Annotated in this window: 67 protein-coding genes and 2 riboswitches (1 of these 69 running past the window's edge); of the genes, 47 read left to right on the top strand and 20 right to left on the bottom strand. The window is 35.4% G+C overall.

The window, feature by feature from the left end; genetic code table 11:
* From xerD to corA, 6 genes are all read left to right on the top strand, one after another.
* On the top strand, positions 1 to 433 hold the 3' portion of the coding sequence (gene xerD / locus AC1Q51_RS07715; protein WP_000390088.1) for a site-specific tyrosine recombinase XerD. It extends 458 nt beyond the left edge of the window; only the last 433 of its 891 coding nucleotides appear in the window; its start codon lies off the left edge, out of view; the stop codon is at positions 431 to 433.
* A 144-nt stretch (positions 434 to 577) separates the two neighbouring features.
* Positions 578 to 1,321 carry a FixH family protein gene (locus AC1Q51_RS07710; RefSeq protein ID WP_142317853.1) on the top strand — a complete coding sequence of 248 codons (744 nt, stop codon included), beginning with the start codon at positions 578 to 580 and terminating at the stop codon, positions 1,319 to 1,321.
* A gap of 354 nt (positions 1,322 to 1,675) precedes the next feature.
* Positions 1,676 to 2,860 carry a phosphopentomutase gene (gene deoB, locus AC1Q51_RS07705; protein ID WP_001046079.1) on the top strand — a complete coding sequence of 395 codons (1,185 nt, stop codon included), beginning with the start codon at positions 1,676 to 1,678 and terminating at the stop codon, positions 2,858 to 2,860.
* Between the two features lie 12 nt (positions 2,861 to 2,872).
* The gene (locus AC1Q51_RS07700) at positions 2,873 to 3,694 is read left to right on the top strand and encodes a purine-nucleoside phosphorylase (RefSeq protein WP_001078446.1); all 822 of its coding nucleotides are present in this window, start codon (positions 2,873 to 2,875) and stop codon (positions 3,692 to 3,694) included.
* A gap of 7 nt (positions 3,695 to 3,701) precedes the next feature.
* Positions 3,702 to 5,006, top strand: coding sequence for a pyrimidine-nucleoside phosphorylase (locus AC1Q51_RS07695; protein WP_069356161.1), 1,305 nt, complete (start codon positions 3,702 to 3,704; stop codon positions 5,004 to 5,006).
* 61 nt (positions 5,007 to 5,067) lie between these two features.
* Complete coding sequence (corA, locus tag AC1Q51_RS07690) at positions 5,068 to 6,030, top strand: magnesium/cobalt transporter CorA (protein WP_002026281.1); 963 nt, start codon at positions 5,068 to 5,070, stop codon at positions 6,028 to 6,030.
* Positions 6,031 to 6,061: 31 nt separating this feature from the next.
* On the opposite strand, the gene AC1Q51_RS07685 is transcribed toward corA, so the two are convergent.
* Entirely contained in the window at positions 6,062 to 7,351 is a 1,290-nt protein-coding gene (locus tag AC1Q51_RS07685; protein ID WP_000676248.1) for an NCS2 family permease, read from the bottom strand.
* A 134-nt stretch (positions 7,352 to 7,485) separates the two neighbouring features.
* Positions 7,486 to 8,157, bottom strand: a complete 672-nt coding sequence (locus AC1Q51_RS07680; protein ID WP_098284571.1) for an SIMPL domain-containing protein — start codon at positions 8,155 to 8,157, stop codon at positions 7,486 to 7,488.
* A gap of 159 nt (positions 8,158 to 8,316) precedes the next feature.
* Between AC1Q51_RS07680 and AC1Q51_RS07675 the strand changes: the two genes are divergently transcribed.
* Positions 8,317 to 8,736 (top strand): MarR family winged helix-turn-helix transcriptional regulator, encoded by a 420-nt coding sequence (locus AC1Q51_RS07675; RefSeq protein ID WP_001003307.1) that lies wholly within the window; start codon positions 8,317 to 8,319, stop codon positions 8,734 to 8,736.
* Positions 8,737 to 8,835: 99 nt separating this feature from the next.
* A complete protein-coding gene (locus AC1Q51_RS07670) occupies positions 8,836 to 9,381 on the top strand; it encodes a hypothetical protein (protein ID WP_097924721.1) in 546 nt (181 codons plus the stop codon).
* A gap of 215 nt (positions 9,382 to 9,596) precedes the next feature.
* Here AC1Q51_RS07670 and AC1Q51_RS07665 read toward each other — a convergent pair whose 3' ends face one another.
* From AC1Q51_RS07665 to AC1Q51_RS07655, 3 genes are read right to left on the bottom strand one after another with little or no spacing between them, the layout of a single operon-like run.
* Complete coding sequence (locus AC1Q51_RS07665; protein WP_000468508.1) at positions 9,597 to 10,685, bottom strand: ABC-2 transporter permease; 1,089 nt, start codon at positions 10,683 to 10,685, stop codon at positions 9,597 to 9,599.
* Positions 10,675 to 11,556: an ABC transporter ATP-binding protein gene (locus tag AC1Q51_RS07660; protein ID WP_242806049.1), complete on the bottom strand. Its 882-nt coding sequence runs from the start codon at positions 11,554 to 11,556 to the stop codon at positions 10,675 to 10,677. Before AC1Q51_RS07660 ends, AC1Q51_RS07665 begins: the two co-directional genes overlap by 11 nt.
* On the bottom strand, positions 11,522 to 11,941 hold the full coding sequence (locus AC1Q51_RS07655) for a GntR family transcriptional regulator (protein WP_000548027.1): 420 nt from the start codon (positions 11,939 to 11,941) through the stop codon (positions 11,522 to 11,524). Before AC1Q51_RS07655 ends, AC1Q51_RS07660 begins: the two co-directional genes overlap by 35 nt.
* A gap of 166 nt (positions 11,942 to 12,107) precedes the next feature.
* Between AC1Q51_RS07655 and dacF the strand changes: the two genes are divergently transcribed.
* The 14 genes from dacF to AC1Q51_RS07585 all read left to right on the top strand — a co-directional run bounded on the left by dacF (position 12,108) and on the right by AC1Q51_RS07585 (position 22,727).
* Positions 12,108 to 13,298, top strand: a complete 1,191-nt coding sequence (gene dacF / locus AC1Q51_RS07650) for a serine-type D-Ala-D-Ala carboxypeptidase DacF (RefSeq protein ID WP_000831997.1) — start codon at positions 12,108 to 12,110, stop codon at positions 13,296 to 13,298.
* Positions 13,299 to 13,467: 169 nt separating this feature from the next.
* Positions 13,468 to 13,818, top strand: coding sequence for an anti-sigma F factor antagonist (gene spoIIAA / locus AC1Q51_RS07645; RefSeq protein WP_000059135.1), 351 nt, complete (start codon positions 13,468 to 13,470; stop codon positions 13,816 to 13,818).
* The gene (gene spoIIAB / locus AC1Q51_RS07640) at positions 13,819 to 14,259 is read left to right on the top strand and encodes an anti-sigma F factor (protein ID WP_001243398.1); all 441 of its coding nucleotides are present in this window, start codon (positions 13,819 to 13,821) and stop codon (positions 14,257 to 14,259) included.
* 12 nt (positions 14,260 to 14,271) lie between these two features.
* Entirely contained in the window at positions 14,272 to 15,030 is a 759-nt protein-coding gene (gene sigF / locus AC1Q51_RS07635) for an RNA polymerase sporulation sigma factor SigF (protein ID WP_000350729.1), read from the top strand.
* A 135-nt stretch (positions 15,031 to 15,165) separates the two neighbouring features.
* Positions 15,166 to 16,692, top strand: a complete 1,527-nt coding sequence (locus tag AC1Q51_RS07630) for a sodium-dependent transporter (protein WP_000450088.1) — start codon at positions 15,166 to 15,168, stop codon at positions 16,690 to 16,692.
* The gene (locus AC1Q51_RS07625) at positions 16,692 to 16,790 is read left to right on the top strand and encodes a methionine/alanine import family NSS transporter small subunit (protein WP_000016826.1); all 99 of its coding nucleotides are present in this window, start codon (positions 16,692 to 16,694) and stop codon (positions 16,788 to 16,790) included. Before AC1Q51_RS07630 ends, AC1Q51_RS07625 begins: the two co-directional genes overlap by 1 nt.
* A gap of 115 nt (positions 16,791 to 16,905) precedes the next feature.
* On the top strand, positions 16,906 to 17,526 hold the full coding sequence (locus AC1Q51_RS07620; RefSeq protein WP_000438367.1) for a stage V sporulation protein AA: 621 nt from the start codon (positions 16,906 to 16,908) through the stop codon (positions 17,524 to 17,526).
* Positions 17,519 to 17,935 carry a stage V sporulation protein SpoVAB gene (spoVAB, locus tag AC1Q51_RS07615; RefSeq protein WP_000572941.1) on the top strand — a complete coding sequence of 139 codons (417 nt, stop codon included), beginning with the start codon at positions 17,519 to 17,521 and terminating at the stop codon, positions 17,933 to 17,935. Before AC1Q51_RS07620 ends, spoVAB begins: the two co-directional genes overlap by 8 nt.
* A gap of 14 nt (positions 17,936 to 17,949) precedes the next feature.
* Positions 17,950 to 18,408, top strand: coding sequence for a stage V sporulation protein AC (gene spoVAC / locus AC1Q51_RS07610; protein WP_000203808.1), 459 nt, complete (start codon positions 17,950 to 17,952; stop codon positions 18,406 to 18,408).
* A gap of 13 nt (positions 18,409 to 18,421) precedes the next feature.
* Positions 18,422 to 19,438, top strand: a complete 1,017-nt coding sequence (gene spoVAD, locus AC1Q51_RS07605) for a stage V sporulation protein AD (RefSeq protein ID WP_001241140.1) — start codon at positions 18,422 to 18,424, stop codon at positions 19,436 to 19,438.
* A 3-nt stretch (positions 19,439 to 19,441) separates the two neighbouring features.
* Positions 19,442 to 19,792, top strand: coding sequence for a stage V sporulation protein AE (gene spoVAE, locus AC1Q51_RS07600; protein WP_000345907.1), 351 nt, complete (start codon positions 19,442 to 19,444; stop codon positions 19,790 to 19,792).
* A 5-nt stretch (positions 19,793 to 19,797) separates the two neighbouring features.
* Positions 19,798 to 20,367 (top strand): stage V sporulation protein SpoVABEA, encoded by a 570-nt coding sequence (gene spoVAEA / locus AC1Q51_RS07595; protein WP_001254416.1) that lies wholly within the window; start codon positions 19,798 to 19,800, stop codon positions 20,365 to 20,367.
* Positions 20,354 to 21,826 carry a spore germination protein SpoVAF gene (spoVAF, locus tag AC1Q51_RS07590; protein WP_000165595.1) on the top strand — a complete coding sequence of 491 codons (1,473 nt, stop codon included), beginning with the start codon at positions 20,354 to 20,356 and terminating at the stop codon, positions 21,824 to 21,826. Before spoVAEA ends, spoVAF begins: the two co-directional genes overlap by 14 nt.
* Positions 21,827 to 21,923: 97 nt before the next feature.
* Positions 21,924 to 22,727: a Cof-type HAD-IIB family hydrolase gene (locus AC1Q51_RS07585; RefSeq protein ID WP_003271593.1), complete on the top strand. Its 804-nt coding sequence runs from the start codon at positions 21,924 to 21,926 to the stop codon at positions 22,725 to 22,727.
* A 31-nt stretch (positions 22,728 to 22,758) separates the two neighbouring features.
* Here the strand turns inward: AC1Q51_RS07585 and AC1Q51_RS07580 are convergent, their stop codons facing one another.
* Positions 22,759 to 23,625, bottom strand: a complete 867-nt coding sequence (locus tag AC1Q51_RS07580) for a DUF1002 domain-containing protein (protein WP_000850513.1) — start codon at positions 23,623 to 23,625, stop codon at positions 22,759 to 22,761.
* A 187-nt stretch (positions 23,626 to 23,812) separates the two neighbouring features.
* On the opposite strand from AC1Q51_RS07580, the gene AC1Q51_RS07575 reads away from it, so the two are divergent.
* Positions 23,813 to 24,250: a peptidylprolyl isomerase gene (locus AC1Q51_RS07575; RefSeq protein ID WP_000853788.1), complete on the top strand. Its 438-nt coding sequence runs from the start codon at positions 23,813 to 23,815 to the stop codon at positions 24,248 to 24,250.
* 458 nt (positions 24,251 to 24,708) lie between these two features.
* On the top strand, positions 24,709 to 25,077 hold the full coding sequence (gene ribT / locus AC1Q51_RS07570; RefSeq protein ID WP_090977129.1) for a GNAT family N-acetyltransferase RibT: 369 nt from the start codon (positions 24,709 to 24,711) through the stop codon (positions 25,075 to 25,077).
* A gap of 20 nt (positions 25,078 to 25,097) precedes the next feature.
* Here ribT and AC1Q51_RS07565 read toward each other — a convergent pair whose 3' ends face one another.
* Positions 25,098 to 25,616, bottom strand: a complete 519-nt coding sequence (locus AC1Q51_RS07565; RefSeq protein ID WP_000283610.1) for a DUF309 domain-containing protein — start codon at positions 25,614 to 25,616, stop codon at positions 25,098 to 25,100.
* Between the two features lie 99 nt (positions 25,617 to 25,715).
* Positions 25,716 to 25,811 (bottom strand): YjcZ family sporulation protein, encoded by a 96-nt coding sequence (locus tag AC1Q51_RS07560; protein WP_000510194.1) that lies wholly within the window; start codon positions 25,809 to 25,811, stop codon positions 25,716 to 25,718.
* 169 nt (positions 25,812 to 25,980) lie between these two features.
* On the opposite strand from AC1Q51_RS07560, the gene AC1Q51_RS07555 reads away from it, so the two are divergent.
* From AC1Q51_RS07555 to AC1Q51_RS07530, 6 genes are all read left to right on the top strand, one after another.
* Entirely contained in the window at positions 25,981 to 26,724 is a 744-nt protein-coding gene (locus AC1Q51_RS07555; RefSeq protein WP_001199751.1) for a segregation/condensation protein A, read from the top strand.
* Between the two features lie 158 nt (positions 26,725 to 26,882).
* Complete coding sequence (gene scpB / locus AC1Q51_RS07550; RefSeq protein ID WP_000375171.1) at positions 26,883 to 27,455, top strand: segregation/condensation protein ScpB; 573 nt, start codon at positions 26,883 to 26,885, stop codon at positions 27,453 to 27,455.
* A gap of 79 nt (positions 27,456 to 27,534) precedes the next feature.
* On the top strand, positions 27,535 to 28,437 hold the full coding sequence (locus AC1Q51_RS07545) for a ComEC/Rec2 family competence protein (protein WP_001214828.1): 903 nt from the start codon (positions 27,535 to 27,537) through the stop codon (positions 28,435 to 28,437).
* A gap of 211 nt (positions 28,438 to 28,648) precedes the next feature.
* Positions 28,649 to 29,791, top strand: coding sequence for an N-acetylglucosamine-6-phosphate deacetylase (nagA, locus tag AC1Q51_RS07540; protein ID WP_001987227.1), 1,143 nt, complete (start codon positions 28,649 to 28,651; stop codon positions 29,789 to 29,791).
* 4 nt (positions 29,792 to 29,795) lie between these two features.
* Complete coding sequence (gene nagB, locus AC1Q51_RS07535; protein ID WP_001024208.1) at positions 29,796 to 30,584, top strand: glucosamine-6-phosphate deaminase; 789 nt, start codon at positions 29,796 to 29,798, stop codon at positions 30,582 to 30,584.
* Positions 30,514 to 31,245, top strand: a complete 732-nt coding sequence (locus AC1Q51_RS07530; protein WP_014894892.1) for a GntR family transcriptional regulator — start codon at positions 30,514 to 30,516, stop codon at positions 31,243 to 31,245. The genes nagB and AC1Q51_RS07530 overlap by 71 nt, the downstream gene beginning before the upstream one ends.
* Positions 31,246 to 31,318: 73 nt before the next feature.
* On the opposite strand, the gene AC1Q51_RS07525 is transcribed toward AC1Q51_RS07530, so the two are convergent.
* Entirely contained in the window at positions 31,319 to 32,125 is an 807-nt protein-coding gene (locus AC1Q51_RS07525; protein ID WP_000594250.1) for a Cof-type HAD-IIB family hydrolase, read from the bottom strand.
* Positions 32,126 to 32,290: 165 nt separating this feature from the next.
* Here AC1Q51_RS07525 and glcT point away from each other — a divergent pair, with 165 nt between their 5' ends.
* The 4 genes from glcT to ptsP all read left to right on the top strand — a co-directional run bounded on the left by glcT (position 32,291) and on the right by ptsP (position 37,653).
* Positions 32,291 to 33,139 carry a glucose PTS transporter transcription antiterminator GlcT gene (gene glcT, locus AC1Q51_RS07520; protein ID WP_001067322.1) on the top strand — a complete coding sequence of 283 codons (849 nt, stop codon included), beginning with the start codon at positions 32,291 to 32,293 and terminating at the stop codon, positions 33,137 to 33,139.
* Positions 33,140 to 33,478: 339 nt separating this feature from the next.
* Positions 33,479 to 35,542, top strand: coding sequence for a PTS glucose transporter subunit IIABC (gene ptsG, locus AC1Q51_RS07515; RefSeq protein WP_061659903.1), 2,064 nt, complete (start codon positions 33,479 to 33,481; stop codon positions 35,540 to 35,542).
* 135 nt (positions 35,543 to 35,677) lie between these two features.
* Entirely contained in the window at positions 35,678 to 35,941 is a 264-nt protein-coding gene (ptsH, locus tag AC1Q51_RS07510) for a phosphocarrier protein HPr (RefSeq protein WP_000411080.1), read from the top strand.
* Positions 35,941 to 37,653 carry a phosphoenolpyruvate--protein phosphotransferase gene (gene ptsP / locus AC1Q51_RS07505; RefSeq protein ID WP_000174216.1) on the top strand — a complete coding sequence of 571 codons (1,713 nt, stop codon included), beginning with the start codon at positions 35,941 to 35,943 and terminating at the stop codon, positions 37,651 to 37,653. Before ptsH ends, ptsP begins: the two co-directional genes overlap by 1 nt.
* A 97-nt stretch (positions 37,654 to 37,750) precedes the next feature.
* Here ptsP and AC1Q51_RS07500 read toward each other — a convergent pair whose 3' ends face one another.
* From AC1Q51_RS07500 to AC1Q51_RS07490, 3 genes are all read right to left on the bottom strand, one after another.
* The gene (locus tag AC1Q51_RS07500) at positions 37,751 to 38,116 is read right to left on the bottom strand and encodes a DUF3915 domain-containing protein (protein ID WP_000468017.1); all 366 of its coding nucleotides are present in this window, start codon (positions 38,114 to 38,116) and stop codon (positions 37,751 to 37,753) included.
* A 196-nt stretch (positions 38,117 to 38,312) separates the two neighbouring features.
* The gene (locus tag AC1Q51_RS07495; RefSeq protein ID WP_000100485.1) at positions 38,313 to 38,531 is read right to left on the bottom strand and encodes a hypothetical protein; all 219 of its coding nucleotides are present in this window, start codon (positions 38,529 to 38,531) and stop codon (positions 38,313 to 38,315) included.
* A gap of 234 nt (positions 38,532 to 38,765) precedes the next feature.
* Positions 38,766 to 39,383, bottom strand: coding sequence for a nitroreductase family protein (locus AC1Q51_RS07490; protein ID WP_000180387.1), 618 nt, complete (start codon positions 39,381 to 39,383; stop codon positions 38,766 to 38,768).
* 327 nt (positions 39,384 to 39,710) lie between these two features.
* On the opposite strand from AC1Q51_RS07490, the gene AC1Q51_RS07485 reads away from it, so the two are divergent.
* The 4 genes from AC1Q51_RS07485 (at position 39,711) to AC1Q51_RS07470 (ending at position 43,451) form a co-directional block, all read left to right on the top strand.
* Entirely contained in the window at positions 39,711 to 41,003 is a 1,293-nt protein-coding gene (locus AC1Q51_RS07485; RefSeq protein WP_001023187.1) for a GGDEF domain-containing protein, read from the top strand.
* Positions 41,004 to 41,093: 90 nt separating this feature from the next.
* Positions 41,094 to 42,230, top strand: coding sequence for a serine hydrolase (locus tag AC1Q51_RS07480; RefSeq protein ID WP_000592904.1), 1,137 nt, complete (start codon positions 41,094 to 41,096; stop codon positions 42,228 to 42,230).
* A gap of 4 nt (positions 42,231 to 42,234) precedes the next feature.
* Positions 42,235 to 43,113, top strand: a complete 879-nt coding sequence (locus AC1Q51_RS07475) for an NAD(P)-dependent oxidoreductase (RefSeq protein ID WP_000400437.1) — start codon at positions 42,235 to 42,237, stop codon at positions 43,111 to 43,113.
* 5 nt (positions 43,114 to 43,118) lie between these two features.
* Positions 43,119 to 43,451 carry a DUF3909 family protein gene (locus AC1Q51_RS07470; RefSeq protein ID WP_000365617.1) on the top strand — a complete coding sequence of 111 codons (333 nt, stop codon included), beginning with the start codon at positions 43,119 to 43,121 and terminating at the stop codon, positions 43,449 to 43,451.
* A 35-nt stretch (positions 43,452 to 43,486) separates the two neighbouring features.
* Here the strand turns inward: AC1Q51_RS07470 and AC1Q51_RS07465 are convergent, their stop codons facing one another.
* The 6 genes from AC1Q51_RS07465 to AC1Q51_RS07440 form a co-directional block, all read right to left on the bottom strand.
* The gene (locus tag AC1Q51_RS07465; RefSeq protein WP_000054659.1) at positions 43,487 to 43,762 is read right to left on the bottom strand and encodes a hypothetical protein; all 276 of its coding nucleotides are present in this window, start codon (positions 43,760 to 43,762) and stop codon (positions 43,487 to 43,489) included.
* 299 nt (positions 43,763 to 44,061) lie between these two features.
* Positions 44,062 to 44,574 carry a 1,2-dihydroxy-3-keto-5-methylthiopentene dioxygenase gene (locus AC1Q51_RS07460; RefSeq protein WP_090977139.1) on the bottom strand — a complete coding sequence of 171 codons (513 nt, stop codon included), beginning with the start codon at positions 44,572 to 44,574 and terminating at the stop codon, positions 44,062 to 44,064.
* Complete coding sequence (locus AC1Q51_RS07455; protein ID WP_000811341.1) at positions 44,552 to 45,190, bottom strand: methylthioribulose 1-phosphate dehydratase; 639 nt, start codon at positions 45,188 to 45,190, stop codon at positions 44,552 to 44,554. Before AC1Q51_RS07455 ends, AC1Q51_RS07460 begins: the two co-directional genes overlap by 23 nt.
* Positions 45,187 to 45,846 carry a 2-hydroxy-3-keto-5-methylthiopentenyl-1-phosphate phosphatase gene (gene mtnX, locus AC1Q51_RS07450; protein ID WP_000027487.1) on the bottom strand — a complete coding sequence of 220 codons (660 nt, stop codon included), beginning with the start codon at positions 45,844 to 45,846 and terminating at the stop codon, positions 45,187 to 45,189. The genes AC1Q51_RS07455 and mtnX overlap by 4 nt, the downstream gene beginning before the upstream one ends.
* Positions 45,843 to 47,087 carry a 2,3-diketo-5-methylthiopentyl-1-phosphate enolase gene (gene mtnW, locus AC1Q51_RS07445; RefSeq protein WP_000014203.1) on the bottom strand — a complete coding sequence of 415 codons (1,245 nt, stop codon included), beginning with the start codon at positions 47,085 to 47,087 and terminating at the stop codon, positions 45,843 to 45,845. Before mtnW ends, mtnX begins: the two co-directional genes overlap by 4 nt.
* Before the next feature lie 64 nt (positions 47,088 to 47,151).
* Positions 47,152 to 47,257: riboswitch (SAM riboswitch) on the bottom strand.
* A 64-nt stretch (positions 47,258 to 47,321) separates the two neighbouring features.
* Positions 47,322 to 48,500, bottom strand: coding sequence for a pyridoxal phosphate-dependent aminotransferase (locus AC1Q51_RS07440; protein WP_000765536.1), 1,179 nt, complete (start codon positions 48,498 to 48,500; stop codon positions 47,322 to 47,324).
* A 14-nt stretch (positions 48,501 to 48,514) separates the two neighbouring features.
* Here AC1Q51_RS07440 and AC1Q51_RS07435 point away from each other — a divergent pair, with 14 nt between their 5' ends.
* The 4 genes from AC1Q51_RS07435 to AC1Q51_RS07420 all read left to right on the top strand — a co-directional run bounded on the left by AC1Q51_RS07435 (position 48,515) and on the right by AC1Q51_RS07420 (position 52,150).
* A complete protein-coding gene (locus tag AC1Q51_RS07435; protein ID WP_016512349.1) occupies positions 48,515 to 49,378 on the top strand; it encodes a carbon-nitrogen family hydrolase in 864 nt (287 codons plus the stop codon).
* Between the two features lie 71 nt (positions 49,379 to 49,449).
* Positions 49,450 to 49,591: riboswitch (SAM riboswitch) on the top strand.
* 90 nt (positions 49,592 to 49,681) lie between these two features.
* Complete coding sequence (gene mtnK / locus AC1Q51_RS07430) at positions 49,682 to 50,863, top strand: S-methyl-5-thioribose kinase (protein ID WP_000542674.1); 1,182 nt, start codon at positions 49,682 to 49,684, stop codon at positions 50,861 to 50,863.
* Positions 50,860 to 51,921, top strand: a complete 1,062-nt coding sequence (gene mtnA, locus AC1Q51_RS07425; RefSeq protein WP_071713530.1) for an S-methyl-5-thioribose-1-phosphate isomerase — start codon at positions 50,860 to 50,862, stop codon at positions 51,919 to 51,921. Before mtnK ends, mtnA begins: the two co-directional genes overlap by 4 nt.
* Positions 51,922 to 51,988: 67 nt before the next feature.
* The gene (locus AC1Q51_RS07420) at positions 51,989 to 52,150 is read left to right on the top strand and encodes a YvrJ family protein (RefSeq protein WP_000393338.1); all 162 of its coding nucleotides are present in this window, start codon (positions 51,989 to 51,991) and stop codon (positions 52,148 to 52,150) included.
* Between the two features lie 30 nt (positions 52,151 to 52,180).
* Here AC1Q51_RS07420 and AC1Q51_RS07415 read toward each other — a convergent pair whose 3' ends face one another.
* The gene (locus tag AC1Q51_RS07415; RefSeq protein ID WP_000258450.1) at positions 52,181 to 52,957 is read right to left on the bottom strand and encodes a 3-hydroxybutyrate dehydrogenase; all 777 of its coding nucleotides are present in this window, start codon (positions 52,955 to 52,957) and stop codon (positions 52,181 to 52,183) included.
* Positions 52,958 to 53,153: 196 nt separating this feature from the next.
* On the opposite strand from AC1Q51_RS07415, the gene AC1Q51_RS07410 reads away from it, so the two are divergent.
* From AC1Q51_RS07410 to AC1Q51_RS07395, 4 genes are read left to right on the top strand one after another with little or no spacing between them, the layout of a single operon-like run.
* Entirely contained in the window at positions 53,154 to 53,486 is a 333-nt protein-coding gene (locus tag AC1Q51_RS07410; RefSeq protein ID WP_000107977.1) for a PadR family transcriptional regulator, read from the top strand.
* Positions 53,486 to 54,253, top strand: coding sequence for a DUF1129 domain-containing protein (locus AC1Q51_RS07405; protein WP_071713529.1), 768 nt, complete (start codon positions 53,486 to 53,488; stop codon positions 54,251 to 54,253). Before AC1Q51_RS07410 ends, AC1Q51_RS07405 begins: the two co-directional genes overlap by 1 nt.
* A 13-nt stretch (positions 54,254 to 54,266) precedes the next feature.
* Entirely contained in the window at positions 54,267 to 55,052 is a 786-nt protein-coding gene (locus AC1Q51_RS07400) for a DUF1129 domain-containing protein (protein WP_090977141.1), read from the top strand.
* Between the two features lie 44 nt (positions 55,053 to 55,096).
* Positions 55,097 to 55,321, top strand: a complete 225-nt coding sequence (locus AC1Q51_RS07395; protein WP_369812837.1) for a DNA-binding protein — start codon at positions 55,097 to 55,099, stop codon at positions 55,319 to 55,321.
* A gap of 15 nt (positions 55,322 to 55,336) precedes the next feature.
* Here AC1Q51_RS07395 and AC1Q51_RS07390 read toward each other — a convergent pair whose 3' ends face one another.
* Positions 55,337 to 55,954, bottom strand: a complete 618-nt coding sequence (locus tag AC1Q51_RS07390) for an ImmA/IrrE family metallo-endopeptidase (protein ID WP_000371605.1) — start codon at positions 55,952 to 55,954, stop codon at positions 55,337 to 55,339.
* 174 nt (positions 55,955 to 56,128) lie between these two features.
* Between AC1Q51_RS07390 and AC1Q51_RS07385 the strand changes: the two genes are divergently transcribed.
* Complete coding sequence (locus tag AC1Q51_RS07385; protein ID WP_000288330.1) at positions 56,129 to 56,422, top strand: DUF3928 family protein; 294 nt, start codon at positions 56,129 to 56,131, stop codon at positions 56,420 to 56,422.
* The last annotated feature ends 72 nt before the right edge of the window (positions 56,423 to 56,494 follow it).

The raw sequence follows: 56,494 nt of genomic DNA, 5'->3' as shown, positions 1-56,494 counted from the left end.
ACTCAATTTAGAAGATGTACATTTAACGATGGGATTTGTTCGTTGCATAGGGAAAGGGAATAAAGAAAGAATTATTCCACTAGGAAGTTTAGCAACGGAAGCGATTCAAAAGTATATTGAAAAAGGAAGAAGAGAATTAATGGGGAAAAAAGTAGTAGATGCACTCTTTTTAAACCATCATGGTAATCGATTATCAAGACAAGGATTTTGGAAAATATTAAAACGATTAGCGAAAGAAGCAAATATTGAAAAAGAGCTTACACCTCATACGTTGCGTCACTCGTTTGCTACGCACTTATTAGAAAATGGAGCAGATTTACGTGCTGTACAAGAAATGCTTGGACATGCAGATATTTCAACGACGCAAATCTATACGCACGTTTCAAAAACTAGATTAAAAGATGTATATAAACAGTTTCATCCGAGAGCATAGTTACTATGCTCTTTTTTTCATAGATTAAGAGGGGAAGAGCGTTTCACAGAAACTTCACAAACATTTCGTATATTGTTTTCAGCAGAAGACTGGAATATTACAATGTATTTCCTCTATACTAAATAGAGTATAAAGGAGGAAATGATGATGAAAAAACTGATTATAACTTTATTTATCGCGATGCTAGCGTTGGCTGGCTGTAATACAAACAAAGAAGAACCGAAAAAAGAACAGAAACTTGAAGCTATAAAAGTAGCAGTCCAAACAAATCCGAAAGAAATTAAACCAGGTGAAAAAACAGAAGTACAAGCACTTGTTACACAAGGAAAAGAAAGAGTAACGGATGCTGATGACGTAAAGTTTGAAATTTGGAAAGATGGCGACGAGAAACACGAGATGTTAGATGGTAAGCATAAAGGAAAAGGTGTTTATGCAGTCGAGAAAACATTTGAAACTGATGGAGTATATCATATTATTCCTCATACAAATGCACGTGAAATGCACGTTATGCCAGAAGTGAAAGTTGCTGTAGGAAATGCGAAAGTAGAAGATGCGAAAAAAGAAAATAGTGATCACAGTGCAGGACATGGAGATCATAAAAGTGACACAATGATCCATCTTATGGCTGGAGACATAAAGGCAAATGCTGAATCTACAATGAAAGTTCATTTAAAGCAAAAAGAAGAAGCATTAACTGGTGCTGAAGTACAACTAGAGATTTGGAAAGATGGTGTTGAAAAACACGAATTTATTCCAGCGAAAGAAGGGAATAAAGGAGAGTATGAAACGAAACATACTTTCAAAGAGAACGGTGCTTACAAAGTGAAAGTACATGTAAGAAAAGGCGAATTGCATGAACATGAAGAAGAAACAATAGAAGTAAAATAAAAAGTAGCTCTTTAGAGCTACTTTTTATTTTTAATATGAAGAAATAAATCATAAAAAAATTAGCACTTCGTTGCAGAATGGATTACAATAGAAGTGTGAAGAAAATGAGAAATTCTACGAAAATGTATTAAAAAGAAAGCGTAAACATGTTATGATATCAGTATCAGATGTCTGACATCTGACTTAGAAAAAACTAGAAATGTTTTTGAATCGTTTCAAGTAAACGAAATAGGTTAGAAAATGATTTAAAGAAGTACTGTTTGACAATGAGAATTCTTTTGGATAACAGTTTCACTTTATAGCGTTTTGAACATACTACAAGAAGTAGAACTGAACTTATAGGAGGTCGCAGTTATGAATAAATATAAACGTATATTCCTAGTCGTAATGGACTCTGTGGGAATCGGTGAAGCACCAGATGCTGAGCAATTTGGTGATTTAGGATCTGACACAATTGGTCACATTGCTGAACATATGAATGGGTTACAAATGCCTAACATGGTGAAATTAGGTCTTGGTAACATTCGAGAAATGAAAGGTATCTCTAAAGTAGAGAAACCACTTGGATATTACACAAAAATGCAAGAGAAATCTACTGGTAAAGATACAATGACAGGTCACTGGGAAATCATGGGCCTTTACATTGATACACCATTCCAAGTGTTCCCAGAAGGATTCCCGAAAGAATTACTTGATGAATTAGAAGAAAAAACAGGCCGTAAAATTATCGGTAATAAGCCAGCTTCTGGAACTGAGATTCTTGATGAACTTGGTCAAGAGCAAATGGAAACAGGCTCTTTAATCGTTTATACTTCTGCTGATAGCGTATTGCAAATTGCAGCACACGAAGAAGTAGTGCCACTTGATGAATTATATAAAATTTGTAAAATTGCACGTGAATTAACATTAGATGAGAAATACATGGTAGGTCGTGTTATTGCTCGTCCATTCGTTGGTGAACCTGGAAACTTTACACGTACACCAAACCGTCATGACTATGCATTAAAACCATTCGGTCGTACAGTAATGAATGAATTAAAAGATAGTGACTACGATGTAATTGCTATCGGTAAAATCTCTGATATTTATGATGGCGAAGGGGTAACTGAATCACTTCGTACGAAGTCTAACATGGATGGAATGGATAAGCTTGTAGATACATTAAATATGGACTTTACAGGTCTTAGCTTCTTAAACTTAGTTGACTTTGATGCATTATTCGGCCACCGCCGTGATCCACAAGGATACGGAGAAGCTCTGCAAGAATATGATGCACGTCTTCCAGAAGTATTCGCAAAACTAAAAGAAGATGATCTATTATTAATTACAGCAGACCACGGTAATGATCCAATTCACCCTGGTACTGACCATACACGTGAATATGTACCATTATTAGCATATAGCCCAAGCATGAAAGAAGGCGGACAAGAGTTACCACTTCGTCAAACATTTGCTGATATTGGTGCAACAGTAGCAGAAAACTTCGGTGTGAAAATGCCAGAATACGGAACAAGCTTCTTAAACGAGCTAAAGAAATAGGGGGATAAACAAATGAATCGTGAACTTATTACAAAATCAGCTTCATACTTAAAAGAGAAATTTCAAGAGACACCACAAGTAGGACTAATCCTTGGATCAGGACTAGGTGTATTAGCAGACGAAATTGAGAACGCAGTAACAGTACCTTACAGTGAAATCCCTGAATTCCCAGTATCAACTGTAGAAGGCCATGCAGGTCAACTAGTATTTGGTACACTTCAAGGTGTAACAGTAGTAGCAATGCAAGGACGTTTCCACTTCTATGAAGGATACGACATGCAAAAAGTAACATTCCCAGTTCGTGTTATGAAAGAACTAGGTGTAGAAACAGTAGTTGTAACAAACGCAGCTGGTGGTGTAAATACATCATTTGAGCCAGGCGATCTTATGTTAATTTCAGACCACATTAACTTCATGGGTACGAATCCATTAATCGGACCGAATGATTCTGAAATGGGCGTACGTTTCCCTGATATGTCTACATCATATACAGTAGAACTTCGCGAAATGGCGAAACAAGTTGCAGCAGACTTAAATATTAAAGTACAAGAAGGTGTATACGTAGGAATGACAGGTCCTGTATATGAAACACCTGCTGAAATTCGTATGCTTCGTACACTTGGCGGAGATGCAGTTGGTATGTCAACAGTACCTGAAGTAATTGTAGCGCGTCATGCTGGTATGAAAGTATTAGGTATTTCTTGTATTTCAAATATGGCAGCTGGTATTTTAGATCAGCCACTTCACCACGATGAAGTAATTGAAACGACAGAACGTGTTAAAGCTAACTTCTTAGCATTAGTAAAAGCAATCGTAAAACAAATGAAGGGGTGACTTCACAATGAGAATGGTGGACCTAATTGCAAAAAAACGTGACGGACATGCATTAACGACAGAAGAAATTAACTTTATTGTTGAAGGATATACAAATGGTGATATTCCTGATTATCAAGTAAGTTCACTTGCAATGGCAATTTTCTTCCAAGATATGAACGATCAAGAGCGTGCTGATTTAACGATGGCAATGGTAAATAGCGGTGATACAATCGACTTATCAGCTATTGAAGGTGTAAAAGTAGATAAGCATTCGACAGGTGGTGTTGGTGATACAACGACACTTGTATTAGGTCCATTAGTAGCTGCTTTAGGTGTACCAGTAGCGAAAATGTCTGGACGCGGTTTAGGACATACTGGTGGTACAATTGATAAATTAGAAGCAGTTCCAGGATTCCATGTGGAAATTGAAAACGATGAATTCATGCGTCTTGTAAATGAAAACAAAATCGCTGTTATCGGCCAAAGTGGTAACTTAACACCTGCTGATAAAAAGTTATATGCACTTCGTGATGTAACAGCAACAGTAAACTCAATTCCGCTTATTGCAAGTTCGATTATGAGTAAAAAAATTGCTGCTGGTGCAGATGCAATTGTTCTTGATGTAAAAACTGGAGCAGGTGCATTTATGAAAACGGATGAAGATGCAAAACGTTTAGCAGAAGCAATGGTACGCATCGGTAATAACGTTGGTCGTAATACGATGGCAGTTATTTCTGATATGAGTCAACCACTCGGTGAAGCTATCGGTAACGCATTAGAAGTACAAGAAGCAATTGATACATTACAAGGTAAAGGGCCGAAAGATTTAGAAGAGCTATGTTTAACACTTGGAAGTCAAATGGTGTACCTTGCTGGACAAGCTTCATCTTTAGAAGATGCACGTGAAAAGCTAATTGAAGTAATGAACAACGGAAAAGCGCTAGAATCATTTAAAACGTTCTTATCAGCGCAAGGCGGCGACGCATCTGTTGTTGATGACCCTTCTAAATTGCCACAAGCACAATTTAAAATTGAAGTGGAAGCGAAAGAAGACGGATATGTATCAGAAATCGTTGCAGACGAAATCGGAACAGCAGCAATGCTTTTAGGAGCAGGACGTGCAACGAAAGAGTCTGAAATTGATTTAGCAGTTGGTCTAATGCTGCGCAAAAAAGTAGGCGATGGCGTGAAGCAAGGTGAATCCCTTGTTACAATTTACGCAAACCGCGAAAATGTTGAAGATGTAAAAGCGAAAATTTATGAGAACATGAAGATCTCTAAAGAACACGTAGATGCACCAACTTTAGTACACGGTATCGTAACGAAGTAATAAAAAAAAGCTGAGGAGATTTCTCCTTGGCTTTTTTTACTATTTTTTGTTTATAATAATAATGGGTGAAATTATGATTAGAATTTGTGCAGTAACAAAAACAGATGAAGTATTATATGATGTTTCTCTAGAAGAAACAAAGAAAGACCATATTGTATGGTATTGGCTAGATTTATATAAGCCAACGAAAGAAGAGTATACATATATTTTGCAAGACCATTTTAAGTTCCATCCCCTTGCAATTGAAGACTGTCTAGAATATGTACAGAGGCCAAAAGTTGATTTTTATGATGGATATAACTTTTTAGTTCTTCACGCGTTTGGAGAAGATGGGCTAGAACCACATGAAATTGATTTGTTTGTTAGTGATCGCTATATTGTTTCTTTCCATTTTTCTCATAATAATGCAATTGAAAGAGTATGGAAAACACTTGGTGAGAAGAGGCGGATTAAGAAAGGGCCTTTACATGTAGCACATACGATCACTGATCAAATTGTAGATGATTATTTCGCACCTGTATATTACATTGAAGACCATTTAAATGCGATTGATGATAATTTAACAGGTGAGACAGCAGGAGCCGTGCTAGAAGAAGTATTTGATATTAGGGCAGATTTATCTAAGTTAAGACGTACAATTATTCCAATGCGTGATTTATTGTATCGTATTTTGAATTCCACTCGTTTTTACGGTATAAGTGATCATGAGATTTATTTTAAAGATATACATGATCATTTACTTAAACTTACGGAAATGATTGAGGCAAGTCGAGAGTTAACGGCGGATATTCGGGATAGTTATTTTTCATTAAACTCACATCATATGAATAACATTATGAAAACATTAACTGTATTCTCGACTATTTTCATGCCATTAACATTTATTGCGGGAGTATATGGAATGAACTTTACGCATATGCCAGAGCTTGGTGGACAATATAGTTATTTTATTTGTCTTCTTCTAATGGCATTAATTGGCGGCGGAATGATGGCCTGGTTTTATAAAAAAGGATGGTTTAAGTAAAAAACACCGAGGATTTCCCCGGTGTTTTTTCTTAACCAATAGCATGTAATACAAACATAGCTAAGAATAAGCATGTAATGATATACATAGATGGTGCGACTTCTTTACGCTTTCCAAGAGCAACTTTTAAGATAGGGTAAGCAATAAATCCGAACGCAATGCCATCAGCGATACTATATGTGAGCGGGATCATGACGATAATTAAGAACGCTGGAAATCCTTCTGAAAAATCGTTCAGAGGAATTTGCTGAATGCTTGTAATCATCAGGCCGCCAATAATAATTAAGATTGGTGCAATGGCACTATCAGGAATTAGTTTGACAAACGGAAGTGCAAACAATGATGCAAAGAATAACAACCCCGTAACGATAGACGTCAGACCTGTCTTTCCGCCTGCAGTAATACCTGCGGCACTCTCTACTGTTGATACGGTAGGGCTTGTGCCAAATAGACCACATGTCATTGCTGAAATTGCATTGGCTTGGTAAGCACGTGGGAATTTACGGTCATCTTCTAATAAACCGTGCAGAAGTCCCATGTTCTCAAAAATAAGCACCATGCTTAAGGAGAATGTTGCAATCCAAAACGGTAAGGAAGAAAGTTTGCCAAATGACATAGCTCCAAAGACATCGCCGTAATTAGCGAATGAGAATGAACTATTTCCGATTTGACTTGTATCAACAAGGCCAAATAGCCATGCAATACCAGTTCCTATTGCAATCGTCCATAAAAAGTTTCCACGTACGTTACGAATAAATAGTACAAGTGCAACGATAAGAGTAAGCACGGTCGCAAGAACGACAGGGTTACTTAATTTACCCATTGCAACAGCAGTATTTGGGTTCGAAACGACTAAACCACCTTTTTGCAATCCGATAAACGCTAAAAATAATCCGATGCCGACAGTAATCGCTTCCTTTAATGACTTTGGAATTGATACTGATAGCACGCGAGCGATTGGTGTAAAAGCGGCAATTGCAAAAATAATACCAGAGATAAAGACAGCAGCCAATGCTTCTTGCCAAGTTAGTCCAAGCGTATGCACAGCTGTGTACGTGAAGAATGCATTTACACCCATACCAGGGACAAGAATAGCAGGTGCATTTGCCCAAAATGCCATGAGTAGACATCCGACAAATGAACTGAAAACAGTTGCTAAAATTCCAGCTTCAAGAGGAATGCCAGCATCGGATAAAATTGACGCATTTACAATCATAATATATACGATCGTGAAAAATGACGTAACTCCAGCTAAAACTTCTTGTTTTGGTGATGTTTCGTGTAAACCTAATTTAAATGTTCTTTCAAGTATTCCTTTCATGTTAAACCTTCTTTTTCATATCCCTCTCCCACCCGTGATATCTCTTTCGTAAGAGCTCACCGTCCTTTATTATATCAGAACATCATGTTTTTACAACAAGGAAAATGATAACGTTTACTTATAAATGAAATTATTTATAAATACGTAAAAATTGCCCGTATTGTTGAAATAATTTCTAATTCTCCCGATTGAATAGGTGGAGCTGCTTGCACATGTAAAGTAGCATAAGACGTAACCTCCCTTGGTAATTGGGCAGATTCTTCAACGAATGAGAGGGGAACAGGATTAATATTTAAATTATATGTACTCGCAATAGCACGAGCTTTTTCTACTGCCTGGTGCAGAGCTTGAATGAGAGCTTGCTCATAATATTTATTTGGATGAGATACTCGGAAACGTAACCCTTTTGCTACATTTGCGCCATTTGAAACGGCTATATCATATACTTCCCCAGCTTTTTGTACATTTAAAACGGTAATTTCATACAAATGCTCTACACGGTATCCTTGTAGCAATGCTTTATCATTTACATATTCGTATTGAGGAGTAATTGTATAAGAAATCGTCTCTATATCTTTATCGGCAATACCAAGCTGTTTAAGTGCATCCAGCAATTGTTTGGATTGCACTGCATTTTCTTCTTGAGCCTGTTTTACATTTTTATCATCTGTTCGAATGCCGAGTGTTAATATAACAACATTCGGTTTTGCTTTTACAACACCTTCTCCTTGTACAGTAATAGTAGCTTCTTTACCAGTATTAGCAGTGCGTACGTTGTGTAAATAAGGATTCATTCCACCCTGCATTTTCCATCACCATCCTTTTTATATGTATATGTGTGAACAAAAAAGAAATTTATATGAAAAAAGTTACATAAATGAGAATGTTGAGGAAAGAAAGCATATACAACATAGGTATTTATAGATTATAATATGTGTAAATATGATAAAAAAGGGACGAGGCTATTGAACGAAAAAAGAGAAACGCTGATTTTAGATTTATCTGCATCATTTCGAAAAATGATACGTTTATTACAAAATGATATTAATACACGTTTTGCAGAACATATGCCATATAATGAATTTTCTGTATTACGTGCGTTATTTTTAAACAGTCCACAGATGGCTTCGCAAATTGCGAGTGAAGTAAACGTAACCTCCAGTCATATTACAGCTGTTACAGATCGTCTCGTACGAAAAGGATTAGTAGAAAGAAAACGTTCTAATTCAGATCGTCGAATCGTGTACTTAGAAATTACAGAGCACGGAAGAGAAGTAACTGAAAAACTTGAAGCTGTGCGTAAAGAATATTATAAAGAGAGATTTAAAGGTTGGAGCGACCAAGAAATAGAAATGGTCTTAGAACTATTTGGCCGCGTATTATAATAAATGAGGATAGGAAGCGAAAGCACTCCTATCCTTTTTCTTTTGAATAAAAATATTTTGAAACTCCGATACTTTAATTAAAAGATCGGAGGAAAGATTATGAAATATATTGCTGCACTTACCATTTTATTTGGTAGTTTTTTCTGTTTTCAAACATTCACGTACGCAGATACGCCTATCCAAGTGGTGCGAAAAGAAGTGAAGTACATCGAAAACGATAATACAGTCTTATATTCGAAATTATGGGTTCGTTCTATGCAAAACGCAGTATTATTCCACCATAGCGATAATATTCGTAATCGGGACACATTACGTAATGTAACAAGTTCATCGCTTGTTAAAGCGAAGCAACTATCTTTTCAGAAAGCAGCACTTTATATACCGAGACTATCGCAATACGTATCAAAAATAGGGAAAGAAAACATTCAAGTGTACTACATTGCGATTCACTATAATGTGAAAAAAGAAAATGCATATCAATTAGATGGCATGAACTATTTTCTACAAGTATTCGTAAAAGAGCGTGGGGAATGGAAAATTGCTGAAAGTATAGTTGCACCGACAGAGCAAATTGTGCAAAATGGTGATGGATTTGGGATGAAAGAAGAGATGGTGTATGGGGATAGGAGAGAGAATGTGAAATAACCTCTTTATTTAGATCGGGATATATAATAAAAAAGCATTGCTCTTGTGCAATGCCTTTTTTATTTAGTTCATATAAGAGTTAAATAATTCATAACATATTTCTTTTGTCATTATATACCTTTTTCGTCAGCTTCTATTTAATGTCATTGTTCCGTGTTTATAGTTTCACATCTAAGATGCTTTTGGAAACATGTATCCACCACCTTAATGCATATTTATTTCCCTACAAAAGCAAACTTCAATTTTAATAGACGTGTAAAAATGAAGTAACTTATGGTAGCGAATAGGAAAAATCCAACATAATAAGACAGAAGTGCATCTCGTCCGCCTAATATTCTACCACCAAGTAGTCCGAAGCATAGAACAGTGCAAATTATGAACCATTTTTGCAAGTTAGGAAACAATAGTATTTTTCCACTTTGTTCGTTCGGTGTACGTGTATATAGAAAGGTTGCTATTGATAAAAAGGTAATGATGTAAGAAAATGGTGTTAATAGTGTCCAAGGAGAAGGTACAGAAATACGCTCCGTAGGATTGTCCTGTGATACACTGGGAAGTTTATTGCCATAGTCATCAAATGTTTCTATCGGGTGGTAATCATAAGTAATAGAAAAATATTCTAATGGTGAAATGATACCTATATGTTGTAAGTACTCATGAGTATGGAGCTCTATTTCTCCGATTGCATCTACAGACCATTGTGCGTGTGAATAAATGAATCCGGAAATTAACCATCCAAAACCGTATGGTAAAAATAATAGAATGATAGTTAAAATACTTTGAGAAAATATATGTCCAGTAAAAGTCCCGATAAATAAGGTGAATGTATAAATAGCGATAAGTACAACGGTAGCATATAGAAAGTAACTATAGAACGGAGCAAAGGTTTGATACTCATTGTGAAACGACATGTTCTTTATTCCGTACATGCTAATCCAGCAAACAATTTGTACTATAATAATATTCAAAACACCAAGCCACCATTTTGTTAAAAAAATATCCTTTCGTTTAAAAGGCATCGAGAATAGAAAATCAGTTGATTGATTATTACGTTCCCATCCAATTAAAAGACAAGCGAGTGCAATTAGAGTAGCTCCTTGAAAGAAGACGGCACCATCAGATGTCTGAAAATAGTAGGAGTAGTAATATGCATAGTCACCAAACTTCATTTTTGATAGTTTTAGTTGCATTTGCGCTTCTTGATAATATTTATAAGGTAGTTGATATAAACTAGTTAACCAGAATAATAGAATTATATATTTTCCTTGCTTCCATTGCCTCATCCATAAAGCTTTATGAAACATGTGAATCCTCCTCAAATGTAGTGATAAAAATATCTTCAAGTGACATTGTTAATTCTTCAATGAGTATAGGTTGCTCTTTATAAAACTTCTCAAGCGTTACAGCTACATTTCCTTCAATTAAAATCGTATATACTTTTCCCGTTTGATTTAATATTTTAATATTGCTTAAGTTTTCTAGTTTTTGAGGTAATGATCGTTCATAAGCAACTTGAATTTTAGCAAATTGTGATTTTGCATCGTCTAGTGATGTAATAGAAGATACGGTATGTCCTTTTAATATGATGATTGTATCTGCAATTTGTTCAACTTCATCTAAATGATGGGTAGATATGAAAATGGTAATCTCTTTTTCTGCAACTTCTCCAACGAGAAACTGTAAAATCTGTCTTTTAACGATAGGATCAAGTCCGTTTGTTGGTTCATCTAAAATAATATATTCTGCCTGTGCAGCAACAGCTAAAATGATGGCAAGCAGTGCCTTCATTCCTTTTGAATAACTACGAATTCGTTTGTTTGGTAAGTTGAAACGTTCTAGTAGTTCGTAGAAATATGGTTCATCAAATGCGGTATAAACTGCTTTATAAAACTTCACGATTTCTTTTACTGTATAACCGTTCAGTATGTTAGTAGAATCCGGGACATATACGATTTTTTGTTTCGTTTCAGGATTCTTATGAATGTCGATATCCTCATATGTAACAGTTCCCTCATCTGGGTCTAAAATGCCGACCATCGTTCGTAATAAAGTTGTTTTCCCCGCACCATTTCTTCCAAGTAATCCGACGATACTACCTTTTTGTAATGTGAAAGAAACATCGTCTAAAATTGTTTGATTATCAATTGTTTTCTTCAAGCTTGTCACTTTCAACATCCGTATTCCCTCCAATCTCTTTATAGTATGAATCTATCCAATCATGAATTTTATCTTTCGTAATACCAAGATAAGAGGCTTCTAATAGTAATTGATGAAATTGCTTTTCAACCATAGCGATTTTCCTTTCGTCTAATGTTGGGGTAATCGATTGGGATACAAATGTTCCTTTTCCTCGTAACGTTTCAATAATTCCTTGTCGCTCTAACTCTTGATACGCTTTACTCACTGTATTTGGATTTATAACGAGTAAAGAAGCGAGTTCGCGTACAGAAGGAAGTTTATCACTTGGAGCCAACATGTTTTTCAATACGAGTTCTTTTATATTTTGAACAATTTGTTCCCATATCGGAGTGTTGCTTCTTGGGTCAAGTTGAATATGCAAGAGCAATGTCTCCTTCCTCATATGTATTAAGTGTACTACTATGCGTAATACACTTAATACAATATAAGGGGCGAATGTATTTGTCAACTGAAAATAATAGAAAAAATTGGTATTAAAAAAAGGAGAATTGGAAAAAATAGGTCTGATATAGAATGGAGGGTTAGTCATGAAGCGAGTTTTTGGAATACTTGTTTGTTTCATGTTATTGCTTTCTGGAACTTCAGTGAGTTTTGCGCAATCTGAAAAAACGAAGCAGGAGAAAACAGAAGAAACAACGCCGAAGTTAGCGGAACAAGCGTCGTCAGCAATCGTAATTGAGCAAGATACAGGTAAAGTTTTATTTGATAAAAACCCAAATGAAAAATTACCACCTGCTAGTATGACAAAGATTATGACAATGCTTTTAATTATGGAACAAGTTGAAAAAGGAAAACTAAAACTGACCGATAAAGTTAGAGCAAGCGAACATGCAGCTTCAATGGGTGGATCGCAAATCTTTTTAGAACCTGGGGAAGAGATGACTGTAAATGAGATGTTAAAGGGTATTGCAATTGCATCTGGAAATGACGCATCTGTTGCAGTAGCCGAGCACATCGCAGGTTCAGAAGAAGGATTTGTAAATATGATGAACAAAAAGGCGAAAGATTTAGGGCTGAAAAATACACATTTTCAAAACCCAACAGGTCTTCCGGCCAAAGACCATTATTCGACAGCAAATGATATGGCTATAATGGCGAGAGAATTGATGAAGTATCCACTTATTCGTAAATACACAGGTAAGTACGAAGATTATTTACGTGAAGATACGGATAAAAAGTTTTGGCTCGTTAATACGAATAAACTAGTACGTTTTTATCCTGGCGTAGATGGAGTAAAAACAGGTTTTACGACAGAAGCGAAATATTGTTTAACAGCATCGGCTGAAAAAAATGGTATGCGTGTCATTTCAGTTGTCATGGGAGCACCAACATCAAAAGAACGGAACAACCAAGTGACAAAGCTTCTTGACTATGCATTTGGACAATATATGACAAAGAAATTGTATACGCGCGGCGAAAAAATTAAGACAGTTCAAGTAGGAAAAGGGAAAAAAGAAAAAGTAGATTTAGTTGCGTCAGATAATGTTTCTCTTCTTATGAAGAAGGGCGAGAATATGGACAAGGTAAAACAAGAAGTAATTGCTGAAAAGAAAGTAAAAGCACCGATTAAAAAAGGTGACGCGCTTGGCACCCTTGTTATAAAAAAAGATAAAGATGTTTTATTAAAACAAACAATTATAGCAAAAGAAGATGTTGCTGCAGCGAGCTGGTGGGAGTTATTTAAAAGAAGTTTTGGGATGTTTTCAACATCAAAATAGCGGCAAATATTTTGCCGCTTTTCTATTCGTATGTAAGTGAATAATGCTGAAAGGTTTCACTTTATGACGAAATAGTTCTTCTTTTGTCAGCAGGAAGGATTCTTATTTTATATCACGAAAATCTTTATGTATGTGAATAAGTAAAGTTTGAGCATAAGGAGGAAATCGTGTGAGTCTTTCCATGCAATTAGAAGTAAAACGTGACGTCCTATGTGTGAGACTAGAGGGTGAATTAGATCATCATACGGCTGAAGAGTTGCGAACGAAAGTAACAGATATGATTGAGACACATGGTGTTCATCATATTGTTTTGAGCCTAGAGAACTTATCGTTTATGGATAGTTCTGGTCTAGGTGTTATATTAGGCCGATATAAACACGTAAAGGGATTAGGTGGAGAAATGGTTGTTTGTGCAATTTCACCGCCTGTTAAGCGTTTATTTGAAATGTCGGGCTTATTCAAAATCGTTCGCTTAGAAGAAAGTGAAGCGCACGCGCTCGCGACGTTGGGGGTGGCATAGATGAGAAATGAAATGAACCTTCAATTTTCAGCATTAAGTCAAAATGAATCATTCGCTCGCGTTACAGTGGCGGCTTTCATTGCACAACTAGATCCAACGATGGAAGAATTAACGGAGATTAAAACAGTTGTGTCAGAAGCGGTTACAAATGCAATTATTCATGGATACGAAGGAAATGCAGAAGGTATTGTTTATATTTCTGTAATTTTGGAAGAAGCAATGGTGAAACTCACGATTCGAGATGAAGGGATTGGAATCTTTAACTTAGATGAAGCGAGACAACCCCTTTTTACAACTAAACCTGAATTAGAGCGTTCCGGAATGGGATTTACTATCATGGAAAATTTTATGGATGAAGTAGAAGTTATTTCAAACGAATCTTTCGGGACAACAATCCATTTGACAAAATACTTATCAAATAGTAACGCTCTATGCAATTAAGGAGAATAGCCTATGGACATAGAGGTCAAAAATGAGAAGAAGAAACCTCAGTTAAAGGACCACGAGCTAAAAGCGTTAATTCAAAAAAGTCAAGATGGAGATCAACAAGCGAGAGATACAATCGTTCAAAGTAATATGCGCCTCGTTTGGTCGGTTGTACAGCGGTTTCTTAATCGAGGATACGAACCAGACGACCTATTTCAAATTGGATGTATTGGGCTCTTGAAATCGGTAGATAAATTTGATTTATCTTTCGACGTGAAATTTTCAACATATGCAGTTCCAATGATTATTGGTGAAATACAACGTTTCTTACGCGATGATGGATCAGTGAAAGTTAGTAGGTCTTTAAAAGAAACAGGAAACAAAATTCGAAAGATGAGAGATGAGCTTTCCAAAGAATTCGGAAGGGCTCCAACGATTAATGAAGTGGCAGAGGCACTAGAACTAACGCCAGAGGAAGTTGTTCTAGCACAAGAAGCGAGCCGGGCCCCTTCATCTATACATGAAACTGTATATGAAAACGATGGAGATCCAATCACTATTTTAGATCAAATTGCAGATCAATCTGAAACGAAATGGTTCGATAAAATTGCTTTAAAAGAAGCGATTAGAGAACTAGATGAACGAGAGCGCTTAATTGTATACTTGCGTTACTATAAAGATCAAACACAGTCAGAAGTAGCCGAGCGCATAGGCATTTCGCAAGTACAAGTTTCAAGACTTGAAAAGAAAATATTAAAACAGATGAAAGATCGAATAGACGAATAATTGTCTATTCGATCTTTTTATGCCGTTAATAGGAGAGAGATGTTAATTTTCGCAAAAATTAACAGAATTTATTTATAATTTAGTCAATTTAAAATATAATCCAAGTATGAACTTGTCATAAAGGGGGAAGGAAACATGGAAACGAGGCAACAATGGGGAACGAGGGCTGGCTTTATTTTCGCAGCGGTCGGATCTGCCGTTGGATTAGGAAACATATGGCGTTTTCCTTATACAGCGTATGAAAATGGAGGAGGAGCATTCTTTTTACCGTATTTATTTGCATTATTAACGACTGGTATTTCATTGTTAGCGTTTGAGTTTGCCCTTGGTCATCGTCATCGTGGCTCAGCACCACTTACATTTTTCCGTATTAGCCCGCGTGCAGAATTTATTGGATGGTGGCAAATGTGCGTAACATTTATCGTTTCAACATATTATGCAGTGATTATTGCTTGGTCTATATCGTATACATACTTTGCAATTACTGGAGCATGGGGAAAAGACACGCAATCATTTTTATTTAAAGAGTACTTACATGTTGCAGATAAGCCAGGACAATTTGGAGGACTTGTACCAGAAGTATTAATTCCGTTAGCTCTCGTTTGGATTATTGTGCTTGGCGTTGCATTTAAAGGAGTTAAAAAAGGAATCGAAGTTGTTAACCGTATATTTATTCCTTTATTAGTTGTTATGTTCCTTATTATCGTTGTTCGTGCAGTGACGATGGAAGGTGCTATGCAAGGACTAGATGCATTCTTTAAACCAGATTGGAGTCGTATTTTTGATGGGAAAGTATGGCTTGCTGCTTACGGTCAAATATTCTTTAGTTTATCTTTAGCATTTGGAATTATGATTACGTATTCTAGTTATTTACCGAAAAACTCGGATACAACAAATAATGCCTTTATTACTGGATTTGCAAACTCAGGATTTGAATTATTAGCAGGTATTGGGGTCTTTGCAGCTCTTGGATTTATGGCAAATAATATGGGAGTACCGGTTGATAAAGTAGCAAGTGCTGGCGTTGGGCTTGCGTTCGTAGTATTTCCCCAAATTATTAATGAATTGCCGATGTCACCGTTGTTTGGTGTTTTATTTTTCTTATCGTTAACGGTTGCTGGAATTACATCACTTATTTCACTCGCGGAAGTATGCTTTGCCGCTGTATCTGAAAAATTCAGTTTAAGTCGGGAAAAAACTATTGGAATTATGGGAACCCTTCTCGTGTTAGTTTCTCTTGTTTTTGCAACACGTGGTGGACTTATGTTCTTAGATGTTGTCGACTATTTCGCTAATAATTTCGGATTAATTACAATTGCACTTGCGGAAGTAGTTACGATAGGGCTCATTTTACGCCGTTTACCAGTTTATCAAAATCATGCAAACTTTGTATCTGATATTAAATTAGGAACGTTTTGGAGAGTGAGTTTACTCGTTATTACTCCGCTTATGTTAGGCTATATGCTAATTGATGGTACAATCCAAAATATTAAAAAGAACTACGGAGATTATCCGACTGAGTTTGTTGTAACGTATGGTTGGTCGATAGCAGCAGCATTCCTCATAGTTGCAATAATCATTGGCCTGAAGAAATGGGATGCACAAATTCATTCGGATTCTGCCAAGCTTGAAAAAGAATGGAAAGATCGAGGTGTTTCATAATGAGTGGATCAGCGATTATGATGATGGTTATTGGAATAGTAGTCATTTGGGGAGGGCTTGCATTAAGTATTGCAAACTTATTTAAGAAAAAGGCATAAGTAAAAAACATCTGTACCAAAATGGTGCAGATGTTTTTTTATGAAAAAATTGTATTAGAAAAAAATTCAATAACCATACTACAACTACGAGGAAGAGTGAAGGGGTGAATGAAAGTTGGAACAAACGATTTATATTAAAATGCGCAATCGTTTAAAAGTTTCTCCTACTTATGAAGTAAAGCTGGGCGATGTTGCTCAACTTGCCGGAGATTCTTCCGTAGTTGAGTTGTTACAAAATGAGATAGTTTACAAAATAACAGCGCATGATAAGACGCATGTTGTAATTGATGTTATGAAAGTAATTGAGATTATTCAACAGAAAGCATCTCACGTACAAATTAATTTACTCGGTTCCGGACAAACTCTTGTTGAAATTATATATGAAAAAAAGAAGGCACACCCAATTTTTTTCGGGCTTGTATGGCTGTTACTGTTCATTGGAGCGGCCCTTGCAATCATTTATTTCCATGAAGATGTAAGTATGCAACAAGTACATCAACGGTTATATTACATGATTACTGGAGAATTCAATGCACAACCACTTTTATTTCAAATTCCTTATTCTTTAGGTCTTGGTTTAGGGATGGTTCTATTCTTTAATCATGTATTTCAAAAACGAATTAATGAAGAGCCGAGTCCGTTAGAAGTTGAGATGTTTCAATACCAACAGTCACTTGATCAGTATGTAATCGTTAATGAAAACAAGGATAATATGAAACAACTTGCCGATGATTGAGTCTGGGTTTGTTATTTTAATTGGTTTAGCTGGAGGGATAGCGGTAGGTAGTGGATATGTCGCATTTTTAGCTGTACTTGGTATAATCCCCCGTTTAGCCCAATTAACGAGAAGTGGAAAGCATATTCAATATTTTGAGTGGGCAGTCATTGCAGGTACTTTAACAGGGGCTTGGTGCAGTTTGAAAAACATTACACTTCAAACGTCGCAATATTGGCTCGTTATATTAGGGCTATTTTGTGGTACGTTCATTGGAATGCTCGCTGCGGCATTAACAGAGGTGTTAAATGTTCTACCTATTTTAGCTAAACGAGTAGGGGTAGAGGGGAAGATTATTGTTTTACTCGTTGCTCTTGTACTTGGGAAAGTAATAGGGTCGTTGTTTCACTGGATTTATTTCGTAAAGTAGGAGGCAATATATAAATGACAAGTCAGAAGTTGAAGGATGATTACATAAATAAAGTGAAGGAGTATCATCCAAAGCCAAACTATTTACTAAATTGTATCAAAGCATTTCTTGTAGGTGGACTCATTTGTACAGTTGGAGAAGTATTGATGAAATTTTATATACATTATTTTCACTTCAGTGAACAAGAGGCAGGAAACCCAACTGTTGCAACGCTTGTTTTATTATCCGCGATTTTAACGGGGTGTGGTGTATATGATAAAATCGGTCAATTTGCTGGAGCAGGATCAGCGGTACCGGTAACAGGATTTGCAAATTCTATGGCAAGCGCTGCTTTAGAACATAAGAGTGAAGGGATTGTTCTAGGGATTGCGACAAATATGTTTAAACTGGCAGGAAGTGTGATTGTATTTGGGGTTGTTGGTGCATATATCATTGGGTTAATAAGGTATACCTTTAAAATTTTTATGTCTTAAAGGAGGGGCTAGTATGAGGTTGACCGGAAAACAAACGTGGGTATTTCAAAACGATATATATGTGAATGCAACGGGTACTGCTGTCGGTCCGAAAGAAGCTGAGGGCCCTCTTGGAAAAGATTTTGATATTTCATATGATGACTTGCATTGTGGAGAGGAAAATTGGGAGCTCGCCGAACGAAGATTAATGTCAGACTCAATTCAACAAGCAGTGCAAAAAGGGAATATAAAAACATCGCAAATTGATTTCTTTTTAGCGGGAGATTTATTAAATCAAACAGTGACAGCAAATTATGTTGCGCGTCAGTGGGGCATTCCTTTTTTAGGAATGTTTAGCGCCTGTGCGACGTCTATGGAGACTTTAGCAGTTGGCTCAGCTTTTATAGACGGTGGATTTGCAAATCGTGTCTTAGCTACAGTAAGTAGTCATAATGCAACGGCTGAAAGACAATTTCGCTATCCAACAGAGTACGGTGGGCAAAAACCAGGGACAGCAAATTCAACTGTGACTGGTGCAGGATCTATATTAATTAGCAATGAAAAAAGTGCAATTAAAATTACGGCGGCTACAATCGGAAAAGTGCAAGATTTAGGAATCACAAATCCTTTGGATATGGGGGCAGCGATGGCTCCAGCAGCAGCTCATACAATTCAACAGCATTTTGAAGATTTAAGAAGAAGTGCCGATGACTATGATTTGATTGTTACGGGTGATTTATCAGCTGTTGGGACACCGATTGCAAAACAACTTTTACTTGAGGAAGGTTACGATCTTGGACATATATACAATGATTGCGGATTAATGATTTATGAATCAAGTCAAGAAGAAGTATTTGCAGGTGGTAGTGGTTGCGCTTGTTCAGCAGTTGTCACATATGGCCATTTATTACACGAGATGCAAAAAGGGAATTTACAACGAATTTTTGTCGTTGCCACTGGCGCATTATTAAGCCCGATAATGATGCAACAGAAAGAAACGATTCCAACAATTGCACATGGTGTCGTATTTGAGAGAGTTAAAGGAGAGTGAATTGTGGATTTTATATATGCATTTCTTGTAGGTGGAGCTATTTGTGTAATTGGGCAACTATTGTTAGATTTCGCAAAGTTAACACCAGCTCATTTAATGGCAACTTTTGTAGTCATCGGAGCAATTTTAGATGGATTTGGATTGTACGATAAACTAATAAAGTTTGCAGGTGCTGGAGCAACAGTCCCTATTACAAGTTTTGGACATTCACTATTGCACGGAGCAATGCATGCAGCAGAAAAACATGGATATTTAGGAATTGGTATTGGCATGTTTAGTTTAACGTCTGCGGGCATTTCCGCAGCGATATTGTTTTCGTTTTTTATAGCACTTATATGTAAACCGAAAGGATAAATCAAATGAGACGAAGGGTTGTTTTGGTCACAGATGGAGATGAATATGCAAAGCGGACAATTGAGCTTTTAACAAAGGAATTTGGGGGAAGGTGTATTTCAGCATCACAAAGTAATCCAACCAAATTGACAGGGAAAAAAGTTGTTGAGCTTATTATGCAAACGCCATATGACCCTGTATTTGTCATGTTTGATGACAGTGGATTTATTGGAGAAGGATCTGGTGAAAAGGCTTTAAAATATGTAGCTACCCATAAACAAATTGATGTGCTCGGTATTTTAGCGGTAGCGTCTAATACGCATCATTGGGAATGGGCACGTGTAGATGTAAGTGTAGATCGGAACGGAAATTTAACCGAATACGGTGTTGATAAATTTGGACTTCCAGATGGTGAAATTGGCAGAATTAGCGGAGATACAATTTATTGTTTAGATGACTTGAATGTTCCTGTCATCGTTGGAGTCGGTGACATTGGTAAGATGTGCGGGAATGATGAATGGGAGAGGGGATCACCTATTACTAGAAAAGCGATTCAATTAATTTTGGAAAGGAGTGGTTTTTATGACGAAGCCTAAAAAAGTGGATATCCCTATATCAACTTTCATAAGTGATAATGAAAATTATTTAAAGCAGACAGTTGGACTAGGCGTTACATACGATGTTGGCATTCGTAAATTTCAAATTTTGAATAAAGAAATCGGTGTGTTATTTGTAAACGGACTTTGTGATACAAATTATATTATCCCTATTTTAGAAGAAGCGGTGGATACAAATGAGATAAGGGATGTAGAAGAAGATACAGTGAAGCTTTTAGAGAATCGCTTAATCCATCAACAAGTAAGCAAAGTGAAAACGATGGATGAGGTAATGCTCCAAGTATTATCAGGGCTCATTGTGATATTTGTGGAAGGTGAAACGGAAGCGTTCGCGATTGATGTTCGTAGTTATCCAGGGCGAACACCGACAGAACCAGATACCGAAAAGGTAGTACGCGGTGCGAGGGATGGATTTGTTGAAAATATCGTTGTAAATACAGCGTTAATTCGTAGGAGAATTCGAGATCCACGACTTCGAAATGAAATGGTTCGAGTAGGAGATAGATCACAAACGGATATTTGTATTACATACGTTCAAGATGTTGCAAATCCAGATTTAGTAAAGATTATAAAACAAGAATTAAATAACATTGATGTAGATGGAATTACGATGGCGGATAAAACAGTAGAAGAATTTGTTGTAAAGCAAAGCTATAACCCATTCCCGCTTATTCGATATACAGAAAGGCCAGATGTAGCAGCAAATCATCTACTAGAAGGACATGTGTTAGTACTTGTTGACACATCGCCAAGTGCCATGATTACACCGACAACATATTTTCACCATTTACAGCATGCAGAAGAGTTTAGACAAAATCCAGCTGTCGGTACATTTTTACGCTGGGTGCGCTTTTTAGGTGTTATATTCTCGTTATTTTTATTACCATTTTGGTTAGTGTTTGTATTTGATCCAACTCTTTTACCAGCAAATCTTGCTTTTATTGGACCGACTAAGATGACGCATTTACCAATCCTATTACAGGTGTTAATGGCAGAGGTCGGACTTGAGTTTTTAAGGATGGCTGCTATTCATACTCCAACCCCATTATCGTCTGCAGCAGGGTTGATTTCCGCCATATTAATTGGTCAAATTGCAATTGATGTAGGTTTGTTTGTGCCAGAAGTAATTTTGTATGTAGCGGTTTCGATGATTGGTGCATATGCAACACCGAGTTATGAATTAGGATTAGGAAATAAGGTTGGGAAATTGTTTGTTATTATTTTAACAGGTCTCTTCCATGAGATGGGATTTGTAATTGGTATGACGATATTAATTTTATTTTTAACGTCTATAAAAAGTTTACAAACACCTTATTTATGGCCGTTTTTACCATTTGATTGGGGCGCGTTAACAAAAATTTTACTCCGCCCAACGATGTCTAGTTTAAAAGTACGACCAAGTATTGTAAGACCTCAAAATGTAAAAAGACAAAAATAAACGGGATTATACACCCGTTTATTTTTTTTAGTAAAAATTTATTGTTTTTTAACAAAAATCAAACATTTTTTGTGTACACTTAGAGTAGATATTGTGTATGGAAGGGGAAGAGGACATGATTAAATTATTTGTAAGTGATTTAGATGACACGCTCGTTTACGATGTGAATCATATGCAAAAAGAAGATGAACGTGCGCTGTGTTGGTTAGCTGAGAAAGGGACAAATATTTGTTTTGCCTCTGGCCGCTTTACACACAGAATTGATGAAGTTGTAAAAAGGTTTTCATTCCCATATTACACAACTGGCTTAAATGGAGCGACAATGTTACTTCCAGATGGGAATTTATTTCATGAATCGAGTTTTGAAAATACGGTTGCCCAGGAAATATATCGATATATACATAAAAAAGGACTAGCGGATATTGTTTGTGCAAATGAGCAACGATATACAAAAAGGAAAAATGAACATCACCATAATTTTGAAGCGTATATGGGCGTGCATATCGCTGAAATTGAAGCGTTAGAAGAAGAGTTTGGTAAGACTGTACACCCTGCAAAATTGTTTGTTTTTGGAGAAGAAGAGAAAATTGTGACGTTAGATCAAGAGCTACGAGATATGTTTCAAGGCGAAGCGGAAGTTTTTATATCAGGTAAACGCTATGTTGATATTATGCCAAGAGGCGTGAGTAAGGGGAGTGCTCTAAAGCGACTAATGGACCATTTGCAAATTGAAGCAAATGAAGTTGCTTGTATTGGAGATTCCTTCAATGATATTTCTATGTTTGAAGTAACCCCGCATTCATTTACTCTTCATCATGCCCATCCATATGTAAAGGAGAAAGCAAATCATATAGTGCGTTCGGTTGAAGAGGCTGTTATGAAATTACCGTTACTTGTATAAAAAAGAAGCCCGTCACTGGCGGGCTTCTTTTTTACTTGAATAAAGATTTAACAAAATCAATGATACTTGAGAAGAAATCTTTCACTTTATCTAGAAAACTTTGTCCTTCTTCAGATCCTAAAAAGGCAGAAACGTGTTCTTTTGCTTTGTTTAATTGACTACCAACTTGATTCCAATCGATATTAAGATTCTTCATTTTATCAAATAACGCTACTAGGTTATCTAATTGTTCATCTGTTAATGTAATGCCGAGTTGATCAGCAATTTTTTTAATTAATGAACGTAAATCTTCTGTTGTTTTTGGCTGTTCTTTTGCAATTTCTTCTTTAATTTTTGCAACAAGTTGAACTGCTTTTTCTTCACCAATTTTATCACCAAGCTGGGCTGTTTGTACCATTTCTTCATTCGCTACTTTTTTAACTTCTTCCGGAATTGGTTTATTGGACGCAGTTTCATATGCTTTCATTAATCCAGTTAAAGCTGCAGTTCCTGAAACTTTAAAAGGTGCAGTAATTTGAATTTCTGCATCTTTTACACCTGCTGTAATCAAAGCGTTAGTGTACATTGCATCTGTTACCCAGTTAATGTTCTTTGATCGCACAATAAGACCAGATCCTGGTTTTGTGTATGTAATCATAGAAGAAGAAATTGCTCTCGTACCAATTTGTGCTTTTGGAACAATGCCTTCTAGAAATTTATGTTCTTCCGCATTAGATACAGTAATAATTGTAGCATCTTTCGGTGCTTTCATTTCTTTTAACAGATCTTGTTTTTGTTGTTCGGATAAGTTCTCTCCTAGTGTAACAATTGATTCTCCCTCGATGATGTCTGCAAATGAAGCTGTTGGCATCATAAATACCGTTACAGCTAATAGCAGAGCTAATAATTTCGTTTTCACGAAAAACCGCTCCCTTTCTCTTTCTAAAATTTTCGGGCAACAAAGTTATTATAGTATATATTTCTTATTTGTCACCTAGCTTTTTCCACATTTTAAAAAAGAAGTATCTAGATTGTCGGATTCTTTTTGTTTCTAGTCATGAATGTGGTAATATAATGCTGAGATAGTTGAAAGGAGACATATACATATGAAAACTTTAGGATACATATTAATGGAAAACGGTGAAAAAATCGAATTGGAATTTTTCCCAGAAGAAGCGCCAAAAACAGTAGAAAACTTTAAAAAATTAGCAGAGCAAGGATTTTATGACGGTGTTACATTCCACCGTGTTATTCCTGGCTTCGTAAGCCAAGGTGGAGACCCAACAGGTACAGGTGCTGGTGGTCCAGGTTACTCTATTCCATGTGAAACTGATGGAAACCCTCATAAACACCTTGTAGGATCACTTTCTATGGCTCACGCTGGCCGTAACACAGGCGGTAGCCAATTCTTTGTTGTTCATGAGCCACAGCCACATTTAGATGGCGTTCATACTGTATTTGGTAAAGCAACAAGCGGTATTGAAACAGTATTAAAAATGCGTCAAGGCGATGTAATGAAAGAAGTTAAAGTTTGGGAAGAATAAGGTAAGGGAAAAGAGAGCTTTTGCTCTCTTTTTTATTTTTAATGAGATTGAGTACTTCTTCTACAGCATCATACAAGTAGTATTGTTGCTAAAATATATTGCTTGTGAGAACAAACCTTTAACAAATTACATAGAATACATTACATTATATGTTTCCACAAATACTTTTTGTTATATTAATTTTGCTAGAATTGTGCTGCTTTAGGGTAACTATGAATGAAGTGATGTTGAATGATATGTTTCTTTTCATTCTATATAAAATTTTCTTTTTTTCACTCTATTTATTAAAGGAATAGTGCTGAAACATAGATTTGACTTTCTTCTTTTCGCTTTGTATGATTATCAAGTTGTTTTAGACTCTTCTCACTCTGTTGAAAATATTGTAAAATGAATGTGATATGAAAAGAGTGATTGAGGGGATTACTAGTTTGTAACTTTTGTGAGAAGGGATAAGGGTTATGTTAATTCGTTTTAAAAAAAGTTATGAAAAAATCGCAATGGGGCTTCTTTCGTTTATGCCAACTGAAAAAGATTTGAAAACATTACAATTGACAATGAAAGAATATGAAGCAAAAGATGATTGGCAATTGTATTTGTGGAAAGAAAATGAAGATTTTGTTGGAATAATGGGGATTGTAAAAAAAGAGAATCAAGTATTAGAAATTCAGCATTTAAGTGTAAATCCGTCTCACCGTCATGTGGGGATTGGAACGAAGATGGTTCAAGAGTTAAAGAGTAAATTTCTTGAGTTTACAATTTGCGGAAATGAGCAAACAGCAAATTTTTGCGAAAAATGTAAAGGGCTAGAACAAAATATACATTCGTGAAAGCAGGGATAAGTAGTTTATTATCTCTGCTTTCTTTTTTGTAATTGTTCGTTTCGTTCAGTAATGACCTCTGTGCGATCACGCAAAGTGTGCTTGTGTATAATATATTCACTTGGAATAGCATTCAAGTCTTTCCAAGAGAGGTTTTGTTTTTTGCATAACTCTATGCACTGCTTCTCTAACAATGGATCTGATAAGGGTAAAAATAAAGGTACAAAACGTTCTTTTTTATGGATAGATTGCAATCTTTCATTGAGCAAGGAAAGAAGTTGTACTTGATTAATTCCTAAACGTTGTAAAGACACACCGCTTTTTTCTAAAATTGTGATTGCGCTTTTCATCATTTTTGTGGAACCATTCCAGTTAGCACGTCTTTGGTGGTATAAAGAAACTGCAATTTGAATGAGACCAACTAAGTAATGATCACGATTTCCTCTTGGTTTTGTCTTCCAGTACTCTTCTAGTATTTCGTGGCATTCAAAATAGTCGTAATCTCCTTGGAAATGAATTAAAAATTGTATGTATTCGGTAGGATACATGTTTTCTCGCCCCTATCTAACGGTTATACATATAAGTGTATCATAGAAATATGAACAATAAACGACTAGGAGATTTCCCCCTAGCCGTTATTGTTCATATTAGCAGAAGCAAGCTGCTCCTACAATAATTAGCAAAATAAACAGTACAACAAGTAATGCGAACCCACCGCTAAAACCACAATCAACGTGACCCATAGTTTTTTGACCTCCTACATTGTTCTTACTACACTGTTATCATATGAAGTGGTGGGCATGATGACATAGGCATCGGTCTATTTTTAATTAAATTTCTTAAAAAGGTTGGATAGAACATGAGTATGCTCTATACTTATGTTGTTATAGAAAAAATGTGGTGGGATGCTTTGTGCAATATAATTTTAAAGTAGAGGCTTTTGAAGGGCCTTTAGATCTATTGTTACATTTAATACATCGTTATGAAATTGATATATATAATATTCCTGTAGCAGATATTACAGAGCAATATTTATCTTATGTGCATACGATGAAAGAACTGCAATTAGATGTTGCAAGTGAGTATTTAGTAATGGCCGCAACGTTATTACAAATTAAAAGTAAAATGTTGTTGCCGAAACATGAAGAAGATGTACTTGATAACGGTGATGATTTTATAGATGATCCTCGTCAAGAATTGATGGAGAGGTTAATTGAATATAAGAAATATAAGCAAGTTGCTACTGAGTTAAAAGAAAGAGAACAAGAAAGAGCACAGCTATATACACGTCCACCAATTGACTTTACATCGTTGCAACAAGAAGAAGAGACAAGCTTGCCTCTTGATGTTACGTTATATGATATGCTAGCGGCATTTCAAAAATTAATGCGCCGTAAAAAGGCAAAAAAACCTGTAACAACACGTATTACTCGTCAAGAAATACCAATTGAACAGCGAATGACTGATATTTTAAAGCAGTTAAAAATAAAGGGTGGTCGCCAAAGTTTTCATGATTTGTTTGTTGATGATGAACGTGAAATAATGGTTGTAACATTTTTAGCAGTTCTGGAACTTATGAAAAATCAACAAATCATAATTGAGCAAGAACATAATTTTGATGAAATTTTCGTATCAAGCTCTAATAAATCTGCATAGAGCAAGTATATGAAATTGGGATAGAAACACTTTATCTCATGCTATGTTTTAATGTATCGTTTGGAACAAGAGAAGAAATATTGAACCGAACGCATTGATTGTGATTCGGTTTTTTGATGTGTATTTTTATGGGAAAATAGAAGGAAGGAGCTCGTGAAATGGATAGGAAAGAACAAAAGTCAATTATTGAAGGCCTTTTATTTGTTTCTGGTGATGAAGGGATTTATCCAGAACAAATAGCGAAAGTTCTTGAAATTGAAATGAATGAAGTAATTAATATTTTAGAAGAAATGCAACAAGAATGTGAAGGTGCAAACCGTGGTTTGCAAATTGTACAGTATGCAAAAGTATATCGTTTTGCTACAAAGAAAGAACATGCTTCATATTATCAAAAATTAATAGATACACCAACAGCAGCTTCACTCTCACAAGCTGCCCTTGAAACGTTAGCGATTGTTGCATATCGTCAACCAATCACAAGGACTGAAATGGAAGAGATTAGAGGAGTTAAAACCGATAAGGCGTTACAAACGTTGGTTTCACATTTACTTATAAAAGAAATGGGAAGAGCAGAAGGACCAGGGCGTCCTATTTTATACGGAACAACAAAAGAATTTTTGGACACATTTGGATTGAAAACATTAGATGATTTACCGCCGCTTTCTGAAGAGAATGAACAAATGAATGAAGCGGATTTATTCTTCGGTTCCTTACAAGAGATATCGAAATAAAAGCTTAGCATTTTGCTAAGCTTTTTTTTGTATATCAATTATTTACAGTGCCATACTAAATGAAAAAAGGAGACGAGTTATGAGAGGTATGCGGATTATTCTATTATTAGTTTCTGTTTTATTATGTTTTTCTTTAAATAGCGCATCAGCTAAAAGGTATATGATGTCTATTCATACTACGTCTCCTTTACATATGCATCGGCAACATCTTAGTAAAATGAAAGTGAGCTTTTTAAAAGTGGGGCAAGGTGATGCAACACTTATCATAATGCCAAACGGACAAACAATGTTAATTGATGGAGGACCTTATGAAGCAGGAGAGGTTATTATTCAGAAATTAATTGAGAAAGGGATTAATCATTTAGATGTAATTGTCAGTACTCATCCTGATATGGATCATATAGGGGGGCTAATTCCAATTGTAGAGCAAATGCCGGTATCGCTTATATTAGATAGCGGAAAAACATATAGTTCTCTTACTTATCATACATATCGGAATAATATTAAAAAAAGAGGGATACCTTTCGTTTCAGTAAAGGAAGGGCAATATATACCGCTGGATCCACATGTTTCTATACAAGTATTAAACAATGGGAAATCAAAAGATGAAAATAATGAATCCTCAATTGTTTTAAAGGTGCGATATGGAAAAGCGGATTTTTTATTAATGGGTGACGCGGATGTACGGACAGAACATGAAATATTAAAACAATTTGATGTACATGCAGATGTTTTAAAAGTGGGGCATCACGGCTCGTATACTTCAACAAGTGAAACGTTTATAAAAAAAGTGGAACCGCAGTTTGCTATTCTGTCTTACGGGAGTAGTAATCCGTATGGACATCCTCATCAAAGTGTAGTAAAACGCTTAAAAAGGCACGGTATAATGGTATATAGAACGAATAAACGTACAGTAGAAATAGAAACAGATGGTGAACATGTTATGTTAGAGTCTAGCGGGTTAATGCCATTGTTGAAGTGATTTCTATATTAGGGGTGGATACTGTCCCTTTTTGGAAAAATGAATAATATATATTATAATTATAAGGGACGTAAGAAATTTCCTTTTTTGTTGAATAAAAAGGAAATTTCATTAGAATGTATAGACAACTACTCGTGCATATATTAAGATGGAACTAGGCGAATAAGGTAATAATAACAAGTAGGTATTTCATGGGAAAGGATCGATGAAAATGAAAACGCAAATTGTCATCAATGCCAAAATTTACACAGGTCAAGAAATAGTGGAAAACGGATTTATCCGTTACGCAGAAACCATTAAAGAAATTGGTTTGATGGCTCAATATGTACCACAAGAAAATGAAACTGTTTTTGATGCTACAGGGAAGATTGTAATTCCAGGTATGATCGATGTTCATATTCATGGTGGATACGATATTGATGCGATGGATGCAAATAGCGATGGGTTAGTAACTCTAGGTAAAGAAATGTTAAAAGAAGGGGTTACAACTTACTTCCCGACAACAATGACACAAGCTCCAGAGGCAATTGAAGCAGCGCTAACTGCTGCGAAAGAAGCAAAAGAAAAAGGAGCGCATTTCGAATATATTCACTTAGAAGGACCTTATGTTTCAAAGAAACGTGCAGGTGCACAACCACTTGAACATATCGTTCCTGCAAATATTGAGCAATTTAAACAATGGCAAGAAGCAAGTGGGAATTTAATTAAATTAGTAACATATGCACCAGAAGAAGAGGGAGCATTAGAGTTTGAACAATATCTTGCTGAAACTGGTGTAGTGGGCACAATGGGGCATACAGATGCAATTGATGCGCAACTAAAAAATAGAAAGATTACACATGCGACACATTTATACAATCAAATGCGTGGATTACATCACCGTGAACCAGGAGTTGTTGGTCATGTGTTATTAAATCCAGATGTAATGGTTGAAGTAATTACAGATGGTATTCATATTCACCCTGATATGGTGAAATTAGCATATAAGTTAAAAGGACCGAAAAAAGTAAGTGTTATTACTGACGCAATGCGCGCAAAAGGTCTTGAAGATGGATTATATGAGCTTGGCGGACAGCCAGTACATGTAAAAGATGGTAGTGCTCGATTAGAAGATGGAACGTTAGCTGGTAGTATTCTAAAAATGGATCAAGCTTTCCGAAATGTAATTGAATTTACGGGTTGTTCAATCGAAGATGCAGTACTGATGACATCAGTTAACCAAGCAGAAGAGTTTGGATTAAATAATAAAGGTGCATTAGCAGTAGGAAAAGATGCAGACTTTGTTGTGATGAATGAAGATTTACATGTATATGATACGGTTCGTTTAGGAATTCATATGAAGGAAGGGAAGTAATTAAATGAATATTCTTGTTGTAAAAACTCCAGAAGAACTAGCCGAAGCAGGTTATAAATTAATTGAAGAAGTTGTAAAAACAAAAGAAAATCCAACATTAGGAATGGCTACAGGAAGCTCTCCATTAGGTATTTATGCAGAAATGCGAAAAAATAAACTTGATACAAGCCGTGTAACCACTGTAAACTTAGATGAGTACGTAAATTTACCACATGAAGATAAAAACAGCTATCACTATTTCATGCAAGAACAGTTGTTTGATCATCTTCCATTTAAACAAACTTATGTACCAAACGGGATGGCAAGTGATTTAGAGGAAGAGTGCAAACGTTACGAGGGCATTCTAACTGCTAACCCAGTTGACCTACAGATTCTTGGAATCGGTGAAAACGGTCACATCGGATTTAATGAGCCAGGAACACCGTTTAATTCTCCAACGAACATTGTTGAATTAACAGAATCTACACGCCAAGCAAACCTTCGCTTCTTCGAAAAAGAAGAAGATGTGCCAACTCATGCGATTACAATGGGAATTGGAAGCATTATGAAAGCGAAACAAGTTCTACTTGTTGCTATGGGTTCTAAAAAGGCAGAAGCTGTTAAAGAATTATTGCAAGGTGAATATAGTGAAGAGTGTCCGGCTACAGTTTTACAACGTCATCCGAATGTAACCGTAATCGCAGATCAAGAAGCTCTATCTTTATGCAGTGAGGCGATTGCTGATGAACATCGACAAGTATTCACCATTTCCGATCTATTATCAGATTCAAGAGTGGGTGAAACAGCTAATTGAGGACGGCGAATGGAAGCCGGGAGATAAAATCCCATCTGAGAATGAACTTTGTGATAAGTTCGAAGTGAGTCGTATGACAATCAGACAGGCGATTAATAATTTAGTGGAACAAGGCTATTTATATCGGAAGCGTGGAATTGGAACATTTGTCCAACTTCCGAAAGTGGAACAAAAATTGCAAGGAATGACGGGCTTCACAGAAGATATGATTTCTCGTGGAATGAACCCAAGTAGTCAATTACTTAGTTTCCGCCTAGTTCCAGCTACTGCTAAAATAGCAGACCGGTTGAGAATACAGGAGGGGGAATCGGTTTATGAAGTGAGGCGTATTCGCTTAGCTGATGATGAACCGATTGCTTTTGAGACGACATATTTGTCGCCAGCTCTTGTAAAAGATATTAACGAAGAGATATTGCAACAATCTTTATATGAACATTTAGAGAAAAAACTGGGCTTTAAACTTGTTAGCGCTACTCAGTCAATTGAAGCTTCTGTTGCGACGGAAAATGAAGCTGAACATCTGCATATTCCTAAAAAGGCGCCTGTACTTGTAATGCGTCAATGGTCATATTCAGAAGGTGAGATACCGCTAGAGTACGTGAAATGTATTTATCGTGGAGATCGTTATAAATTTATTACGAATATCGCACGTAACAAATAGTATATTTCAGTTTGTGAAGTACAGTCGAAATGAAAATGGATAACATGTAAAGAAATAAAAATACGACTCATCCTTATAAGGAATGAGTCGTATTTTTATTATGAGCAATTACGTGGTTAACAGCATCTTTGACGTGATTTACTACATAGTGAGCGTGTTTTTTTACTGCATCATCTGCTTGCGACATAGCAAAACTGTGAGGAGTTAAAGAAAACATAGGAATATCATTGTAAGAATCCCCTATACAAGCAATTTCCTCAGGTTTTATTTGAAACTCATTTAATAAAACAGAAATGGCAGAGCCTTTACTAACATTCGGTGGCATTACATCTAAACATTGTTCTGCTGAGATGAAAGTGCTAACTTTCCCGTGGAATTTTTCATCAATTTTTTTTTGAAGGAGTTGTAAGCTCTCCTTTGTTCCACCGACGGAAATTTTATTTGGGAAAATTGTATCATCAATCTTCTGTAGTAAGTTTGGTTCTTCAACAGAAGTCATTGTTACTTGTTGTTCAAGTTCTTGAATAAAAGGTGTTTTCTCTTCAATGTAATAATTATGCTCATCACTTACATAACGGAAATAAGGATTTTCATTCGTCATAGCTAACAAATCGGGAAGTATGCTGGAATCAAAAGTTGCAGATAATAGTTGTTTATTTTCATGTGTATATACAAAAACACCATTTACACTAATACGATGAAAATTTGTATTTACAGCTTTCATTAAGTCTGCAATTTCATTATCAAGTCTTCCGGAAGCGAAGCAAAGAATAACATTTTGCTCGGCGAGGCTGCGTAGTGCCGCAACATCTTGTTCATCAATAAGACCTCCGTGTTGCATCATTGTACCATCGATATCACTTACAAACATTTTAATCATGCTGTTATCTCCTTTCTGTGTACAGGTGCTCTTACATTATACGCATCATATATAAACATGTCTAAAAAATGAATTTTTATTAAATGGCAGATGTTTTACATTGACGACAAAGAAGAATATTCTGTAACATAAAAGTAGGCTATTTAAGTACGAGGGTGGTGTTATATGAATAATTATCTAGAAATTAAAAAAGTTTTAAATAATAATGTCATCATTGCTAGCCATCCTGAACACGAGGAAGTAGTAGTGATTGGTAAAGGAATTGGATTTGGGAAAAAAGCGAAAGATGTATTGGAGCAAGAACAAATCGAAAAAATGTTTGTCTTAAAAAATGAACGTGATCGTGAACAATATAAATTATTAGTGCCGCATGTTAGTGAAAAATTAATTGAATTGATGAACGATATTATGCTGTACATTCAAGAAAAAGCGAAATCTCCACTAAATGAACATATTCATATTGCGTTAACAGATCATATTTCATTTGCAATTAAAAGGTTAAAACAAGGACTTACAATTGATAATCCTTTTTTAGTTGAAACAAAAATGCTCTATCCAGAGGAATATGAAATTGCGGAAGGTGTTGTAGAACTTTTAAATTCTCGTTTGCAAATTACATTGCCAGAAGGAGAAATTGGTTTTATTGCACTTCACATTTACAGTTCGCTTACAAATTCTGATTTATCTTCAGTTAATCAAAACTCCCGTCTCATTGCACAACTTGTATCTTTAATTGAGACAAACTTAGAAATTACATTAGATCAAGAGAGCATTCATTATTTACGCCTTATTCGTCATCTTCAATATGCTATTGAGAGGGTGAAAAAGGGAGAAAAAGTAGAAGAATCGCAAAGTTTTGCCGATTTATTAAAGGCGGAGTATCCAGTTTGCTATAACGTAGCTTGGAAGCTAGTTAAGGTCATGCAAAAAGAGTTGCAACTACCTGTATATGAAGCTGAAAGTATTTATTTAACGATGCACTTGCAACGCTTAGTCAAGGCAGAGCATGTGTAATAAGTCATATATTTTTGTCTAAAATGAAAACGTTAAAAAAAATGATTGAATCGCTTACAATAGTTATGTATAATAACTATTGCAAAGTTATACAAATTTCGACAAACACATTAAGGTGAGTAACGAAAACGTTTGCCTTAATTATAGTGAACTTATACGTAAACCTATTTTTGACACGTGTTACTGATTCGATCAGGCATGAGTGGAGAAAAGTAAGGAATGTAAGCTAGAGAAAGGGATATACTACCCTTTGTATAGCTATCGTTCTATCTTTTTTTCCTCATGTCTTTTTGGCGTTTGTCGGAAGGTATCAATATAGATAAGAGAGGAAGGGTTTCCATGTTTAAGAAGATCTTTGGTGTTCTTCAAAAAGTCGGAAAAGCGTTAATGCTTCCAGTAGCGATTTTACCGGCAGCAGGTATTTTACTTGGATTTGGTAATGCATTTCAAAATCCACAGTTAACAAATGTTATTCCTGCTTTAAAGGCAGATTGGTTCGTAATGGTTGCAAAAATTATGGAACAATCTGGTGATATTATTTTCGCTAACCTTGCATTATTATTCGCAGTTGGGGTAGCAATTGGTTTAGCTGGTGGAGATGGAGTAGCTGGTTTAGCAGCATTCGTCGGCTACTTAATTATGAACAAAACGATGAGTGTGTTCTTAGAAGTAGATAAGCTAGTGAAAGTAACAAGTTCTGGAGCAGACCCAGTAAAAATTGGATTTGCAGATCCAGCGTATGCAAACGTATTAGGTATTCCAACGCTACAAACAGGGGTATTTGGTGGTATTATCGTCGGTATAGTAGCGGCATATTGCTATAATAAATACTTCAACATTGAATTACCATCATACTTAGGTTTCTTTGCAGGTAAGCGTTTCGTACCGATCGCAACTGCAACATTCTCTTTAATAGTAGGTATTATCATGTGCTTCGTTTGGCCATACATTCAAGGTGGCTTAAACACGTTCTCACATCAAATGATTGATGCAAATAGAACAATCGCAGCATTTATATTCGGTTTAATTGAACGTTCATTAATTCCATTTGGACTACATCACATTTTCTATTCACCGTTCTGGTTCGAATTCGGTCAGTATACAAATGCAGCTGGCGAATTAATCCGTGGTGACCAAAAAATCTTTATGGCACAGTTAAAAGACGGTGTAGAATTAACAGCAGGTACATTTACAACTGGTAAGTATCCGTTCATGATGTTCGGTCTTCCAGCAGCAGCTTTAGCAATGTACCATGAAGCACGTCCAGAAAATAAAAAATTAGCAGCAGGTATTTTAGGTTCTGCAGCATTAACATCTTTCTTAACAGGTATTACAGAGCCACTTGAATTTTCATTCTTATTCGTAGCGCCAGTATTATTCGGAATTCACGCTGTATTTGCTGGTCTATCATTTATGACAATGCAAATTTTAGGTGTTAAAATTGGTATGACATTCTCTGGTGGTTTAATTGACTTCCTATTATTCGGTGTATTACCAGGCCGTACAGCATGGTGGTGGGTAATTATTGTTGGTCTTGTACTAGCAGTTATTTACTACTTCGGATTCCGCTTTGCAATCCGTAAATGGAATCTAAAAACACCTGGTCGTGAAGAGGCAAATGCGAATGACGGTGCAGGAAAAACAGAGGCAGGCGAACTTCCTCGTGAAGTATTAGTAGCACTTGGTGGTAAAGAAAACATTGCTTCTTTAGATGCTTGTATTACTCGTTTACGTGTTCAAGTTAACGAACAAAAGAATGTAAACAAAGACCGCTTAAAAGAACTTGGAGCAGCTGGTGTACTTGAAGTTGGAAATAACATTCAAGCTATTTTCGGACCGAAATCTGACACGTTAAAATCACAAATTCATGATATAATGTCAGGTCGTACACCTCATGTTGAAAAAGAAGAACCTGTAAAAGTGGAAGAAACTCCTCAAAAAGTTGATGAAAATGAAACAATTGTATCACCAATCGAAGGGAAAATCTTACCAATTACAGAAGTGCCTGACCAAGTATTCTCAGGAAAAATGATGGGAGACGGATTTGCAATTGAGCCAACTGAAGGAACAGTAGTTTCTCCAGTTAACGGTGAAATTGTCAATGTATTCCCTACAAAACATGCGATTGGTATTCAATCTGAAGGCGGAAAAGAAATTTTAATCCACTTTGGTATTGATACTGTAAAATTAAATGGTGAAGGATTCGAGGCACTTGTAGCACAAGGTGATAAAGTGAAGCAAGGCCAACCATTATTAAAAGTAGATCTTGCATTTGTAAAAGAAAATGCACCATCTATCATTACACCAATTGTATTTACAAACTTACAACAAGGGCAACAAGTCGAATTGAAAAAAGATGGAAATGTTAAGAAGGGCGAAACCGCTATTATTGACATTCAGTAGGAATTTGACGCAAAATGTTTATAATTATAATAGGCGATGTGGTTGACCGAACATCGCCTATTATATACAATAGATGATGTAGTACTCACGTCTATACAACTAAAAAAAACTGTAATTTAAAGGAGATAAATAATCATGGAAAAAATCTTTAAAGTAACTAGCGACTCAGGAATTCATGCTCGTCCAGCAACTCTACTTGTAAACACTGCAAGCAAATTCGGTTCTGACATTAACTTAGAGTATAACGGAAAGAACGTTAACTTAAAATCAATCATGGGCGTTATGTCTTTAGGCATTCAACAAAACGCAGAAATTAAAATCACTGCAAATGGTGATGATGCAGCTCAAGCACTAGCAGCTATCGAAGAAACTATGAAAAACGAAGGATTAGGAGAATAATGACTCTTAACATTCAAGGGATCGCTGCATCAAGTGGGATTGCTATTGCAAAGGCTTTCAGACTTGAAAATCCTGAATTTAACATCGAAAAGAAATCAATTACAAACGAAGCTGCAGAAATTGCACGCTTAGACGCTGCGCTTGAGAAAGCAAAAACTGAATTAGAAGCTATTAAGGACCACGCATTTGCTGAGCTAGGTGCTGACAAAGCGGCGATCTTTGAAGCACATTTATTAGTGTTAAATGATCCAGAACTAGTAAACCCAGTAAAAGATAAAGTAAATAGCGAAAAAGTAAATGCTGAATTTGCAATGGATGAAGTTGCATCAATGTTTATTTCTATGTTTGAAAACATGGATAATGAATATATGAAAGAACGTGCTGCGGACATTCGTGACGTAACAAAACGCGTTCTTGCACATTTACTAGGAATTAACTTCTCAAATCCTGGTACAATTTCTGAAGAGGTAATCATTATTGCTGAAGATTTAACACCATCTGATACAGCTCAGTTAAACCGTAAGTATGCAAAAGGTTTCACTACTGATATCGGTGGACGTACATCTCACTCTGCAATTATGGCTCGTTCTATGGAAATTCCAGCTGTTGTTGGTACGAAAGTTGTTATGGAGAAAATCCAAAACGGCGATATCGTTATCATTGACGGTTTAGATGGAGAAGTAATTGTAAACCCATCAGAAGAAACTCTTCGTTCGTTTGAAGAAAAGAAAGCGAAATTTGAAGAGCAAAAAACTGAATGGGCAAAATTAAAAGACCAAGCTACTGTAACAAGTGATGGACATCACGTTGAGCTTGTTGCAAATATCGGAACACCAAATGATGTACAAGGTATTATCGATAATGGCGGAGAAGGCGTTGGCTTATACCGTACAGAATTCTTATACATGGGTCGTGACAATCTTCCAACAGAAGAAGAGCAGTTCGAAGCGTATAAAGCAGTTCTTGAAGGTGTAAAAGAAGGTCAACCAGTCGTTGTTCGTACACTTGACATCGGTGGAGATAAAGAGCTTCCATACTTACATTTACCAAAAGAAATGAACCCATTCTTAGGATACCGTGCAATTCGCTTATGTCTTGATGAGCAAGATGTGTTCCGTACACAACTTCGTGCATTACTTCGTGCTAGCGTATACGGTAACTTAAAAATTATGTTCCCAATGATTGCAACTCTTGATGAGTTCCGTCAAGCAAAAGCAATTTTATTAGAAGAGAAAGCGAAACTTGTAGAAGCGGGTACAACTGTTTCTGATTCTATTGAAGTTGGTATGATGGTTGAAATCCCAGCTTCAGCAGTATTAGCAGATCAATTCGCGAAAGAAGTTGACTTCTTCTCTATCGGAACAAATGATTTAATCCAATACACAATGGCTGCAGACCGTATGAACGAACAAGTATCATACTTATACCAACCATATAACCCATCTATTTTACGTCTTGTAAAAATGGTTATCGATGCTGCTCATAAAGAAGGCAAATGGGCTGGTATGTGTGGTGAGATGGCAGGCGATTCACTTGCTATCCCATTATTATTAGGATTAGGTTTAGATGAGTTCAGTATGAGTGCAACATCTATTCTTCCTGCAAGAACACAACTAAGCAAGTTGTCAAAAGCAGAAATGGAAACATTAGCAGAAAAAGCATTAATGATGTCAACTGCTGAAGAAGTTGTTGAACTAGTTAAAAGCATATAACCAATAAAAAAACCTGAGTCGATTTGAAATCGGTCTCAGGTTTTTTCTATGAGAAAAATAAATCTTATTTTCTTACTATAGAGGATAAGGAACGGAATTAGATAGCGATAGCAACGATATCAGTTGGGCATACACGTAAAATACCAGTAAAAGTATTTCGATTTTGATTGTTCTTATCGTCTTTATTGTTATCTTTGTCGTCTTTGTTATTACGAGCTAAAGCAGAGAAAAGAGCAACACCGTTAGCGAAACCTTCAAAAATTACATTGTTGAAAGTGCCATTACCTCTAATGCTTAAAAGAGAAAGTTCTGTTCCAACTGAAATGCTAGCAAGTACGTTACATACAGCTGGTTGTTGTGGTCTAACTACTTCTCTCTCTTTCTCTTTCTCATGATGTCTGCACTCTCTTTCATGATGATGACAGTCTCTAAAGTTATCACAGCATCCAAATGATCCAAACATAATCCTCATCACCCCCTTCACACTTATAATCTATGTAAGTTCGGTAGTGAGTGACTGGACAGAGAGTGGAATTTTTTCTAGGGGATTTTCTCATTTTAAATGACTAGCTGGGTGTTTAGTATGGAATGATGTTTAAAATAGGGGAAATATAACAAAAAAATGTAAAAACCACCGAAATAAATGAAATAGGTAGCCTTTACACTTTTTTACTTTTATATAAAACGATGATATATACAGGAAGAGCTAGGAGTAGTGGTACAATGGATCGTGCAGTATGTTTTTCTGATTCTAATTGGAATGCTTCTTCTTTTGGGAATTGTAAAATGGAGATGTTTGCGGCATCACCAATAAAATATAGAAGCAGTACAGTTACTATGTAACATAAAAGTGCGATAAAGCTTCCGTATGAACTCAATGAAAATCCCTCTCTTGTTATCTATTTGTTATCATTGTATCACAATTGTAACAAAAATACACGGGTATATTTCAACACCTAAACAAAATTCGACACAAAACGTCAAGTTTATTTATGATAAGGGAATAGAATATACTTTTCCCTTATCATAAATGTCGAATGATTTGTAGTAATATTACAAAAGTATGACAGGGAATAAAAAAACGAAGGCAATGTAGTTACCTTCGTTTTTTATTATTTTGCCCACTCACTCACTTGCTCTACGCTCATACGAGGTGCAGGGTGTCCTTTTAAAGTTGATTCACCAATTGTAATAAGCATAATTGGAACGTAACGAGATGAAACGTTAAATTCGTCTGTCAGTGCTTGTGGATTGAAGCCACCAATAGCACAAGTATCCCAACCAGTTGCTTTAGCTGCAAGCATAAGTTGCATTGCTGCTAAAGATGCATTTGAAAAGGCAGCATCTCTTGGGAATTGTTCACGAGCATATGCAGATTCAATATTTTTAGCTAAGCGTTCTTTTGCTTCTTCTTTCATAAATCCTTGTTCTACAATTGGACCATATACTGGCTCAACATTTTTATAAGCTTCTAAATCACCTAAAATAGCGACTACTGCAGAAGCATCAAGAATTTGTTGCTGGTTATAAGCTATTGGGTGTAATCGTTTTTGTACATCTTCACCTTGAAAAACAAGGAATTTCCAGTGTTGCAAGTTCCAAGCGGAAGGTGCTTGTGCTGCGGCTTTTAAAATCTCATGTAATTCTGTAGATGAGATTTCTTTATTTGGGTTGAATGCACGTGTAGATGTGCGTTCATATAGAACGTTAAAAAAGTTGTCGTTTGTCATTGTATATCCTCCAAATTGTATATCGAATTATTTTCAAAAAAATAATATACACTACTTACATTTTGTAAGTTATCGAATTTAAGAATATAATATCTTTATTTTAATTGTCAAGTTTTAAAAATAAGCTAGGGCATTCATACAAACGATACAATTCCTACAATCATACACTAAAAAAGGAATTTATAGAGTGAAAAGCGAAGATAACATTCTCAATTAGCTTGTTAATATGTATCTCTCACAAATTAAAGTTTATTGGAGAACAGTCTTTTAAAAAAGTTTGTGAGGAATTCAGTAGAACAAGATATATGAAGTGAGTGAAGACTAGTGATGAACATACTACATTTTTTATTAGAGAATACGGTTTTCCAAAATGTGTTACAAGATCTGCAGTTAAATGTCCTTTATATAGAAAATGGATGTAAGCATCAACAAACGGTAGAAAATATCCATCCAAAATGTATGTTTATAGCAAATAGTTTTGAAGAGGGCGAACTATTATTTCAAAGAACGAAACCACACATTATCATTACGTATGTAACAGATTATTCTCAAATAAAATATATAAAGAATATGTATACTCCGCACAGTACATTCATTGTCATTTGGGATCAACAAATAACAAAAGAATTCACAGATGTACTTGCATTAGGAATACGTAATATTGTAATAGCTCCTGTAACTCCGCAAGCAGTGTTAGAGGAAGTGAATAAGAGTTTGTATCAACTTTCTTTAGTAAGGCAAGTCGGTTTGCAGCAGGAATTGCTTCAAACGATGTTTGATTTTCAAAATGATCTATTATTTATAGTAGAAGATGATGAGATTGTTGATTGTAATACAAATTTTTTAGCTTTTTTTGGATATGAAAATCTGTTTGCCTATCGTGAGCAACATTTAGTATTTGCTGAACATTTTATTAGAGAAAGTGGATACTATTCGACGACGCATGATATCACATGGTTAGACGATACTTTATCAAGTGGTAGAAGAATTAAGATGCTAAATTATGAAGGGGTAGTATCCACTTTTTTATTACGTGCGACACCATTGCCAGAAGATTTATCAAGATTTATTGTAAAGTGCACGGAAATTACAGAATTAGATGAAATCTATCAAGAGCAAGAAAGACTTGCTATGGTAGATTCATTGACAGAGATTTATAATCGTTTAAAGTTTCAACAAATACTAGAGGTAGAGTGGGAAAAGGTAATACGTAGTGATGAGAAAATAGCTATCATTTTATTTGATATAGATAATTTTAAAACGGTTAATGACACATATGGTCATGATTTTGGTGATTTGGCATTAATACAACTTGCAGAGCTTATGAAATCTAAAGTGGAGCAACAACATGTATTTGCAAGATGGGGAGGAGAAGAATTCATTATATTAGTGACAAATACAGTAGAAAAGGAAGCATTTCAAGTTGCGGAGTCATTACGATTCTTCATTGAAACAAAGCAATTCACTGGAATTTCGAAGCTAACAGCTAGCTTTGGAGTTGCGTTATATGAACAAGGAACTACAAGAGAAGAATTAATGCAACGAGCGGACATTGCATTATATGAAGCGAAAAAAAATGGGAAGAATCAAGTATGTGTGTATAGAAAAGAAAAAATGTAATTTTTCGCAACAAATTGTTGCGATTTTTTTTTATTGTTTGATAATAGAATAGGGGGACAATTTTTAGTGAAGGAATTATGGAGGATCAATATGATAAAAAAAGTAATGGTGATGGCTTCACTGTCTGCTATAGTTGGCGGCGGAGTATACTATTTTCTTGTTAGCCCCAATATAAAGGAAAACACTGTATTAACAACTAAAGTGAATCCTACTATTGAATCAGAAGTACAAGGGAATATAGAAGAAAAAGAAGAGCAACAAATTGATTATGCTAGCATATCTCAAAAATTAGATCAATATTTAGTCGGAAAGCAATTTAATGGAACAGTTTTGGTAACAGATAAAGAGCGTGTTATATTGAATAAAGGATATGGGTATGCTGATGTTCAAAATAAAATAGAAAATACGCCTCAAACAAAATATCGTATTGGTTCTATTACGAAAACAGTTGTTGCCACATCTATTTTACAGTTGCAAGAACAAGGTAAATTGAATATTCAAGATAATGTAAATAAATATATTCCTTCATTTCCGGAGAATAAAAATATTACACTATATCATTTGTTAACCCATACCTCTGGTTTACCTGAACATGCGAAAGGAAATGTGAATGCTGCTTCCCGTTTACAGTTAGTTAATTGGATTGGACGTCAAAATTTAGAATTTCCTGCAGGAACAGGTTGGAGATATACAGATTATAATTATATGGTTCTTGCTTATATAATAGAACATATCTCGAAAAAACCTTTAGGAGATTACATAAAAGAAAACATATTTGTAAAAGCAGATATGCATGAATCCGGTATGGGAAATATGGTACCTGGAGATAAAAATTTTACAAAGGGTTATGTGAAAAAAAATCAAGAGCTTGTACCAGCGCAGAAGTTAGGCATGGATTGGCTATATGGTTGTGGTGAGATGTATACGACAGTTGGAGATATGAAGAAGTTAGACGAAGCAATTATAAATGGAAAACTTCTTTCTGAACAAAGTATACAAGCAATGTTTTCGCCTTCAGCAGAACGGAAATATGCATTTAGTTTTTATATATATCCAGATTATTTTCATAATCATGGTGTATTATCTGGTTGGAACACTTTCAATAATTTTAATAAAGAAAAAGGAATTTTTGTTATGTTATTTTCAAATGTAAAAAATAGTATGGATGATGACTTTAATAAAGAGTTCCGAAAGATGGTAAATGATTTATTAGAACAAAGGGGATGAGAAAATGGAACATAAAACTTTATCAATAGGTTTCATTGGTATTGGCGTAATGGGAAAAAGTATGGTTTATCACTTAATGCAAGATGGTCATAAAGTATATGTATATAATAGAACGAAAGCAAAAACAGATTCTTTAGTGCAAGATGGTGCACAATGGTGTGATACGCCAAAAGAGTTAGTGAAGCAAGTTGATATTGTAATGACAATGGTTGGATATCCACATGATGTAGAAGAAGTGTATTTTGGTATAGAAGGAATTATAGAACATGCAAAAGAAGGTACGATAGCAATTGACTTTACGACATCTACACCTACTTTAGCAAAACGTATTAATGAAGTTGCAAAAAGCAAAAATATATATACATTAGATGCACCTGTCTCAGGAGGAGATGTTGGTGCGAAAGAAGCAAAACTCGCAATTATGGTAGGTGGAGAGAAAGAAATATATGATAGATGCTTACCTTTACTTGAAAAGTTAGGAACAAACATTCAATTACAAGGACCAGCTGGGAGTGGACAACATACAAAAATGTGCAATCAAATTGCGATTGCTTCCAATATGATTGGAGTATGTGAGGCTGTTGCTTACGCGAAGAAGGCTGGATTGAATCCAGATAAAGTGTTAGAGAGTATTTCAACAGGGGCAGCAGGTAGTTGGTCATTAAGTAATTTAGCTCCTCGAATGTTAAAAGGAGACTTTGAGCCAGGATTTTATGTAAAGCATTTTATGAAAGATATGAAGATTGCTTTAGAGGAAGCAGAAAAATTACAATTACCAGTCCCAGGCTTAAGTTTGGCGAAAGAATTGTATGAAGAGTTAATTAAGGATGGCGAAGAAAATAGTGGAACACAAGTATTATATAAAAAATATATAAGGGGGTAAACGAGGTGGACCTTCAAAAGTTTGATGAGATGATTGATACTGTACAGCGAGCTACTTGTATGCAAATTAATGAAAAACAAAAAGAAGCTTTTAAACAAAAATATGATTTTGAACCAGACTTTGAATATGGAAGAGATGAGAAGGGGCATTATGTAATTCGAACCTCTAAAAAGATGTTAGAAGAAATGGAGTTTTATTTGGCATTGAAATATGATCGTGATGGAGTGGATCTTTATATGCAAGCTGAGATTGACGGTATATTTCATGTATCTGTTAGCTATGGTGAAGATGCCCTACATCTACAAGAATTGTTTCAATTTCTAGAAGAAAATAAATAAAAGTCCTCATTTGAGGACTTTTATTTATTTAGTCATTATAAGTTAGAAGCTCGGCGACATCGTTCAACTGGGAATGGGATAATTTGTGCGATGTGATTAGGACCAAATTGTTTTGTACGAGCATGGCGTATTATATAAAAAGCACACAGAATTGAAACAGGAATAGCGCCGAATAAACCAAATAATAAAGCGCTTACACAAGATGCGACAAATCCTAAAACACCAATTTCTAACTCTTCCATAATAGCTCCTAAAATAACAGGAAATGCCCCACATGTAACTCCAAGTATAAGTGCGATAAGTAAGCTCATGATTATCCCCCTCTGTTTGCGATATTATTTTCCTTCTTAGTTAATTGTAGTATATCACATGCAAAACAGAATTTTCAGAAAAATTTCAATAAATGTTCAATAAATGTTCAATAAATGTTCAAAAAATACACTTGAAAAATCAAGGCGTTAAATTTGTGATGAAATGGTACTTTTGAGTAAATAAAAAATCAGGCTTATTTCAAAAGTGAAATAAGCCTGTTCCATAGGAGGATGTATATATGTAGAGTGAATAAAAGTTTGGAAAAGGGGATCCAAGTCCTTTTATTCAACTAACTACCTTAATAGATTGGAACCCAGCCTTCAGTTGTCACAAAAATACGAATAGCTACAACTTGACGATCATCTTGCAAGGTAAAATAATGTCTTGCATTTTCTGGAACAGATATTAGATCGCCTGGCTCAAGTTCAACATCAAAGAATTTCCCATCTTTGCCTTCAATAGCGAAAATGCCATGACCACTGACGATAAAGCGGACTTCGTCGTCTGTATGATGATGTTCTTTTTGGAAATTAATTAATAATTCGTCAAGGTTAGGTGTGCTATTTGAAAGTGAAATTACATCATGTGCTTTATAACCTCGACGTGCTGAAACATCAGCGATTTCTTTTGAAAAAACAGCTAATATTTCAGCTTTGTTTTCATCTGTTAAAGAATAATTTTCATTTAAATGAGTAGGAAGTTTAGAAATATTCCATTTCTCATATAAAACGCATTCCTCTTGTAGAAATTTAGATACTTCCACTTCATTTTCAATACGAGTATTTACTTCATGAATACGAATTTGCGCCATTAGAAACGCCTCCTTGAATTGATAATAGTTTTATATGAAATTGGAATAAAAACTCATAAGCTTCTAATCTCTTCTTTGCATCAAAGCTATCTCGGCCCCATACGGTAATACCGTGGTTACGGATTAATACCGCTCCCGAATCACCTTGTATATGCTTTCGGAAGTTTTCTCCAAGCGTTGGGATATGGGCATGGTTTTCGATAATAGGAATGTGAATTGTTGCCCCTTCTTCCCAAATATCGAGAGCTTTAATAATTTCTTGATTTTGAAGGGTAACTGCATCACTATATAAATTTGTGATGACATTATTATCAGTTGTATGAACATGAAGTACGCACCCGGCATTCGTATTGTTATAAATATGTGTATGCAATATTGTTTCTGCTGAAGGGCGTAATTCAGTCTCTAAAACGGGAACTCCTACATGATCTACTAATAGAAAATCATCTGGAGTGGTTTTTGTTTTATCTTTACCGCTTGCTGTAATGAGAAAAGTAAGTGGCTCATGACTAACTTTTATAGAAATATTACCACTTGTTGCTGGGAACCAATTTCGAGTTGTTAATTCTTTTTTTATCTCGCTTAAGTCATACCATTGACGAAAAAGTTGTTTCATGATTTCACCTCCAACAAATGTTTTAATTCATTTTGAATATCATGGAATGTTTCAAACGGTGTATAAGCAATATAATTCTCTTCACACTTTGTAATAAGGAAGTCACGAGCAAATACTTTATCTGCTTGTTTCGCAGCTTGTAAATCAGTAATTGAATCTCCAATCACAATATGGAAGTCATTCGTATCACTCAATTTACGGATGAGTGATGATTTACATAATCCGCAATGATTTTGACAATGATGATCACAAGGATGAGGCCAATTCACCGTAATGTATTCATTTGAAAAATCTGTTTCATTACAGTAAATTTGCTCTTTTGGAATGAGTCCTTGTAAGAGTGGATAGACGAAGAAATCCATTCCACCTGATATAACGTAAAAAGAAATGTTATTTTCATTTACAAATTGTATAAATTCATGAAAACCATTACGAATTTCAGCAGTTTCTATTAAAAATTGAATAATTTCATCGTGCAGATGAGTAGGTATTAATCGAAATAATTGAGAAACACCTTCTTGAATAGATAGCTCTTGTGATAAAATTCTATTCTTTACTTCTTCAGCTTCTGGTGGTGCGAATTTTTCCATAATGGACATAATGTTATCATTATTTGTAATCGTGCCATCGAAATCACAAAATACTTGAATACTCATAATTTCACCTCATGAGAGGGATTTCCCCATATTTGTAGTGCACTATGCAAATTTATGTCATCTACTTCATGGAGTGGTTTATTTTGCAAAGTAGCATCAATTGCAGTACGGAAAGCTTTACCACCGCCTTGCGCTCCATTTGGATGTCCATGTATCCCGCCGCCAGCATTAATAACAACATCTTTACCGAAATCTCGTACAATAAAGGGAACGAAACCAGGGTGAATACCAGCAGATGGAACAGAAAAGCTCTTCTTGAAAAATGCATCGTCTTCAGTTAAATATTTTGAGATAGCAAGAGCTTCCTCTTTTTCTAGCGCAACACTTCCGTATGGAGATGGGAATAATGAAAAGTCAGCCCCAGCATAGCGTAGTAGCTTTCCGAGTAATAATGGAGATGAAATTCCATATAACTTAGATGCTGAATAAGCACCACTTACAGCAGGGTGTGCCATAATAGGAACTGGGATTTCATCATCTTCTGCAAGTGATTGCAGTACATCTAGTCCGTAAGCAAATACGTTAAATAATAGAATATCAGCTCCAGCTTGCACTGCACGTTTCGCATTTTCTTTTAAATCAAAAGTTCGTCCTGTTAAATTTACGGCATATAACGTTTTATGTCCGTATGTTTCATATACGGATTGTAAAACTTCTTTTCCAGATACAATGCGTTTCGTAAGTGGTGTTAATGCATTTTCAAATAATATTTCATCATCTTTTACTATATCTACACCACCACTTGCTTGATCACGTAATTGCGTTTTTAAATACCCAATATTTCGTCCAATCATTCCTTTAAAAATACTCATTAAAAGGGGACGATCATGCACTTGTAAAAGGTTTCGAATCCCATCTATCCCGAATTTTGGACCAGGAAAATGTTCTTTCAATTCTTCTGAAAAAGTTAAGTCAATTAATTTTACTTCGCCATCAAGGGATAGCTTTCCAAATGTAGTCGTTAAAATTGCTGGTAAATCTGGACTGAAGTTTAATAACGGATATTCGATTTTAATAATTCCGCGTTTTACTTTTTTACGTAAATACGAATTCGTATGTTCATGTTCAGCTAATTCCTCAATATGAATGACGTTGCCTTTATGTTGCTTTAATTGTTCTTGCAGTAATTGTGGCAAATGAGTCCAAGAGCCAATTGTTAAACCAAGTGCAATTTGCTCAGCCTTTTTTTCTAAGTTATGTGAATCATCATGGATTAAATACGTCGCTATAATTCCGCTCATTGTTATAACCTCCTAGTTAAATAAAAAAACCTCTCAGCTAAGGAGAGGTTTTTTTACAACCAGCTCCTTATCTGTCAGCATAATGCTGCGAGAATTAGCACCGTGTCTACGATTGTAGATCGGTTGCCGGGTTTCGTCGGGCTCGTCCCTCCACCTGCTCTTGATAAGAAGTATTTAGAAATGTTTAAATTTTTAAGATAACTGAATTTTGTCAGATATTTTTCATGTTGTCAATTACTTTTTGAAAAAATTTAATTTATCAATTCGATTAATGGCTTCTCGTAATCTATCTTCTGTATGCAAGAGACCAACACGGACATACCCTTCGCCATGTTCACCAAATCCAACACCAGGAGCAACTGCAACGTGTGCTTTTTCTAGTAAAATATCAGAAAATTGCTCGGATGTATAACCTTCTGGTACAGGAAGCCATGCAAAGAATGATCCGGTTGGAATGTCTACATTCCAACCAATTGAGTGACAAGCTGAAATAAGAGCGTTTCTCCGAGATTCGTAACTATTTACAAGATTTACTACACAAGACTGTGAACTTAATAGTGCTTCGCGAGCAGCATCTTGAATTGCACCAAAAATACTAACATACATATGATCTTGCAATAGGTTAATGGTTTCGATGACACTTTCATTTCCAACTGCAAAAGCAATACGCCAGCCAGCCATATTGAAAGTTTTTGATAACGTGTAAATTTCAATTCCTATATCTTTCGAACCATCTGCTTGCAAGAAACTAACAGGTTTTTGACCATCAAATCCGATAGCACCGTAAGCGAAATCGTGAACAACTAATATATTATGTTTATTAGCAAAATGAATGGTTGTATCAAAAAAATCTTTTGATGCAGTAGCACCTGTAGGGTTATTTGGATAGTTTAAAAACATTAACTTTGCCCGTTCAGCGATAGAGTCGTCAATTTTTTTATAATCCGGTAAAAAATGATTTTCTGCAATAAGCGGCATGGTTTCAAAGTGTGCCTTTGCTAAGGCAACCCCAGATAAATAATCTGGATAGCCTGGATCCGGAACGAGAATTGTATCACCAGGATTTGTAAAACAAATTGGTAATTCTACTAGTCCAGCCTTCCCACCAAACAAAATAGCAACTTCAGTTTTTGGGTTTAATTCGACGCCGTATTCACGTTTATAGAATGTAGTCACGGCTTCCTTTAAGCTTTCATGTCCGCGAAATGGCGGATATTTATGATGAATGGTCTTTTCGGCAGCATCTTGTAAAGCTTTTACGATATGCTGCGGTGTTGGTTGATCTGGATTACCTTGACCTAGATTAATAACATCGTGACCAGCTGCAACGACTTTGTTAACTTTTGCAACAAGTGAAGCGAAAAATTGTGTTGGCAATGATGTTACTATCTCAGAAGGTTGAAATAATTTCATACTTTCCACCTCTTTTGAAAGTTGTTACAATTCTAGTGACAAATGATATAATCTTTCCAGTATTTTGTAAAGAAAAAAATAAGAATGGGGCTGAAAAAATGAAAGTCGCATGTATTCAAATGGATATTGTTTTTGGAGATGTAGAAAAAAATATTGAGAATGCTAAAAATAAAATAAGCGAAGCTATGAAGGAAAGGCCAGATGTTATCGTCTTACCAGAACTATGGACAACAGGATATGATTTAACGAGACTTTCTGAAATTGCAGATAGGGATGGAGTGGAAACGAAAGAAAAGTTAATAGAATGGGCGAAGCAATATGATGTACATATTGTTGGTGGTTCTATAGCAAAGCAAACAGAGCAAGGCGTTACAAATACGATGTATGTTGTAAATAATGAAGGACAGCTAGTCAACGAATATAGTAAAGTACATTTATTTCAGCTTATGGATGAACATAAATATTTAATAGCCGGTAATGGTACGGGCGAATTTAAGCTGGATGATGTTGAATGCGCTGGAACAATTTGTTATGATATTCGTTTTCCAGAGTGGATGCGTGTCCATACTGCTAAAGGGGCAAAAGTATTATTTGTTGTAGCTGAATGGCCATTAGTTCGTTTAGCACATTGGCGTTTGCTATTGCAAGCAAGAGCAGTTGAAAATCAGTGTTATGTTGTTGCATGTAATAGAGCAGGAAAGGATCCAAATAATGTATTTGCGGGTCATTCTTTAATTGTGGACCCTTGGGGTGAAGTTGTAGTAGAGGCGAATGAAGAGGAATCAATTTTATTTGGAGAGCTTGAATTCGAGAAAATTAAAGAAGTACGTAAAGGAATTCCAGTTTTTGCGGATCGCCGTCCAGAATTATACAAATAAAATGTTGACAAGTGATTTTTATTCTTGGTATAGTCTTCAACATAAAGTTAAAAATTCAAAAAATTATACAACTCTTATCAAGAGCAGGTGGAGGGATTTGGCCCGATGAAGCCCAGCAACCGACCGTAATACCATTGTGAAATGGGGCGTTTATTACGCCAAAAGGCACGGTGCTAATTCCAGCAGAAAGTAAAACTTTCTGGCAGATAAGAGGGGAGAAGATAAACTTCAAACCTCTTTCTTAGTGGAAAGAGGTTTTTCTATGTTAGAAAAACCTCTGAATTTAAAAAGGGGGAGAAGACGATGGGATATTATTCATTAACAGAAATAACAGCTGTACAATATGCGAAAGATCATGGCTACTTTGAAGCGAAGGCAAATGTCGTTTGTCATGAAATTGGAGACGGAAACTTAAATTACGTGTTCAAATTAGATGATGGAGAGAAATCGATTATAATAAAACAAGCACTGCCTTATGCGAAAGTAGTTGGTGAAAGCTGGCCATTGTCTATAAAAAGAGCAACGATTGAAAGCAAGGCATTACAAATTTTTGCGCAGTATGTACCGGATTATGTTCCAGTAGTGTACAGTCATGATGAAGAGTTAGCGATAACGGTAATAGAAGACTTATCAAGACTAACAATTACAAGAAAAGGATTAATAGACGGAGAAGAATATCCGCTTTTATCCCAGCATATCGGCCGTTTTCTAGCACATGTTTTATTTTACACTTCAGATTTTGGTTTACAGTCAGAAGAGAAGAGGGTACTAGAAGGTACCTTTGTAAATCCGGACCTTTGTAAAATTACAGAGGATTTAGTGTTTACAGATCCGTTTGGACATTATGATACAAATGATTATGAGCCAGATTTACAGCTCGTGGTTGATGAACTTTGGAGTGATAAAACTTTAAAACTAAAAGTAGCACAATATAAATATAAGTTCTTAACAAGAAAAGAAACTCTTATTCATGGTGATTTACATACTGGTAGTATTTTTTCGTCACCTTCTGAAACGAAAGTGATTGATCCAGAATTTGCGACATATGGCCCATTTGGATTTGACATAGGTCAATTTATTGCAAATCTATTATTAAATGCTTTATCTAGAGAAGAAGAGAAAAGAAGTGTACTATTTTTCCATATAGAAAAGACGTGGAGTTATTTTGTAGAAACTTTTACAAAGTTATGGATTGGAGAAGGTGTAGAAGCATATACGAAAGAAAAACAATGGTTACCAATTATTTTGCAAAATATCTTTACTGATGCAGTTGGATTTGCCGGATGTGAACTGATTCGTAGAACAATTGGTTTAGCTCATGTAGCAGATTTAGATGAAATAGAAAATAAAGAAACAAGAATTCAAGCTAAGAAACAAGCGCTATCCTTAGGTAAAGAACTAATAAAATATGAATCTAAAAGTGCTGATATTCAACTGTTTCGAACATTATTTCAACAGACAGTTTCAGGGGGCGTAAAAGCGTGAGTACAATTGTTACTGTTCCGAGATCTGTAAGCTGGAAAGGTGATGCAATTGCGGTATTAAATCAAACGAAATTGCCGCATAGCACAGAATACAAAACATTGACGACTATTGAAGAGGTTTGGAAAAGCATCGTAATGTTAGAAGTACGAGGAGCGCCTGCAATTGGAATTGTAGCTGCATTTGGCTTAGCGCTTGCATCAAAAAAATATAACATTGTACATATTGAAGAATTTCAAAAGAAGTTTAATAGAGATTGTAATTATTTAGGAACGTCACGCCCGACAGCAGTAAATTTATTTTGGGCAATTGATCGTATGAGAGAATCTATTCGAGAGATTACTACAATAAAAGAAGCACAAAAAACATTAGAAGAAGAAGCGCTTCGCATTCAGCAGGAAGATGAAGAGGTGTGCCGAAATATTGGGGAATATGCGTTAACATGTTTTAAAGATGGCGATAATATTTTAACAATCTGTAACGCTGGAAGTATCGCAACTGCCAGATATGGAACTGCATTAGCTCCCTTTTATATTGGAAAAGAGAAAGGTGTGCGTTTACATGCATATGCGTGTGAAACGAGACCAGTTTTACAAGGTGGTCGCTTAACGACCTGGGAATTGAAGCAAGCAAATATTGATGTGACCCTTATTACAGATAATACTGCAGCTCATGCTATTCAAACGAAAGAAATAAATGCAATTATTGTAGGGGCGGATCGAATTGTCGCAAATGGAGATACGGCAAATAAAATAGGGACAATGAATTTAGCTATTTTAGCAAAGCACTTTGATATCCCATTTTATGTTGCTGCGCCACTGTCAACATTTGATGTTACGAAAGAAACTGGAGCCGAAATAATTATTGAAGAAAGAGATGAAACAGAAGTTACGAAAATCTTTGGAAAACAAGTAGCACCAATTGGAACGAATGTTTATAACCCTGCATTTGACGTAACACCGAACGAATTAATTACAGGAATTATTACTGAGAAAGGTATTATAAGCGGGGATTATAAACGAGAAATTGCATCATTATTTGAAAAACAGGCTAATACATAATAGCTTGTTTTTTTATGCCTAAATGCATTGTTTTCTCTTACTTATATAATGAAAGGAGGAGAAGAGGATGGAAGAGTGGATCAAGATGATAGGTAATGTAGGGTTTCCAATTGTTGTAACATTATATTTACTCCACCGTATTGAAAGTAAATTAGAGGGGGTAATTGTTGCAATTGAGAAGCTCCCGCGGCAATTACTAAAGTACGAAGATCCTCGCAATAAAAAATAAAGTTTGCTCTTCTTGAGCAAACTTTATTTTTTATTGAGCAGTATAGCCACCATCGATAACGACAGCTTGACCAGTAATACCTTTAGCTTTTTCACTCGCTAAAAACATAGCATAATCAGCGATTTCTTGTACTTGTAATAAGCGCTTTTGTGGGACGAGTGGATAAATAACATCTTCTAAAACATTTTCAAGTGGTACATTTCGTGTAGTAGCTAAGTCTTGTAGTTGATTACGTACAAGAGGGGTATCGACATAACCAGGGCAAAGGGCATTAACAGTAATACCATGCGTAGCACCTTCTAAAGCGGCAACTTTTGTTAATCCAATTACGCCATGTTTTGCACTATTGTAGGCAGCTTTTCCAGCAAACCCGACAAGGCCGTTAATAGAAGCGACATTAATAATACGACCATATTTTTGTTGTTTCATAATCGGAAAGGCATGCTTAATTGCGATAAACGGAGCAATTTGCATAATTTGAATTAGTAGCTCAAACTTTTCCGTTGGAAAGTCTTCAATGGGTGAAACGTGTTGCATTCCTGCGTTGTTAATTAATATATCTAATGAACCGAAATGACTAACTGTTTGAGAAATTGATGCTGTAATTTCCTCTTCAGATGTAACGTCACATTTTAAACCGATAGCTTGAAAACCTTCACTTTGTAATTGCTCAGCAGCTTCTTTCGCACGTTCTTCAAGACGATCAGTAATCACAACTTTTGCACCTTCTTTTGCAAAAGCACTTCCCATTTCATATCCAATACCACTCGCAGCACCTGTTAAAAAGACAACTCGATTTGTAACCATGATGAAAAACATCCCTTCATAATAAAGTTTTCATAGTGCTCTATTTAGAGAGGTTATAATGAAAATCCTGCAAACATTTGGAAAAAATATCGTTAGCTATCTTGTTTTGCAAAATAGTCTTTGCTATACTATTTTGTAAAGCAAGATACTTACGCTTATCTATCTTGTAAAACAAGATAGTAGGAGGATTTGAATTATGTCGACAAGTCAAATGCTGAAAGGGATCTTAGAAGGATGCTTACTTGCTATTATTTCTGAAGGCGAAATATACGGTTATGAAATGAGTGAGAAGCTAGCAAAGTATGGTTTTACAATGGCGAGTGAGGGAAGTATTTATCCGTTATTAATACGAATGCAAAAAGAAGGATTAATAACAAGCGTAATGAAGGAATCTCCATCTGGTCCAAAGAGAAAATATTACACATTAACAGAAAAAGGCGAGGAAGCACTTGATGAATTTATGGATCGCTGGGAAGCGATGCAAAGTAGTGTAGAACGTCTACTTGAAGGGAAGGGAAGGAGAAAATAATGTTATCAAGTGAAGCACGAAAGTTTTTGTTAGATATGAGATTATTTTTGACGGCAAAGAGTGTGAAAGAAAATGATATTGAAAACTTTTTAGAAGACGCAGAACTTCATTTAATAGAAGGTGAGAGTGAGGGGAAGAGTGTAGAAGATATTTTCGGAAGCTCACCGAAAGAATATGCAAATGAACTTGTAAAAGTGATGGAAAGAGATAGACAGGAAACGTGGAAGCAAATTGGTTTTACAGTAATGAATATCGTATCTTTTTGGATTATTGCTTCTATCTTAATAGTGAGTAATGGAATGTTACAGATTTCACTTATTCAGTGTATTGGTTACAGTTTTTCATTGATTTTAGTTGTTATGGGTCCTAATTTTCTACTTCGCAAAATGACCTTCGTCACAAGCTTTACAAAAACATGGTTTTCCATGTGGTCTTTAGTTATGATTGCTCCATTGTTTTTATTAGGAGCTGTTACGATATTAGATGTGATATATCCTACAAAAATGCTCACATTCACCGAAGTCCAAAGTTATATAGTAGCTGGTGGGATTTTTATCATCACAGTAGCGATAAATATATATTTTGAAGGATGGTTTAAAAACTTATATTTAATCATTCCACTTTCTATTATGTTACTGTTTAAAACATTTACATCTGAAGATCTCATGCCAATGTTATTTCAAATTATATGTTTATACGGAAGTTTGTTTATTTTAATTTTCTTTGAAATTATGATGAAGACGAATAGAAGAGAAATGGTTAAATAAGGGGGTGATAAAAGTGCTATCGAATGAAGGGCAAAAGTTTTTAGATGATACTCAAGGGTATTTACGAACAAAGGGCATTAGAGAAGCTGATATTCTTTTCTTTATAGAAGATGCGGAAGTTCATTTAATAGAAGGAGAAAAGAGAGGGAAGAGTGTAAATGATATATTCGGTCATGCTCCAAAAGAGTATGCAAATCAACTTGCCAAAGAGATGGAAGTTGATAAAAAAGGGAATTATAAATTATTGCTTTATTTCATTATAAATTTATTAGCATTCACGATGATGAAGAGTGTATTTTTTAGTGAAGTCGACCATCGTTTGTCTTATTCTTTAATTGAATTAATCGGATATCCAATTATGATTTTTGTAGGAATTAGTGTATTAATATGGGGCATGAGAACAGCCTCATTTAAGCGTAAAAGAACTGAATTTTTAATTATGTATATAAGTGGTGCGATATGGTTTTTATCAATTTTCAGTATTGCATTATTAAATAATTTTTATGGTACAACATTTATTAAATTTACTGCGACAGAAAGCTTCATTCTTGTTGGAATAGTAGTTCTATTTGCAGCTATTGTAAATATTAAATTTGGTGGTTGGTTTACTTTGGCGTATTTACTAGTTCCAATTGCATTGGAATATGTATTCGTAATGATAGATTTATCAAGTATTATTGGAATGTATGTACAACAAATAATTCTTTTCATTGTTATTTATATGCTTTTGAAAATTCATATAAAATTAGAAAAAGGAAAGTATACGAATAAAAAGAGAGACAGTATTATTTATAGGTAAATTGAGTAGTAGTTTTCTAAGGTTAACCTAACAATAACTCTTTTATAAAAAGGATATATGTTGACTATTTTATTAATATATTAGATTACACATCAGGATATATTCTGTTTTTCGGTTTAATAGGAAAGCGGCTGCTCTGGATATACCAAAAATTATTTCCAAAGAAATATTATATAGGGATTTTTAGAGGGATTACATTTACATTTAGTTGTCTATTTTTATTTCTAGCAGCCGGGATTTGGTTTGTTGATTGGAACAAGTTGTTTTAAACAGTAACATGAGGGTTACTGTTTTTTTCTTTGTAGTAAAGAGCTTTGTAAAGAGAGCGCTTTTTGTTCTGCTGTTAATAAGGAATGAATATGAACGTTTTCTGGACGAGGGACTATTGGATACATAAGATTTGTTGGAGAAGGGTGGTGCTCCGAACCGGTTGGAGAATGAGGATCTGCATGAGTAAGTTTTCCATGAATACGTCTTGTAAATAAAATATGACCGATTTCGTGAGCGAGCGTATATATATTTTTCATAGGGGCAGCCGAATTTGTTAAAACGATATAGCCAGTAAGTTGCTGTTGTTTTGCTAAAGAATAAGCGCAGGCAATTACTGCTGTTTCTTTGAAATAATCACTGCCAATATAACAAATATAAAGGTCGCATTCAGGAGCTTCATTTACACATGTTTGGAAAAAGGATGCCAACTTTTCTTGACTTTGAATGGAATTTTTATAACTGATTTCACGGTCAAAAAAACGGAAAAGTTCATTTAATACAATTACTTCTTGAATTTGAAATGTAATGGGGTGCCAAATTGATTCTGCAACAGCTAAATCTTTTGCGATGCGGTCATCAGAAATATCGGCGCCGGGAGTAATGCAAATACATATATTGACGTATGGATCCATAAGGAACACCTCAAATGAAAAAAGTTCTTCCTATAATATATGTGGGGAAAAGATGTCATGTATGGATAAACGCCTTCTTTATTGAATATATAGATGACAAGTCGAAAAAATTTCATAGTTCTATAACATGGTATGGTCGTCTTTTTGATATAGTAAAGGAGAGGGGGAGAATATATGTATACATTAAAAATCGTTTCAGACAGAGAAGCACTTTATCAATTTGCGAGTTATGTAAGAGTTGTACAAGGGGTTGAAGATGTATATGTAGAGGTGGGAGAACCTTTATATGAACATCCTTTAATGAAGTTTTATGTACATATTAAGCTGAAAGAAACATATGAGCAGCATAAAGCGTTACAGGAAATAGCAAGATTAGTAGAATTGGGTCGTTTTACATATGTCCATTATCGTAATGATGAAATTGAGGAAGCTTTTGAAGCTGTAAAATATGAAAGTTTTAAGAAATAAAGATGAAAAAACGGAGGCGAAAGCTTCCTTTTTTTCTTTAAAATTACATGAACAAAAAGAGAGAAATTTTGT

Source organism: Bacillus sp. MT94, from assembly GCF_058792475.1.
This window is presented reverse-complemented; position numbering and strand designations above follow the sequence as displayed.

Coding starts and splice junctions, on each gene's coding strand:
- AC1Q51_RS07710 (WP_142317853.1), top strand. CDS start 578: ATGATGAAAAAACTGATTATAACTTTATTTATCGCGATGCTAGCGTTG.
- deoB (WP_001046079.1), top strand. CDS start 1,676: ATGAATAAATATAAACGTATATTCCTAGTCGTAATGGACTCTGTGGGA.
- AC1Q51_RS07700 (WP_001078446.1), top strand. CDS start 2,873: ATGAATCGTGAACTTATTACAAAATCAGCTTCATACTTAAAAGAGAAA.
- AC1Q51_RS07695 (WP_069356161.1), top strand. CDS start 3,702: ATGAGAATGGTGGACCTAATTGCAAAAAAACGTGACGGACATGCATTA.
- corA (WP_002026281.1), top strand. CDS start 5,068: ATGGGTGAAATTATGATTAGAATTTGTGCAGTAACAAAAACAGATGAA.
- AC1Q51_RS07685 (WP_000676248.1), bottom strand. CDS start 7,351: ATGAAAGGAATACTTGAAAGAACATTTAAATTAGGTTTACACGAAACA.
- AC1Q51_RS07680 (WP_098284571.1), bottom strand. CDS start 8,157: ATGCAGGGTGGAATGAATCCTTATTTACACAACGTACGCACTGCTAAT.
- AC1Q51_RS07670 (WP_097924721.1), top strand. CDS start 8,836: ATGAAATATATTGCTGCACTTACCATTTTATTTGGTAGTTTTTTCTGT.
- AC1Q51_RS07665 (WP_000468508.1), bottom strand. CDS start 10,685: ATGTTTCATAAAGCTTTATGGATGAGGCAATGGAAGCAAGGAAAATAT.
- AC1Q51_RS07660 (WP_242806049.1), bottom strand. CDS start 11,556: ATGTTGAAAGTGACAAGCTTGAAGAAAACAATTGATAATCAAACAATT.
- dacF (WP_000831997.1), top strand. CDS start 12,108: ATGAAGCGAGTTTTTGGAATACTTGTTTGTTTCATGTTATTGCTTTCT.
- spoIIAB (WP_001243398.1), top strand. CDS start 13,819: ATGAGAAATGAAATGAACCTTCAATTTTCAGCATTAAGTCAAAATGAA.
- sigF (WP_000350729.1), top strand. CDS start 14,272: ATGGACATAGAGGTCAAAAATGAGAAGAAGAAACCTCAGTTAAAGGAC.
- AC1Q51_RS07630 (WP_000450088.1), top strand. CDS start 15,166: ATGGAAACGAGGCAACAATGGGGAACGAGGGCTGGCTTTATTTTCGCA.
- AC1Q51_RS07625 (WP_000016826.1), top strand. CDS start 16,692: ATGAGTGGATCAGCGATTATGATGATGGTTATTGGAATAGTAGTCATT.
- spoVAB (WP_000572941.1), top strand. CDS start 17,519: ATGATTGAGTCTGGGTTTGTTATTTTAATTGGTTTAGCTGGAGGGATA.
- spoVAC (WP_000203808.1), top strand. CDS start 17,950: ATGACAAGTCAGAAGTTGAAGGATGATTACATAAATAAAGTGAAGGAG.
- spoVAD (WP_001241140.1), top strand. CDS start 18,422: ATGAGGTTGACCGGAAAACAAACGTGGGTATTTCAAAACGATATATAT.
- spoVAEA (WP_001254416.1), top strand. CDS start 19,798: ATGAGACGAAGGGTTGTTTTGGTCACAGATGGAGATGAATATGCAAAG.
- spoVAF (WP_000165595.1), top strand. CDS start 20,354: ATGACGAAGCCTAAAAAAGTGGATATCCCTATATCAACTTTCATAAGT.
- AC1Q51_RS07585 (WP_003271593.1), top strand. CDS start 21,924: ATGGAAGGGGAAGAGGACATGATTAAATTATTTGTAAGTGATTTAGAT.
- AC1Q51_RS07575 (WP_000853788.1), top strand. CDS start 23,813: ATGAAAACTTTAGGATACATATTAATGGAAAACGGTGAAAAAATCGAA.
- ribT (WP_090977129.1), top strand. CDS start 24,709: ATGTTAATTCGTTTTAAAAAAAGTTATGAAAAAATCGCAATGGGGCTT.
- AC1Q51_RS07565 (WP_000283610.1), bottom strand. CDS start 25,616: ATGTATCCTACCGAATACATACAATTTTTAATTCATTTCCAAGGAGAT.
- AC1Q51_RS07560 (WP_000510194.1), bottom strand. CDS start 25,811: ATGGGTCACGTTGATTGTGGTTTTAGCGGTGGGTTCGCATTACTTGTT.
- scpB (WP_000375171.1), top strand. CDS start 26,883: ATGGATAGGAAAGAACAAAAGTCAATTATTGAAGGCCTTTTATTTGTT.
- AC1Q51_RS07545 (WP_001214828.1), top strand. CDS start 27,535: ATGAGAGGTATGCGGATTATTCTATTATTAGTTTCTGTTTTATTATGT.
- nagA (WP_001987227.1), top strand. CDS start 28,649: ATGAAAACGCAAATTGTCATCAATGCCAAAATTTACACAGGTCAAGAA.
- nagB (WP_001024208.1), top strand. CDS start 29,796: ATGAATATTCTTGTTGTAAAAACTCCAGAAGAACTAGCCGAAGCAGGT.
- AC1Q51_RS07530 (WP_014894892.1), top strand. CDS start 30,514: ATGAACATCGACAAGTATTCACCATTTCCGATCTATTATCAGATTCAA.
- AC1Q51_RS07525 (WP_000594250.1), bottom strand. CDS start 32,125: ATGATTAAAATGTTTGTAAGTGATATCGATGGTACAATGATGCAACAC.
- glcT (WP_001067322.1), top strand. CDS start 32,291: ATGAATAATTATCTAGAAATTAAAAAAGTTTTAAATAATAATGTCATC.
- ptsG (WP_061659903.1), top strand. CDS start 33,479: ATGTTTAAGAAGATCTTTGGTGTTCTTCAAAAAGTCGGAAAAGCGTTA.
- ptsH (WP_000411080.1), top strand. CDS start 35,678: ATGGAAAAAATCTTTAAAGTAACTAGCGACTCAGGAATTCATGCTCGT.
- ptsP (WP_000174216.1), top strand. CDS start 35,941: ATGACTCTTAACATTCAAGGGATCGCTGCATCAAGTGGGATTGCTATT.
- AC1Q51_RS07500 (WP_000468017.1), bottom strand. CDS start 38,116: ATGTTTGGATCATTTGGATGCTGTGATAACTTTAGAGACTGTCATCAT.
- AC1Q51_RS07490 (WP_000180387.1), bottom strand. CDS start 39,383: ATGACAAACGACAACTTTTTTAACGTTCTATATGAACGCACATCTACA.
- AC1Q51_RS07485 (WP_001023187.1), top strand. CDS start 39,711: ATGAACATACTACATTTTTTATTAGAGAATACGGTTTTCCAAAATGTG.
- AC1Q51_RS07480 (WP_000592904.1), top strand. CDS start 41,094: ATGATAAAAAAAGTAATGGTGATGGCTTCACTGTCTGCTATAGTTGGC.
- AC1Q51_RS07475 (WP_000400437.1), top strand. CDS start 42,235: ATGGAACATAAAACTTTATCAATAGGTTTCATTGGTATTGGCGTAATG.
- AC1Q51_RS07465 (WP_000054659.1), bottom strand. CDS start 43,762: ATGAGCTTACTTATCGCACTTATACTTGGAGTTACATGTGGGGCATTT.
- AC1Q51_RS07460 (WP_090977139.1), bottom strand. CDS start 44,574: ATGGCGCAAATTCGTATTCATGAAGTAAATACTCGTATTGAAAATGAA.
- AC1Q51_RS07455 (WP_000811341.1), bottom strand. CDS start 45,190: ATGAAACAACTTTTTCGTCAATGGTATGACTTAAGCGAGATAAAAAAA.
- mtnX (WP_000027487.1), bottom strand. CDS start 45,846: ATGAGTATTCAAGTATTTTGTGATTTCGATGGCACGATTACAAATAAT.
- mtnW (WP_000014203.1), bottom strand. CDS start 47,087: ATGAGCGGAATTATAGCGACGTATTTAATCCATGATGATTCACATAAC.
- AC1Q51_RS07440 (WP_000765536.1), bottom strand. CDS start 48,500: ATGAAATTATTTCAACCTTCTGAGATAGTAACATCATTGCCAACACAA.
- mtnK (WP_000542674.1), top strand. CDS start 49,682: ATGGGATATTATTCATTAACAGAAATAACAGCTGTACAATATGCGAAA.
- AC1Q51_RS07420 (WP_000393338.1), top strand. CDS start 51,989: ATGGAAGAGTGGATCAAGATGATAGGTAATGTAGGGTTTCCAATTGTT.
- AC1Q51_RS07415 (WP_000258450.1), bottom strand. CDS start 52,957: ATGGTTACAAATCGAGTTGTCTTTTTAACAGGTGCTGCGAGTGGTATT.
- AC1Q51_RS07410 (WP_000107977.1), top strand. CDS start 53,154: ATGTCGACAAGTCAAATGCTGAAAGGGATCTTAGAAGGATGCTTACTT.
- AC1Q51_RS07405 (WP_071713529.1), top strand. CDS start 53,486: ATGTTATCAAGTGAAGCACGAAAGTTTTTGTTAGATATGAGATTATTT.
- AC1Q51_RS07390 (WP_000371605.1), bottom strand. CDS start 55,954: ATGGATCCATACGTCAATATATGTATTTGCATTACTCCCGGCGCCGAT.
- AC1Q51_RS07385 (WP_000288330.1), top strand. CDS start 56,129: ATGTATACATTAAAAATCGTTTCAGACAGAGAAGCACTTTATCAATTT.